The organism is Leptolyngbya boryana PCC 6306 (assembly GCF_000353285.1).
Lineage (GTDB): Bacteria > Cyanobacteriota > Cyanobacteriia > Leptolyngbyales > Leptolyngbyaceae > Leptolyngbya > Leptolyngbya boryana.
Window position 1 is genome coordinate 1,335,335 of record NZ_KB731324.1, and the last position, 55,935, is coordinate 1,391,269.

The following is a 55,935-nucleotide window of genomic DNA, read 5'->3' on the forward strand; positions in this document are numbered from 1 at the left end:
GGAGAGCGCACTTCCGCTCTCGGGAAGCTCTAAGCCGATCACACCCGCTTTTTTTAGAATGAAGCGATCGCGCACTTCTCCCCAAATCAGTAACTCTGCCCAACTGCTGAGATCCGGCTCGTGTCCAACCAGCGCTAATGCTTTGTCGGGCGATCGCCAACTCTCAACCCAAGCGTGCCAATTCTGAATATCGCCTCCTGGGGCAAGGTAGCCAGCAGTTTCTAATGCATCGCTCAACCCTGCTTTTTGCAAAATTTTAGCCGTTTGCTTGGCACGAGTCAGAGGACTGGTCAGAATCAGATCAAATTTTAAATCGAGCGATCGCATTCGCTTTGCAACCTGTTCTGTTTTACGCTCCCCTTCTGGAGTCAGAGGACGCTGATCATCATCAGGATAGTCGCCATGTTGTCCGGCTAAGCCATGTCGGATCAGATAAAGTTCCATATCTACAGAAGATTGAAGGACTACACGGATCATTACAGCACCCTTTGCCCCTCAATCCTCTACCTTGGGATTAATTCACGCCTTTTGGATAATTTTGATCCGGGTTGACTAGGCGCAATAGCTTTTGTTTGACCTGAGCATCAAAGACTGACCATTTTGTTTTGGCATAGTCGCTATTCTCTGTAAATCCAGATAAAAATCCCATGGGAATTTCAAATCCCCCCGCTTGCGATCGTCCTCCGCCAAAGAATCTGCCGTGAGCATCTTGTCCAAACGCTTCTTTAATAAATTCATCGGGATCAAGCGTAATTTTATTCGTTCGCAGCGATCCCACGACGAATTCGAGTTCTTCATCTTCGTCGTGAACAATCCCGTAAACGACCGCAGTATGGACATTCTCCTCAGTAACCAAGAAGTCCGCAGCTTGCGGAATCGCATCACGATCGTCGTATCGCAAATAACCCACTCCCGCGATCGAGAAATTATTCTGTACCATGCGATTTTTCAGCGATCGCTCAATCACTTCCATGACTTGCTTCGATCGCGAAGATTGCATCACTGCATTCAGCAGTTGCGCATCGTAAAATCGACTCAAATAAGCCGCAGCCAGAAAATCTTCTTCCTGCGCCTGCATCAGGCGATTCGTATCTGAGCGCAATCCGTGCATGAGCGCCGTTGCACACTTCACATGCTCAGGCGTACTCGTATCCAGCTTCAACATTCCCGATTGAATGTACTGGGTCAGAATCGTGGCAGTGGCACGGGTGTAGGTGCGGATATCGATAAATTCAGCTTTGAGGTCATCTTGCATACTGTGATGATCAATAATCACGGTAATTGGAATATTCGCCTGCTGAACGGACGTGAGAAGTTGGCTCGTCGTTCCCTGATTGTCGATCAGGACACATCCTTTATAAATTGAAAAATCTTTCGTTTTCGCAGTTTGAATCGGTAGACGTTGGAGCGGTAAATTTGTGAGCTTAACAAGGGCGATATTTTCCTGGTGCGAAAGCATTCCGGCATAGACAATCTCGCACTGAATTTCAAACTTTTGAGCGATTAATTTGTATGCCCAAGCTGAAGAGAGTGCGTCTGGGTCAGGGAAATCTTGAAGCAGAATAATTTGACGTTCGCCTCGATGTCGTTCGAGAACTTGGCGAAAAGCTTCAATTTTTTGTTCTTGCTCAGACGATCGAACCACTTCGTAAGGAAATCTTCCGCGCGATTCGGTCGTATAATTCGATCCGTTAGAAGTTTGAGGGGATGAAATAATTTGAACCTCAGTCGGATTCAGCCCAGAAATACCGGAGTCTGGTTCCATTGTTACAAATGAAGAGAGGGGCACAGTTGAATCAGATTGCATACGTTAAAGTTGTGCGAAAAATAGAACCAGCCTCAGTCGATCCCATCCTGTTTAGACATGATCGATCGTAGGCACTTCTTGATCTTCGCAAAAAACTTCAAAAAACGGCAGATCGGTTTGTTCGATTTCTCTCATAAGAGAGAGAATGCGATCGTAAACTACATCACTTCTGGCTGGAACTAATCTTCTCGCACTCCACCAATGACGTACTTCTGCCATTCCTGGTTCACGCCATTTTTGACATGCTTCGTCACCTCAAAATAAAGCCCACTGTGCGGTCGGTGTGGATTCGTGAATAAAGGCATCGATGCTTCCTTCGGCGTGCGATTGCCCTTCTTCACATTGCAGCGCACACAGGCAGTCACAATATTTTCCCAAGTATCTGCTCCGCCTCGAGATCGCGGGATCACATGATCCAGGGTCAAGTCATCGCCTGTATAGCCACAATACTGACAGGAGTGTGAATCTCGGTGCAAGAGATTCTTGCGGGTGAGGGGAATCTCTTTGTAAGGCACACGCACATAATGGCGCAGCCGAATCACCGTGGGGAGTGGGAACCCCGAATAAACGAACTTTCCGTTATGCTCGACTTGCTCAGCTTTGCCTTTGATTAGCAGGACAACTGCTCGCCGCCAACTGGTGATATTGAGCGGTTCATAGGAGGCATTGAGCACCAGAACCTTTCCCATTCGGATTTCTAAGACGTGCTTATTTGCACTGATGCTAACATATTCAATCCTGAGACGGCTGTGAAGCCTGGATTTAAGTTAAGAAATCTCTCTAGAAGCAGGTTTTGAATTTTGCGGAAATCCGACCATAGTTATAGTACAAACAGTTAGTGCTCGAATTAAATTGTGGTATTATGAATTTATGCAAATCCTTAGGGTTCTAAGGAAATAGATTTCTGCTTTACTGCTCCTCACATTTTGAGTGAATTATGAGTTCTGCATCTTTTGATGATCATGCTCCAGTTCAGGAAAACAAGTTAGTTAAACCTGCGCCGCAGCTCGATCAAGTGACTCCTAAAGTTGTTGCTCCTCCAGAGCAGCCTGTGGCGACTCGCCGCAAGAAGCCAATGAAGCTAATTTTGGCAGGCTTGGGTGTTGGTGCGATCGCAGCAAGTGGCTTTGGGTACAACTGGTGGCAATACGCTTCAACGCACCAGAGTACAGATAATGCAACGGTTACGGGTAATATTCACTCGATCGGTTCTCGCGTCTCAGGAACGGTCGATCAGGTGTTAGTTGATGATAACCAAGACGTGAAAGCGGGTCAGCCGTTGATTCGGCTAGACGATCGAGATTTTCAAATTAAATTACAACAGGCGCAAGCGGATTTAGCGGCGGCGCAACAGAAGGCGAATACTGCACAGGTGAATGTTGCGCTCTCCGGTCAAAATGCAACTGCATCGAATACAAAAGCTCAGGGTGGAATTGGTACGGCTCAAGCCGCGATCGCACAAGCTCAGGCACAAGTTGCTGAAGCCCAAGCTGGAGTGCCGAGAGCGCAAGCCGACTTAGCGCAAACGAATGCGAATTTAGCCAAGGCTCAAGCGGACTACAATCGGTTTAATCAGTTGTTCAGTTCGGGTGCAGTATCACGGCGGGAGCTGGATACGGCGCGGCAAGCGTATGAAGTGGCGCGCGCTCAGCGCGATTCTGCGAGTGAAGGCGTTAGACAAGCCCAGGCGAAGGTCGCACAAGCTGAACAAGGCGTTGCGACGGCACAAGCTGGCTTGGAATCTTCACAAGGGGAATTGCAGCAGGCACAGGCACAAAATGTTCAGACCCAGGTAAGTCAGAGTGATTATCAGACAGCGCAAGCTGCGATTAATCAGTCTCAAGTCGCGTTGAAGAATGCGAAGCAGCAGTTGGCATATGTGACGATTACGGCTCCGGTCAGTGGACGAGTGGGACGGAAGAATGTGCAGACTGGGCAACAGGTTCAGGCGGGCACTCCGCTTTTAGCGATCGTGGATGATCAATACTGGGTGACTGCGAATTTCAAGGAAACCCAACTTGAGAAGATGCATCCCGGACAAAAAGTTGAGATTAAATTAGATTCGTTCCCGCATCATGAGTTTACAGGACGGATTGAGAGTGTCTCTCCTGCTTCTGGGGCACAGTTTGCGCTCTTGCCGCCTGATAATGCGACTGGGAACTTTACCAAAGTCGTGCAGCGCATTCCGGTGAAAGTTGTGTTCGATCGAGAGTCGATTCGAGGATTTGAATCGGCAGTGACACCTGGAATGTCGGCTGAGGTGACAGTCGATTTGAACTCTTAGATTGTATGCAGATCAAATTGGAAGCGTAAAACGGGTAGAGACGGAATCATCCATACTCTACCCATTGTTTATTGGAACCGAAATTGAAATTACCCGAGCGTTCGGGTCAATAACACGGGGCAATTTGCATAGACTCGCACATAGTCAGACAACGATGTTCCTAATAAGCGATCGAGATCGGGCAATCCTTTCGCGATCGAAGGACGGCGATCGGGCGATCCCAAGATCAGCAGATCTGCCTTCGTCTCATCTGCAACCCGGCAGATTGCTTCACCTGCTTTTCCAGCGGTAACCACTGCTTTGTAGGCGACTCCCGCTTGTTTCGCTTGCGCGATCGCATCTGCGAACGCAGGATCTCTTTCTGCTTCTGCTCCCACTTTCTCAGCCCCTTTGGGATTAGAATCGATGTGAATCAGCGTTACTTGTCCGCCTTTAATATCGCGTGCCAAAAACAGCGCCATCTTCAAAGCTTGCTTCGACGACTCAGACTTATCAACGGCAACAGCAATGCGATTAATCGATCGCACAAAAATGTCATCTTTCACCAGCAGCATCGGGCGCGAGGAAAGCTGAAACACATACTGACTGACGGAATTCTCCAAAATTGAGACTAATCGCTTCAATCCGCGCGATCCCATAATAATCAGATCAGCGTTTACCTCATCCGCCGCTTTCAGGACTTGATCTTTCGGGTCACCTTCTCTTAGCATCGCCGAAACGTGGCTCTGATCAATCTTCAGCGATTGGACTGCAGTTGCTAAGGTTTTTCCACCTTCTTCCCATTTCTCCGTCATCGAATCTGAACTGGTTTGGGGTGGAACCACATGCAGCACCGTCACCATCGCGCGTTGAATGGAGGGAATCGCCAGCAGTGCATTCAGCATATCTTCAGAACGCCCAGTGCCAGAATCGGCTAATAAGATTTTTTCTATCATCGCTTCTGTCTCGTTTCTCAGTAGACTTTGAAAAGGGTGAGGCAATTGGGAAAGAAAATCCCACGTTGCGCCTGTTTCAAGTCTAGGGGCTGCTGTCCCCTGATAGTTCGTTTGTTATCGTTTGTGAAGTACGATCGTGTCAGAGTCTCCTCAACTTCCCACATCTAATCTTGTGCCATCCGTGATTCCGCCGGAATGGTTTATTTATCCGATTACTGTCTATTCGCACCATACGGATTACGCAGGTGTCGTATGGCATGGACGCTATATCCAATGGCTAGAAGAAGCCCGAATTGAGTTCTTGCAGGCACGGGGTATCGATTTCTCGAAGTTGGTCGCGATGGGGTGTAATCTTCCGGTGATCGATTTGGCAATTCGCTATCATCAACCGTTGCGAATGGGCATGAAAGCGATCGTCAAAACTCGCTTGACTGCACTCGAAGGGGTGCGGCTTCCGATCGAGTATGAGATTCGATCCACGGATGACACGGTTCTGTTTGTCAGCGGTCGAGTGATTTTAGTTGCTGTGGATATGGAGAAAGGCAAAATTTTAAGACGGTTGCCTTCCGATGTTCACAGTGCTTTAACGATCGTCAATTAGATGCAAGAGTTAACTGCACGATTACGATCGCATGTTGAAGTGATTGCCCGCGATCGCGATCCATATTTCGCGACGCAGGGTCATTTCTATGTTCAACACTATATTCGCGAACAGTTCTCACGCTGGGGAACGGTTGAATCTCATGCGTTTCAAGTCGGGCAAAAGACTCACTACAACTGGATTCTGAGCTTACCAGGGCAGAAGAACAAACCCCCGATTCTGATTGGCGCACATTATGATGCGGTTCCCAATTCACCGGGGGCTGACGACAATGCAACAGGAGTCGCGGTGTTGTTGGAAATGGCAAAAGCGTTTTCTGAAAAACCCGCTCGCTGCCCGATTCGGTTAGTTGCTTTTGATTTAGAAGAAATTTTTACACAATCGGATACATTTGGTAACACTGAATATGCAAAGTCGTTGAATGGCGAACCGTTAAGATTAATGATTGCTTTAGAGATGCTTGGGTATTGTAATCACGAACGCAATTCACAACGCTATCCAGCAGGTTTAGAGAGATTCTATCCGGATCAAGGAAATTTCATCGCGTTAATTGGCAATATTCCGACAATTCCAGATTTGATTCGATTGAGTCGATCGATTCGGCGTGTTCAAGTCGGCTGTGAATGGCTGCCTGCGGGAATGCGCGGTAAGATTCTGCCTGATACTCGGAGAAGCGATCATGCGGCATTTTGGGATCGGGGATATCGAGCCTTAATGGTGACGGATACAGCGAATCTGAGAAATCCTCACTATCATCGAGCGAGCGATCGCATTGAAACGCTCGATTTTGACTTTCTCACACGGGTGTGTCAGGGGCTGATTTACGCCATTCAATCTTTATAGGTTTGGGTATCATTTCTCTAATTACATCTCAATCTCTGCTCAATTATGATGCGACGCTTTATCCCGGTTTTGCTTGCAAGCGTTACTCTGACCAATTCCCAAGCACTTAGTCAGCCTTCTTTATCCCAGGCTTCAACCTGTCAGCGCTCGAATGCTCAAAATTTCTTGGTCTTTGGCGGTGGTGGTGGACCTTCTTATAACGAAATTGCGCTAGAGAAGAACATGCTGTACTTTCAGCGATCGCTCAAAGAGCTAGGATACAATCCGAGCGTTGCGCCGATTTACTTCGCAAATGGCAACACAGGTGAGAAAACCGTGCGATATCTCGATGAGCGAGGTCGGGAACAGTACAAAACTCATACAATTCCAAATGTACAAGGTGCTTCTAGCATTGCGAATCTGAGAACTTGGCTGACAGAAGCAGCAAAAGAGAAATCTTCAACTCCCTTATTTTTCTACTTTTCCGGACATGGCGGACATAATCGAGTGAACGAAGACAATTCGACGTTACTCATGTGGCGCGATCGCCAATTGAATGTGCAAAATTTTACGCAAATGCTCGATCGTCTGCCACAGAATAAGCCTTTCGTCACCATGATGTCTCAGTGCTATTCTGGCTCATTTGCGAATTTGATTTACCGAGGTGGTGATCCGAATAAAGGCGTTGCTTTGCAAACTCGCTGCGGGTTCTTTGCAACGATTAAATCCCGTCCTTCAGTCGGTTGCACTCCAGAAGTAAACGAAGCAGATTATCGGGACTATAGTTCGAGCTTTTTTGCAGGCTTGACAGGACGCGATCGGGTTGGACGAAAGGTTGCTTCTGCTGACTACAACAAAGACGGGCGCATTGCATACTCTGAAGCTCATGCTTATGCAAAAGTCGATAAGTTCACGACTGATTTGCCAATTTCTACTTCTGAAGCTTGGCTACAACGGCAAGTAAGCAACCCAACAATGCAAGAGCAGATTTTAGGACAACCGATCGCACCACTTGCTAAGATTGCGCGTCCTGAACAACGCTTTGTTATTGAGTCTTTGAGCAAACAATTCAAGTTCGATCCGGCTCGATCGTTTCGGGGTAATCTGCAAGCAATGAAACCCGACCTAGTGAAGACAGCCGAAGATGAAGCGTACTTAGTTCGTCTCTCGATGGAACTGACGAATGTTGCTATGGAGCGACGAGTGAAAACCTCGAAAGATGCGAAAGCGATCTCAACCTTAAATCGTCTACTACGTTGTGAAGCTGGCTCCTGGGGGAAACCTTGACGGATAATATCTTTGATTTAACAGGTCGAAAGCTCGATCGAGAACTATTTGAGTCGTTGTGTGAAACGGATCAAATCTCGATCGAGCGCATTATTTCAACCGGGCAAACCACCCCACCTGATCAGTGGTATGACCAATCGCGTGATGAATGGGTCATTCTGCTCCAAGGTGAAGCGCAATTGATGTTTGAGGATGAAAGTACGATCGATTTGAAAGCTGGAGATTACTTACTCATTCCAGCCCATCAAAAACATCGTGTGAGCTATACAAGCAGTGAACCTGTTTGTATTTGGTTAGCAATTCATGCAGCGTTAACTGAGAACGAGTGATGATTTCTTGCAGGGAGCATTGAGCATGACAGTACGACGAGCAGCAAATTTTTGGCAATCGCACTTCTCTTATTCGGGAACAGTGAGCATTTGAGGATTACTTTTGAAATAGCTCAGTGAGTAGCTCATCTCGGCTTAAACCCATATGATCAGCGACATCTCTTAGAATTGCAGAAAGGGTTCCAACTTTAAGCGGATTGTGAGCGGGGATTGTAATGTGATGTTCCCCATTGCGCTCTGTGGTTAAGCGCAAATGGCTTCCTGTTTGATGATCAATGTTGTAGCCGAATGCTTCAAGTAGCTTGGCGAGTTCTAAACCAGAGAGGTCACGGGGAAGTTTCACGAAGCAATGACCTCATCCCGGACAAAGTGTAGACGAATGAGTTTTGGGCGGGTTTGCTCGTTTGGGAAGTGACAGCGAACCGCATCGCGGATTTCTTCACGTAAGCGATCGAAATCGTCGGCTTCAGTGAAGATTGATTCGCCTAATGCACGAGCGCTGTAGCCTCCTTCGGGTGCATCTTCAATGAGAAATACGATTTCAGTCATAATTTGCAACTCACTTATCAGCTTTCTACACTGCACTTCTAGAAGTGATTGGATCTATACATCATAATTTAAGCAGTGGAGATGAGAGGCTTTATCCCGTTGCCATGCTGTGCTCGCAGCATATTCTCCAAAAAAATTGGTGTTTGGAACAGTAGAGAGTTACTTAGCTTTCCAATCTAGTCAGCAGCAGGATTGATGAACCCTTGCCGTACTGCATCCTGAATCAAGTTCTCTACAAACTCACCTAGCACCGGAGACCCGATCGCAACAGGCTCCATCCGTTTTCTCACCTTCTCAACCGTTACGCCTGCCTTTTTCCAAGTTCCACCCTGCGTATTGTAGTTATGCAATAAAGGCTGAAGCCGATCGAGGGCTGCTGCAAACTGAGCATCTAAAGATTCTCTCGCCTCAAATTCCTCCCAGAGAGATCGCAATTCTGCCCCAAGATTTTCCGGCAACATGCCAAACAATCGATCTGCCGCTTTCTGCTCTCGAATTTCTTGATCTTGCAGCGCGATCGCATCGTAACAGAACGTATCTCCTGCATCGATTTCTACCAAATCGTGAATCAGCACCATTTTGAGAACTCGCAGCAAATTCACCGCTGGATCAGCGTATTCAGAAAGCACGATCGCCATCATCGCCAGATGCCAAGAATGCTCCGCATCATTTTCTCGCCGTGACTGATCCATCAAAATCGTCTGTCGGAGCACATGCTTCAGTTTGTCAATTTCGACAATGAATTGAATCTGAGCTTGAAGTCGAGTGGTCGTAAGTTGCATGATCCAATCTAGAGTGTTAAACTTTCGGTCGAACGCTACAGATAGCGTACACTGGATTAACTCATTCCTATTTACAGCGTATTCCCCAAAGAATCTGCTAGAATAGGTGTACCAACGAAGAGCCGATCATGAACGTTCCTCGCCTGCATCCCGATACGATCGAGCAAGTCAAACAACGCGCTGATATTGTAGACGTTGTTTCGGAACATGTCGTCCTGAAAAAACAGGGTAAAGACTTCGTTGGCTTATGCCCATTTCACGACGACAAATCCCCTAGCTTCACAGTTAGTCCCAGTAAACAATTCTATTACTGCTTTAGCTGTGGTGCAGGCGGCAATACGATTAAGTTTTTAATGGAGTTAGGCAAACGCAACTTTAGCGAAGTTGTGCTCGATCTGGCACGCAAGTACCAAGTTCCTGTTCAAACTCTACAAGCGGAGGATCGCCAGGAACTTCAACGTCAATTGTCAGTTCGAGAACAGCTTTACGAAATTCTGGCAATTACCGCGAAATTTTACGAGCACGCCTTACAGCAGCCTCAAGGAGCCGATGCTCTAGCTTATTTACGCCGCGATCGCAAACTTTCTGTCGAAACGATTCAGCAATTCCAACTCGGTTACGCTCCGGCGGGTTGGGACATTCTTTGCAAATACTTAGTTGAACAAAAGAAATATCCGATCGTCTTACTCGAAAAAGCAGGTCTGCTCGTGCCTCGGAAAACTGGAGACGGCTATTACGATCGCTTTCGCAATCGCTTAATGGTTCCGATTCAAGATAGTCAGGGTCGGGTGATTGGCTTTGGAGGACGAACTCTGACAGATGAACAGCCAAAATACCTCAACTCTCCAGAAACCGAACTCTTTGATAAAGGTCGAACGCTGTTTGGGCTAGACAAAGCAAAAAGCGCGATCGCGAAACAAGATCAAGCGGTGGTTGTCGAAGGCTATTTCGATGTGATTGCGCTTCATGCTGCTGGAGTGACGAATGCGGTTGCGTCTCTCGGAACGGCGCTCAGCATTGCTCAAGTCAAGCAACTCCTTCGCTATACCGAATCGAAGCGCGTTGTATTCAACTTTGATGCAGATCGCGCAGGCGTTCAAGCCGCAGAACGCGCGATCGGAGAAGTTGCTACGCTTGCCTATCAAGGAGAAGTGCAACTTCGGGTTCTAAATCTCCCGGACGGAAAAGATCCCGATGATTTTCTTAAGAATCACTCTGCAAAAGCGTATCAAGATCTGCTCGATCACGCTCCTCTCTGGCTCGATTGGCAAATTAATCAAGCGATCTCGAATCAAGACCTGAAACAATCTGATCAATTCCAACAGGCAGTTATGGCGATCGTGGCACTTCTCGGAAACCTGCCCAATCCCTCCCTGCGAACGCACTACATTCATCATTGCTCAGAACTGCTGAGCCAAGGCAATAGCCGTCTCACTCAACAGATCGAAGAAAATCTGCGGCTTCAAGTTCGAGGACAACGCTGGCACGGTCGATCGCAGAAATGGCAAACTCCGGGCGATCGCAATTTACTTGAAGAATGCGAAGCGCAATTGTTGCGTCTCTACCTCCATGCTCCTGAATACCGGGTAGAACTTCGCAACGCAATTTCTGCTCAAGATCTAGAATTCAGTCTGTCTCATCACCGATTTCTCTGGCGACAAATCACAGACATTGAGCATGACAGTCTAGAGGTCGATTTGCTGGAACAATTGCGCGATCGCACACACAATTTCCCCCGCGAGATGTCTCAAGTCTATTCGCTGTTTGAACTCGATGAAAAAACACAGCGAGATATCTTGCGCGCGCCGCTTGTGATTCGGTCTGCTACCGCAGGCATTGAGCGGGTAATGTGTGAAAAACGCTATCGCCACTTCCTCGATCTTTGGCAGAAAACGGATCTCAGTACTACGCCTGATCTGGGACAGTTTTATCAGCAAAAAGCTTACGTTGAGAAACAACGTATCACAGAACTCGATCGCTTACGCCAGGTCAGTTTTGTCGATTTAGTTCAAGCTCCGATCGCAGTGGATTAAGTTTGCAATGCACAAAGATTAGTAAAGATTGTTTTCATCTATTTAGCAATTGACCGAGGTGGCTGATCAAGTCTGATTGCTTGTTCAATTGCTAATTTCTCTCGTGCTCGATCGACAAATGGCTGAAGTTGCGCTTCGGTTTGTTGCGTCAAAATCTTCAGATCTGCGATCGTAATTCCTCGAATTAAGAGATCAACACACCAAGTTTGATAGGCTTGTTCGATCCCTGGTTCATTCGGAATTCCCTCAGTCCAATCAGCCCAACGTTGCAGAATATCAGCTTCGGTAATGGGCTGATTCTCACTCGCTAGAAACATGGCAGGAAGCGCATCTTTACGAGTTTTGAGCCATTGAGTCAGCGGATTTTTCGTATGAGAACCGTAGCGTTTTTCTAATATCCATTGATTTAACGGAACTTGGCGCGTCGAAACTTGAATTTGCTTGACGTGGTAATCCGATCGCGTCAATTCAGTGAGTTCTCGCGCACTTAAGCCTGCACCGAATAAAACATAAGCGATCGCATAATCCTGAACACCTTGCTTTTTTGCGCGTTGCAAAATGAGATGAACCGTGTCCGCTGGCAAATCACGAACGTCTAAAGATTCAACCTGGGTCGGCTGAATCGCTCCTTGTAGAAATAAAGTTACAAGATTCGTTAAAAAATCGTCGCGACTCTGCCAAAGCTCGTGAAATTCGCTGGTGAATTCGATCACTGCATAGCCTAACAGCATGCCATTTAGAAGACTTGCAAGACTTTCAGACGATAAATTAGGCTGCATTTGGCGGCGATGAATCACGCGATCGAAATATTCCGCCACATAGCGATTGGCTTGGGTCAGACCCCGCCCTAAAGCCTCTCGATTTTCGGTCGGGTATTGTCCCGCTTCACCCACCACTGATCGCACCATTTCTGGAACCTGCTCCAGCGCTTCCAAACAGGCGATCGCATATTCTTTCAGCGCTTGGTCGATATAATCAGCTTGATCTGCCCGTTCTACCAGCGTTTGACCGAGTTGAGTAAAAACCGCCGCTTCTTCGATCGCAGCCAGTAACAGCCCATGTTTGTTGCCAAAATGCCGAAACAGAGTCACTTCATTTACGTCGGCTAATTCAGCGATTTGTTTGGTAGTAGTGTCGGTAATACCGTTCGCCGTGAATAACTCTAAGGCGGCTTGGATGAGGCGTTCCCGGGTCGAGTTGCGTGGGGTAGGCATGTCTTTAGAAATAAATATGCAAGTGGCACTTGCATTTAAATTCAGTCGTTGCTAGTCTAAAAATGTAAGTGTTACTTGCAATTGCGTTTCTCAACTTTAACGGATTTGTCGTAAGTTGGGTGATACGAATTCGGTCGTCCTCAATGTTGGTCGATCGAGAGTCAATGTTAGTAAGGGATTTTCATGACTTCTAATTCTGTTCAAGTCAACTCTGAACCAGCCCTGAAATTGGAGTGGACGAACGTTTTTTTCTTTGGGGCATTTCATGCTCTAGCGCTGCTGGCTCCGTTCTGTTTTTCCTGGAAAGCGCTAGGCGTGATGCTCTTGTTGCATTGGTTGTTTGGCAGTATTGGGATTTGTTTGGGCTATCACCGATTGCTGACGCATCGGAGCTTACAAGTTCCCAAGCCTTTGGAATACGTGTTGACTATTATTGGAACCTTGGCAATGCAAGGCGGCCCAATCTTCTGGGTTGCGGGACATCGGATGCACCATTTGCATACGGAAGATGTGGATAACGACCCGTATTCCGCACAACGCGGCTTCTGGTGGAGCCATATGCTCTGGGTGCTTTATCCCCGACAAAAGTTTTTTGATTACAACTCCTACAGAAAGTTTGCCCCCGATCTCGACAAAGAGCCCTTATATCGCTGGCTCGATCGCACGCCCAATTTCTTGATGCTGCAAATCCCAGTGGTGCTGTTTCTCTACTGGTTGGGGGGATGGTCATTTGTGATTTATGGATTTGTGCTGCGGGCAGTCTTGCTGTGGCATAGCACTTGGTTCATTAATTCCGTAACCCATGTGTTTGGGTACAAGACCTATGAGATTGAGGATAATTCGCGAAATCTCTGGTGGGCAGCGCTGCTGACCTATGGCGAAGGATGGCACAATAACCACCACGCTCAGCCGAATGTCGCGAAAGCTGGACGGAAATGGTGGGAGATTGATATGACCTGGTGGGCGATTCGAGCGTTGCAATCGCTTGGTTTGGCTCGTCGCGTGATCATGCCACCGCATTGAATCTACTGAGCGTCAAAACGCGAATGTGGAGGTTTGAATCGACTTTTGCGATCGCGTTTTGATCCCGACTTATTAATGCTTCTAAAACCTATCAGAATATTTAATAGCTATTTTTACCTAACAAACCTGGAAATTCGACGACTACAGAGGCAAAAATTGCCTTAAGATTATCGTAACAATTAAGTTTGTGAAAACAGACCTTGCTGAGATAACCAGGAGAATTCGATATGGCGCTTGTCCCGATGCGGCTGTTGCTGGATCACGCGGCTGAAAACGGTTACGGCATCCCTGCATTTAACGTCAACAACATGGAGCAGATCCAATCGATCATGTTTGCTGCCCATGAAACCGATAGCCCGGTCATTCTGCAAGCTTCGCGTGGTGCACGGAACTACGCTGGTGAAAATTTCCTCCGCCACTTGATTTTGGCGGCAGTTGAAACCTATCCTCATCTTCCGATCGCGATGCACCAAGATCATGGAAATGAGCCTGCAACTTGCTACACGGCGCTGAAGAATAACTTCACCAGCGTCATGATGGACGGTTCTTTGGAAGCAGATGCGAAGACTCCTTCGAGCTATGAATACAACGTGGCTGTGACTTCGGAAGTGGTGAAGGTCGCTCATGCGATCGGCGCTTCGGTCGAAGGTGAGTTGGGCTGTCTCGGATCGCTCGAAACCGGAAAAGGTGAAGCGGAAGATGGTCACGGGTTTGAAGGTGAATTGGATCACTCGATGCTGTTGACCGATCCCGATGAAGCGGTTGACTTCGTTGAGCGGACTCAAGTAGACGCTTTGGCAGTTGCAATTGGAACCAGCCACGGTGCTTACAAGTTCACTCGCAAGCCGACGGGTGAAATCTTGGCAATCAGCCGGATTGAAGAAATTCACCGTCGTTTGCCGAACACTCACTTGGTGATGCACGGATCTTCTTCGGTTCCTGAAGATTTGATCGCGTTGATCAACCAATATGGCGGTGCGATTCCTGAAACCTATGGTGTTCCTGTTGAAGAAATTCAAAAAGGCATCAAGTCGGGTGTTCGTAAAGTCAACATCGATACCGACAACCGTTTGGCAATCACTGCTGCGGTTCGTGAAGCTTTGGCATCAAACGCGAAAGAGTTTGACCCCCGCCACTTCTTGAAACCGTCGATCAAGTACATGCAAAAAGTTTGTGCTGACCGTTACAACCAATTTGGTGCAGCAGGTCAAGCGAGCAAAATCAAACAGCAACCGATGGAATTGTTTGCTGTTAAATACAAGAAAGGCGAATTGAATGCAGTAACGAACAAAACGGCTGCTGCGGTCTAATTCTTTTTCATGTGAATTGGGAGGGCTGGATGTCTAAGACATCCAGCTTTTTTTATGAAAATCTCTTATAAAAACGATTTTTTATTCTGTTTTCCTCGATCGAACGCATCAGAAATTTCAATCATATTCAACAAAAGACACAGATACCTGTAGACTTTTTGAGTTCGTTTCTTCTTTACCTGAATGAGTCTGAATTTTCAAGCGAAGAGCTTTTTTACCCGATTTTGTTTGCCTGAGATTACGAGTATTCTTGTTTTTGCGATCGCATCTCCACTTGTTACAAACTCGCCTGTTTATGCGGCAGATATTGTTGATTCATTTTCGACGTTCATCAGTTTAGAAATTAAACCTCAAACGCAGATTGCACCAGAGGTTATGCTGATCCGCCAAGCAATTATTGGGCAGGAAAGTGGTGCAAATTTCCAAGCGGTTAATCGACATTCTGGTGCGTTGGGATATGCTCAAGTCATGCCAGAAAATTTGCCGCAATGGTCGAAAGAAGCGTTGGGCTTTTCTGTGTCAAGAAAAGACTTTTTGGCAAGCCCTGAATTGCAAATCGCGATCGTGGATTTTAAGCTAAATCAGTACTGGCAGAAGTCAATTGTGGCAAGTCGTGGAAATGTTGCGATCGCGATTCAACGTGTTGCCGCTTGGTGGTACAGCGGGAAACCGGAGAAATATACCTCAACTAAGACGCAATATTATGCGGGGCATCGATATCCGAGTATTGCAGCTTATAGCCAGTCGATTTTGCGACGATATCAGCTCATTTTGAATGCACAAAATCCATCGCAGCCGCAACGAGGCGTTTAATCGGTCTGAAATCGATCGAGGATTTCGGCTAACCGTTCTCGTGAGAGTTCCGTTTAGTCTGAAATTAATATGCCTAAAGGAAAAGGCGGGAACCGTTAGAAGTGCGGTAAGCTTCACTACTACAGGCAAGATACAAAACGATAAGATCAACCTGTAAATCGAAAGCAATATAGGAGAAATCCAGGATGCAAACCACTTTTAATCCCGATAAGCGCCGCTTGTTATCCTGCCTCAGTCACGGCTCAATTTTCTTTAGTACCACTCTGTTTTCGTTTGGTGTACCGTTTGCGATCAATTTGCTTTCAGATGATCCAGTGGTGAAAGCCAACGCAAAAGAATCGATGAATTTTCACTTGAATGTTTGGTTCTGGGCGATCGTCATTGGTACACCGATCGCATTCCTCTCATTTATTACCTTCGGATTAGGTGGATTGCTGTTCTTTCCGGTGATTGCATTCGGATTCTTACTGCACTGGGGATTAACGATCGTGGCGTTGCTCCATTGCATTGCCAAGCCAGATGAAGCGTATCGCTACCCGTTTATTTTCCGATTGCTCTAAGTTGCTGAAATCAGTTGCTCAAAGATGAGAACCGGAACAGGTTTAAGCCGTTCCGGTTTTTTGTTTTTAAACGTTGACGGATGCGCGGGTCAGAGATTCGACTAACGAACGAACCACAGCGATCATTGCTAGTTCATCGTTGAGTTTGTGAATGGCACTGCCGACTCCGATTCCAGAAGCTCCAGCCGCGATCGCGAGAGGCGCAGTGACGCTAGAAAGACCCGATGCACAGAGAACGGGAACGCTTACGGCTCTAGAGATTTCGTAAGCCGCTGCCAAGGTTGGAGCAGCCTTCTCGATTAAGCCTAAGGCGCCCGCGTGTTCGGGACTCGAAGAAGTGCCGCCTTCGGTTTGGATCACGTCTGCGCCTGCTTTGACTAACTGTTCTGCCAGTTCAACTTGCTGGTCAAGCGGCAAGATGTGGGGAACCGTGACCGATAACATGATGTTCGGCAAGAGCGCGCGAGTCGCGTGAGTCAAGGCTAAAACTTCTTCAGCTTCAAAGCGGCGACCTTGAGCGTAGAAGCTATCGAAGTTACCGATTTCAATTAAATCTGCGCCTGCTTCGACTGCCATTGTGAAAGCTTCAGGTTCGACCGCAGAGACGCAGATTGGCAGATCGGTCAGTTGTTTTGCCATACGGATCAAGGTTGCATCGGCAGCGATATCAACGAAGGTCGCACCACCGAGATCGGCAGCTTTGATCACCGAGGCGACGTTATTGGCATCAAAGTTGTTTAAGCCACTGATGATTTTGAGTGCGTGGCGGTTGGTGAGCGCGGTTTGTAGCGTAGAAATCATGTTGCTTCATTCGAGTAAATGAGTACAGAACATTGTGCCAGAGTTAGAGAAGGATTTTGGATTTTGAAAGTTTGAATTTTGGATTTGCAGAGGGAGAGATTGAAAGATGCAGGATTCGATGCGGATGAGAGCGGTGCAGTCGCCAATTATTCCGATCGTAGGAGAGTTGATTCGGCAAACCCCCGGAACGATTTCCTTAGGGCAAGGTGTCGTAAATTATCCGCCTCCTGGTCAGGCGATCGCACAAATTACAAATTTTCTCGCTGACCCTGCAAATCACAAGTATCAAGCGGTAGAAGGAATTCCAGAATTGAAATCCGCGATCGCTCAGAAGTTAACTACAGAAAATCGAATTGATTTAAGCGATCGCGAAATTGTCGTGACTGCTGGCAGCAATATGGCGTTTTTGAATGTGGTTTTGGCGATCGCCGATCCAGGAGATGAGATCATTTTGCAAACGCCGTTTTACTTTAATCATGAAATGGCGATCGATCTGGCAAGCTGTCGAGCCGTTCTTGTACCGACGGATGACCATTATCAAATCCAACCTGATTTGATTCGGGCAGCAATGACGCAGCGAACGCGCGCAGTCGTGACGATTTCACCGAATAATCCGACTGGAGTAGTTTATCCTGAATCAGCCTTGCGAGAAGTGAATCAGATCTGTCGCCAACACAATTGCTTTCACATTACAGATGAGGCTTACGAATATTTCACTTATGGGGTTGAACATTTTTCAGCAGGCAGCATTGCTGAAAGTGCTAACCATACAATTTCGCTCTTCAGTCTGTCGAAGGCTTATGGATTTGCGAGTTGGCGGATTGGGTATATGGTGATTCCGAAATTTTTGTTGGAATCCGTGCAAAAAATTCAGGATACGAATGTGATTTGTCCGGCGGTGGTGTCTCAGTTTGCAGCGGTGGGAGCATTGCAAGCGGGGAGAACGTATTGTCAGGAAAAGTTAAGCGCGATCGCCCAAGTCCGAGAAATTGTTTTGGCAAAATTAGAAACCATTCCGCATCTGTGTACTGTGCCAAAAGCAGAGGGAGCATTCTACTTTTTGCTGAAAGTGCAGACTGATTTAGATGCGATGGAGTTAGTCCGGCAATTGATTCGAGATCATCAGGTCGCAGTCTTGCCAGGATTCACGTTTGGGCTGAAAGAGGGATGTTATCTCCGAGTTGGCTATGGAGCATTAGAGAAGGAAACCGCGATCGAAGGAATTCAACGATTGGTCACAGGCTTGCAAGCGATTTCCGCCTCTCAATCATCGATCGATGGTATGAAAAGTCCTTGAGATGATGACCAGTCAATTTGGGATGAAAGTGACAAGCTCGATCGATATCGGTACATGCTTTCAAGTTCGGCTCCCTCACAAAAAAACTCTCCGGATTGCTCTGGAGAGTCGAAGGTGTGAAGAAAAGAATAAAGATCTAGAAAGAGAACGTCGTTCTGACGACTCCCACATATTGCGTATCATTGTTCCGATTATGCTCAGGATTCAAGATCACAATTAAACCAGGTGTGATCGAAATCTTATCGGAGACTTGATAACGGTAAAGCGCTTCTAGATGCAGAGAAGTATCACGGTCTTCGCGAGTTGCGACATCATTACTCGTTGCTTTCGGTGGCATTCCCACAATGATGCCGCCTAAATTTCCTTTTTTGCCTAAGTCAGGAAATGCTAGAGCCACTGACCAATTGAAAATGTCTGCATCTGCACCTCGGTTCACCCCAGCCTTTGCTTCTGCATTGGTCAATCCAACCCAACCAGAGATATTAAACTGTGGGCTGACTCGAAAACTTGCGATCGCGCCATAAGAATTTGTCAGCGTTGCCGTATTGCCGAAGGGTCTTTGAGCAAAGGCGCTGCCTGTACTACCAGTTGTATCTACAGCTGTCCCCGAGTAGTAAGCGCGCGCGTAGGTTAAACCAACACTCAAGTTTCTGCTAGGACTCAAGATCAACTGGGCTAGAGCGCTATGATTGCCATCAAATAGTCCTGCTTTCTCTTCAGGAGAACTTGCATTTCGGGCACGATAAGCAAGCGAGAGCGTAGCGGTATTGCCAAATTTATGTTCTAAAGCAACACCGGGTCCATCTACGGCTCGATAGATGGGACTATAACGACCGAACCGCGATAAAGCACCACTGCCATCACTTTGCAAAAATGGATTCAATGGATTCGCGATATTTTCCGAGCCATAAGCATTCGCGATCAGCCAAACCCGAGTGTTATCTCCCAACGGGAAACGGTAGTACAAGTCATCAACTCCAACCTGTCCGCTACTATCTCCATCATAAGAAAGCCGCGTCATATTGGTTCCAGTCGCACTGCCGCTGAGAGGAATAACGTTGCGACCTTGTAATCTGACGCGCAGTTGATCTTTGCCTGTAAAGCTACTCTCAAAATTCAATCGTGCCCGATAAGAGAAGGTCGGATTATCGCTCAAAGCGCCGCCACCTGCTCTTTCATCCCCAAAAACACTCGCACCTGAGAAGATGACTTCTCCACGGAGCTTTGTCGTCGTGGAGAATTGCTGTTTTTCTAATGTCGTGGTTCGAGCTTCAAGTGAATCCACTCGACCTCGTAAGGTAGCAAGTTCTGCAGCAAACTCTTCTTGTAGCTTTTGCAATGCTGCTAGATCTTCTTTTTTAACGAGGTCTGCTGTTGCTGCTGCGATTAACTCATTGACACGATCGAGACAGGCATTTAATCCTGCTGCAAATTCATAGCGGGTTAGGGCGCGATTGCCGCGATAGGTTCGATCAGGATAGCCTGCGATACATCCGTATCGTTCTACTAGAGACTGAAGCGCCTGAAATGCCCAGTCAGTCGGACGCACATCGGATAATTGGGAAACGGAAGTAACCTGCTTTAATGTACTTTCTCCTAGTAAATTCTCATCTACTGATCGCACTTCGGAAGCAGCAGCCTCTCCTGTTTGCATTAAAAAAACAGACAGTGCCAAGCCTGAAAGCCCTGCCAAACCTCGAACAATATTAGACATCACTCAACTCACACTAGATAACTTGCTCCACTTTATTGGGAACTAAGGTCAATAGCGACCCTACCACTTACTAAGAATTAATATCAATACTGAGCCATAAAGAAATTGGTAAGTAAAAGATAAAACCTTTACCTCGACATTTTTTTGATTCCTATATTGTAAATAATTGCAAATATTTCTAATTAAGCTAGATAGCAATGAAGATCATCTCTCAATAATCGGTTGATGATGTGGAAAGTCACGAAGATAGGCTTCTGAGTTTTTCAAGGACGACCGAATTATTGCGGAGATGTCGTTCTTGAGGTGATTTTTGGGTACTAAGGAAACGTGCAGAGAGCTACCCGCGCATGAACCCCTTAATCCTCGAAAAAGTTGTCTCCCTTCTATTGCTCATCGGCATTGGCTATCTGCTCAAACCGAAATTTTCTGCACCGAATTCCACCGCAGTTTTACGCACATTCATCTTAAGTGCTGCGCTCCCTGCAACTATCTTTCTATCGACCATTGAGATCAACACGAGCCTAAATTTAGTTTTACTTCCTGCGTTTGCGCTCTGTGTTAACTTCTATCTCTTAATTCTCGGCATTCTGTTTACGCCGTTAGTACTAGACCGGAAGAATGCGGCGCAGGCGAGAGCTTTAATCCTGATGTTTCCATCGCTTGCGCCGGGTCTTACCGTTTATCCCTTTATTGAGCAGTTTGTCGGGCGACAAGGGCTTGCTTGGGCAGCGTTGGCAGATATGGGGAATAAGATTTTTGTGCTGATTGGCTTGTATATTCTGGCTTACTTATGGGTCGCTCGATCGCAACAGCAAAATAGCAAAATTCAATGGGTTGAACTAGGAAAATTTTTACTGACTGAACCTGTGAATATTGCGATCGTATTGGGGATGGTTTTGGCAACGTTGGGGCTAAATGCAGGAACACTTCCCAGTGTTTTAGTCGAGACAATTCAGAAAATTGCGCTTTGCTCAACTCCTCTCATTCTGATGTATGTGGGGATCTCGTTGAAATTGAAGTTACTAGAAGCAAGTAAAATCTTGGCGATTTTGCTTGGGCGAGCAGGCGTAGGATTTCTACTGAGTAGCTGCGCGATCGTGGTGCTGCAACCCACTTCGATCGAAGCAACAGCTTTGTATGTGGCACTTCCGCAAGCATCTTGTAGCCTCTGGGCATTGTTACATACCACCAAAATTAATGAACTATACCCGGCACAAGCTGAACAATTCTTTGACTTAGGCTTTGCAACAGCAATGCTGGCGATGTCAATGCCTTTTTCGGTGATCACGCTACTCTTTATCTTTTCGGCTGATCAGTTTTTCTATGCACCTGCTCACTTGAACTTAGCCGGGATGTTCTGTTTGGGAGTATTTCTGCTGTTTGTTGCTGCTCGAAAGTTCACGGTTGCCCTATTCGCTAAATAACCTGCCAGAGGAATCCTATGAAATCAATGACTCGTCGTAAAATCGTATCTTTACTACTACATGGTAGCTTTATCGCTGCTGTGGGAGTGACTGCGTTTACGAGCTATTGGATTGTGCGGGGTATTATTCTCAGCACACTCAAAGAAAATGCATTACTGAAAGTGCAATCTGCGGGATTAGAGATTGATTCTTGGCTGAATCGGCGCTTAGGCGAAGTCGAGTCAATGTCGAATAGCGTCGAAGTCCGATCGATGAATTGGGAGATTGCAGAGCCGTTCTTACAGCTAGAACAAGATCGGCTAGCTGACTTCTGGATGTTTATCTTAGTCAATACGGATGGCACGTATGCTACCACACGCGGTGGATTTGCAACTGGAAAGAACTTGAGAGATCGCGAATACTTCCAAAAATCCATCCAAGGGCAATCGAATGTCTCGGATCTGATTATTTCCCGTACTACAGGCAAACGGCAAATTAATATCGCTGTGCCAATTTGGTCAATTCCGCTCGTGAAAGAAACGGACAAAGATCGAGCAGAACTGCGATCGAAAAGCTTATCCTTTTACAATCTACCCGTAGACGAGCAGCCGAAAGTCATGGGCATTCTTGCCGGAAACATTCCTATTGCTGAAGTGACTAGAGCGATTTCGGCGACTCAGCTTGGGAAAGGGAGCTATGCGTTTGCGCTCGATGCTCAAGGCGTCGCGATCGCTCATCCTAACTCAGCGTTTACGGAAGGGTTAACGAGTCTGACCCAGAATGCTGATCCAACCCTTGCCGCGATCGCACGTTCGATGACTGCTCGCAAGCAAGGCGTTGAACTGGTTACACTCGATCAAAAGTCAGTTTATGTTGCTTATATGCCGATTCGGCGTGCGAATTGGTCAGTCGCATTAGTCATTCCACGCGAGAACCTAGAAGAGCAATTAAATGCGCTGAATACGCTAACGATCGTCATGGCAGGGCTGCTTGTGGTGGTCATGATCACGGCACTGACCCAGTTGAAGCATTGGGAAGAGATTCGCGATCGGGCTGAGCAAGAAACGGCACTAAACAATCAATTACAAGCAACCAGTCAGCAACTTCAATCGACTCTAGCCTATCTAGGAACCATTTTAGACAACTTAGCAGATGGATTACTCGTGAGTGATACCGAAGGCAGCATTACTTGCTACAATCCGGCACTGCTAAAGCTCTTTGGTTTAGAAGAACAATCTCTTAATGGCAAGTCAGTTCAAGCCCTGTTTAAGCAAGATTTAGTGAACCTGATCGAGCGATCGCAAAATCAAGAAACCCTGGTGACTGAAGTTGAAATTGCTCAAGGCAGTATTGGTAAAGCAGTTGCTACATCGATTCTGGATGGAACAGGCACTAAAATCGGAACAGTTGTTTTAGTTCATGATATTACGGCTGAGAAAGAAGTCGATCAGATGAAAACCGACTTTATTTCAACGGTTTCTCATGAACTGAGAACACCGCTGACTTCAGTTTTAGGCTTTGCCAAACTCATTAAGAAAAAGCTAGAGGAGGTTGTTTTCCCCTCACTGGATACGACGGATAAGAAAATGCAGCGAGCGGCACGTCAGGTCAATGACAATATCGACATCATCGTGTCTGAAGGGATGCGATTAACCGCGTTGATCAACGATGTGCTCGACATTGCCAAAATGGAAGCCGGTAAAGTGGACTGGAAATCTGAGCCACTTCAGATTACCGAAGTTGTAGAACGTGCGATCGCGGCAACGTCTGCCTTACTGCAAGCGAAGAATCTCACCTTAGTAGAACAATTTGATCCACATTTGCCGCAATTGGTTGGCGATCGCGATCGCTTAATCCAGGTTGTGATCAATCTGCTCTCGAACGCGATCAAATTTACCGACAGCGGCGATATTACGTGTAAAGTTGCTCGGCAAGGCGACACGATTGTGGTGAGTATTACAGATTCGGGCATTGGCATCAGTCCTGAAGATCAGCCTAAAGTCTTTGAGAAGTTTAAGCAAGTGGGGGATACGCTGACCGATAAGCCAACGGGAACCGGGTTAGGGTTGCCGATCTGTAAGCAAATTATCGAGCATCATGATGGACAGATCTGGGTCGAGAGTGAAATTGGCAAAGGCAGTACGTTCTCATTTAGCTTGCCGAGTTCTGCTTCTCCGACTCACATCAGAGAAATTGATTTCAGTGCATTGATTCAGCAATTACAGCAGGGTAGTGAGGTCAATGCAACGCAAAAACGGATTTTGATCGTGGATGATGAAGCTCCGATTCGTGCGCTGCTGCGCCAACAGTTAGAAACAGAAGGCTATCAGGTCGAAGAAGCTAGAGATGGCAAAGAAGCGATTCAGATGGCGAAGGAATCGCTTCCTCATTTGATCATTCTGGATGTGATGATGCCTGAAATGAACGGGTTTGATGTGGCTGCGGTCTTGCGACATCATCCTCAGACGATGGGAATTCCCTTGATTATTTTGTCGATCGTCGATGCGCCTGAACGCTGTCATTCGTTGGGAATCGATCGCCATCTCACGAAACCCATCAACTTAGAAGTGCTTTGCCAAGAAGTCGAATCGTTAATCGCTCAAGGGAGATCCCCGCGCAAAATTCTGGTAGTCGATGAGAATGAAACGACCTCGAAGATTCTTGTGGATATTCTTCGCTCGAAAGGCTTTACCGCAGTTGAAGCAACGAACGATGCAGAATTACTCAAGAAAGTTGCATCTACCCAACCGGATATGGTCATTGCCAGCGTCAAATTTTGGGAACACTCAGATAGGGCGCAGGATCTTTCACAAGCTGAAGGGTTACAAAACGCTGTGTTTTTATTAGTTGCAGAACATCATGGTTCCCATTCGCTTGAAACGACTCGTTGCTAAATCTGAGGTTAAGGAGATTCTGGCTCGTCTTCAAGCGCTCAGTGCAACTTCAGTTTCAATTCAAGATCGTGAAGGGCAGACAATTTGGGGCACGCCGACTGAATCATCGAAATATCCGATTCAGGTCGATGGAGAACTGATCGGCTATGTGATTGGTGAAGCAACTTTTGCATCGGTTCTGAGCTACATTGCTGCCCGAGAGATTGAGAAAAAAACGTTGGCTCAGGAAACGCTCGATCGCTATAAAGAAGTAACTCTGCTCCACAATCTTTCTGAAAAAATGACTGCAAATTTAGAAGTCGAAGCGGTTGCAGCTTTAGTGCTCAGTGAAGCGAAGCGATCGATTCAAAGTGATTGTGGGGCTGTGATGCTCCTGAAAGCGGCTGAGTTAGAGGTCATTACCGCGTTTGGAAATTCACCGACTCAATTGCAGGATGGAATCTTAGAAGCAGTTCTAGAACATCAAAAAAGCGATATCGTCAATGAGGTTTACTCAGATGCAAGGTGTAATCCAGAAGAATCGAAGCTCCATGCCTTGATTGCGGCTCCTTTGAAGGTGAGCGATCGCACGATCGGGGTGATGATGCTCGGCAGCGAACAAGCGATTACGTACACCGCAGCCGATTTAAAGTTACTTAATACGTTAGCGTCGCAAGCTGCATCCGCTCTAGAGAATGCGCTTTTGCACAAGCAACGATTGCATCAAGAACGAGTCAAAAGTAATCTTGAGCGCTATGTGCCCACGCAGCTTGTGCAAGCGATTCTCGATGCGAGTGGGAGCTTTTCGCTGGTTCCAGAGTATCGACAAATCAGCGTTTTATTCTCGGATATTCGCAATTTTACTCAGCAATGCGAACAGTTGCCGCCAACTGAGATGGTGGAATATCTCAACACTTACTTTACGCATATGGTGGATGAGATTTTTACTCACCAAGGCACGGTCAATAAATTTGTGGGCGACATGATTGTGGCGTTGTTTGGTGCGCCTTTTGAAGTGAGTCATCATGAGGCTTGTGCGATCAAAAGCGCGATCGCAATGCAGCAAAGAATTCGGACAATCCCGATTGATTGGATTCAGAAGCATTTTCTGACGGGGATTGGCATTAGTTCAGGGCGCGTGATTGTTGGCAATATTGGTTCTCCGCAGCATATGGACTATACGGCGATCGGCGATGAAGTGAATGTTGCCTCTCGCTTGCAGTCGGTTGCGAAGGGGGGACAGATTTTAGTCAATCGCAATGTCTATGAGGCAGCGAAAGATTGCTTTTCGTTTCGAGAGGTTGGGACATTGACTGTGAAAGGTAAAACCCAGACGGTTGATGTATTTGAAGTACTGTACTAGAGGATAAGATCATGAAAATTTTGATTGTTGACGATGAGCCTCATATTCGCTTGTTACTAGAGCAGACCTTAGAGGAGCTTGAGGATCAAGATGTTGAGCTTTTGACTGCGACGAATGGAAAAGAAGCGATCGAGGTGATCCAATCGGAACGTCCACAACTTGTGTTTTTGGATGTGATGATGCCCTTTATGAACGGGTTTGAAGTGTGTCAGACGGTCAAGCAGGAGATTGAAGATATCTATATCATTCTACTGACTGCCAAAGGTCAGGAATTTGACAAGCAAAAAGGAGCCGAAGTGGGAGCAAATCTCTATTTGACGAAGCCTTTTGATCCTGATGAAGTCATGGCAAAGGCTGTTGAAGTCTTGGGTTTGTAGAGCAATTCTGTTTGAAGTGTAAATACTAAAAAGAGTCGGAAGTTTTGATCTCTTAGGAAGAACTCCCCACTCTTTTTAGCATTGCTATATCTCAATGAAGAGTTTCCACGATTCAAGTTCGCTCAACACGTGATCGATCGCTAAGTTTTTTCACGGTTTGAGCGAGGTCGAAACTCAAGCAGGATATGTTCCGAACTCAGTTACTCACTTTCTCGACATTTCCAGCGCGCACCCATCCTTCTGTATTGTTAGCCAAACGGATTTTTTGCCAGCTTCCATCTGCGCTGGTTTCAATCACCGTCACTTGCTGATTAAAATCAACCCCACCGATAGAAACAGCGTCCAGCGAAGGTGCATCGCGGATCACTAGCCCGATCGATTGCGTTACCTTTGCCGGGAAAGCTCCATCTGGAAGCGGTTTTGCAGGAGTTTCGGCTTTTGCCGCTGCTGGTTTTGCCGTTGCCGCAGGCTTTGCTGCTGGTGGCTTCGTGGTGGGTGTATCGTTCGGAAACATCGGTTTTGAGGGCGGCACAGACAGCCGTGCAATCATCACCCGTGCTGCAACTAGCCCGCCAGCCGCCAAAATTGCGATCGCAAGCAGCACACCAAGGAAGAATTTCAGAACTGTAGACCAGCGCATAACGATCGACTCTAGGATATCGACCAGATTTTAACACCAGATTTTCCAAACTGACGCAGTTCTCGCTGATTTGCGAGATGACAGGCAAATCAGCGGAAAATTAGGTCTAAGCAGTTTGACTCGACTTACGACGGCGAGCAAATGCCATTGCTCCAGCGACTAAGCCCAATCCTGCAAGCGTTGCGGGTTCTGGTACAGATTTGGGTGGAGTGTCGGGTTTTTCTTTTACTTTCACTGCCCATTCTTCAAACCCACCTTCTGCACCGGAAAATTTCGAGTACAGATACACATACTCATTTGTGCTGACTGAAAATAGGCTGTTAGGGATGTATACCAAGAGATCCGCTCTGCCACTTCCGGCATTGGTATCCCGGAGGTTGACGACATTATCCTCATTGCTGTCTAAATCAAAGATCTTTACAGCATTGCCATCGAAGGTTGGATAGTTCAACAAGTCGCCTGCATTTCCCAAGAAAATTTGCAAGCTCTCAAGGTCAATCAGAGGTTTATCTTGGTCTTGCGGGGTTGCATTCGGCTCGTTGATGTCTAAGAGAAACCGACGATAGTCCACGCCGCCAATCGTAAAAATTGGAACATCGCTGAGTTTGAGCGATCGCGTAAATTGCGGGCTGTTATTCTCATCGAACTCCAGGGGGCGACCATCTGTGTTGTAGCCTTCTTCAACAGTGTTATTGCCAGGAGATTGTAGCCGCACGAAAGATTGCAAAACGCCTGTTCCGGCTGGATCATTTGGATCAATCTCTTGAAAGAGTGCTCCGTTCAAAGTTCCACTTTGCAAGATTGGATCTTTGAGATTTAGGGTTGCTGCGGTTGCTTGAGAATTGCCAAAAGTGCCCATTAACGCGGTACAAGCGATCGCAAACACGCTGCTTTTATTAATTTTTTTCATGATTCTCTAGTCTGAATCTAGGTGAATACTGGTATGTTTTAGACCTGCTGAACGCAGTCTAATTGCATAGATTTCGTCGTTTCTATGGGGCTTTCATGACTAAATCTTAGCGAACTGTCGAGAAATCACCTTGATCTCTAAAGCAATTAACTAAGTCTTTATTAAAATTGCCCGAATCGTGAAGCTAATACGTAAGTAGTAGTACTGTATATTCTCAACTCCACAAATCAGTGGTTTTACTAGTATTGCTCGTCTACAGTAACCGCAACTGCGTCTCTTCAACGCCTGCTTCTGTTTCGATGTAAAACTCTTCTTGAGCGAGCAAAGCTTTTGCTGCTTCTAGAATCGGTTCTGCTAAAAGCTTCAGGTCTTCTCGATTGGCTAAATAGGCCTGCAATGCATCTAAAGGCGCGATCGCGCTGCCAACGCCCAATTCTGGTAAGCGCGATCGCGACATTTGACTGATTAAGCCTGCCTGAATCGTGTAAGTATGAGCAACTTCTAGCGTTTCATGCAAAATTGCATCATCGATTAAGTCAATTTGCTCTGGGCGAACTTGATAAATGACGCGCACGACTGCATCGGTGATGTCTCTTTTTGCGATCGCGTTGAGTAAATCGGCTTGAGGCGTGTCGGATTCGGTTAAATCTACTTCAATTGTGCAGAACGATCGCACTGGCAAAGGACAAAACTCGATCGCTGTAGAGCCACGTTCTAGATCGACTAAAACAAAGCCTTTCTCTTCGTGTTCTTCACTAAAATCAACTCGTTCAATACTTCCTGGATACACGACGAACGGATCTTCTGACAAAATTTGATGTCGATGCACATGTCCCAATGCCACATAATCGAACGCGTCGCGAGTTAGAAACTCCAATGGAATTGTGAATCCTTTTCCAACCGCAAGAAACCGCTCTGCGCCATAGTGAGCAGCATCGACCATTAAATGTGCGAGGAGAACCGTTGGGATTTCTGGATCAAGCTTGCGAATTTCGCCTTCCATTGCAACTCTTAATCGATCGAGTAATAAATGCCCGACATCCGACATGGATAATCCTTCGGTTTCGGGTCGCGTTAATAACGTCGATCGCGTTAACCACGGCAAGGTAATGATTTGCACGTCTCCGCTGCGGGTTTGAAGGCGATACGTTTCTAAGCGATCGCCTACAATCACATTCGGAACGCACAAGGTTCGATAAATGCACAAACTTGCGCCTCCAACTCCTTGAGAATGTTGGTCATGATTGCCAACGAGTAGAACGGCTGGAATATCTGCATCCACTAAGCGACGAAATTGACGGGCAAAGGCTTGCTGAATGTAAGGTGGCGGAGTGGCATCTGGGAAGGCATCGCCACCAAATAACACTAGGTCAACTGATTCAGAAATCGCACGATCGATACAGCGCGCCAAGGTAGCGACAAAATCCTCCAGTCGAGTATTCAACCCAGTTTCAGGGTTAATCTTGCCGTGAGCAAACCCGCTTCCAAGATGAATGTCCGACAGGTGGAGAATTTTGACCATACCGATCAGTGAAAGTTACTGCGAATAATTGTACTAAAGATATGGCTGGGCAGGAGCTTTCTTAAGATCACCGCAGTCCATGCGCCCGGATCAGCCGGATATCGCAGCCTTCGAGACGGATCGGTTGCAGCTTTGTAAATCGTTTTGGCAACGACTTCGGGTGCAGGTGCTTTTTCTCCAGCTTGGTTCATCTTCGGAATGATCTTGTTGACGTACTCGTCGTAAACCTTGAGATCTGAAGTCGCAATCTCAGGAGAGCGATCGTAGAAATCCGTTTTAATCGGGCCAGGTTCGATCAGTTTGACGCGAATATTGAATTGCTCTAATTCGTACTGCAATCCTTCTGAAAAGCCTTCTACTGCCCATTTTGTCGAGTTATAGAGCGAGTAAGTTGGAAAAGACATTTTTCCACCGATCGAGGCAACGTTGATAATCACGCCCGATCGGGACTCCCGAAAATGCGGCAATAAGGCGCGTGTGACTTCCATTAAGCCGAATACATTCGTGTCAAACTGCCGTTGGATTTGAGCCGGGGAGCAATTCTCGAATGCGCCCATAAGACCATAGCCTGCATTGTTGACGAGAACATCAATTTTGCCGAATTCAAGAGATTTTGCGATCGCAGTATGAATCGAATCTGAATTTGTCACATCTAGCGGCAGAACGTGTATCTTGTCGGATGAGAAATTTGCCTTTTCTGGATTTCGCATGGTTGCAATTACGTTCCAGCCTTTTTCAGCAAACAAAATCGCAGTCGATCGACCAATTCCCGTCGATGCACCCGTAATGAGAACTGTTTTAGACATAAGATTTCAGTGAGTTGCGACGAGAATACAAATGAAACTAATTCTGTACAGTAAGCCAGGATGCCATCTCTGTGAAGGATTGCAAGAAAAACTTGAGCAGATTCACTCGCTCGCTTTTGATCTTGAGGTTCGAGATATCACCACTCGTGAGGATTGGTTTGCGGCTTATCAGTACGAAATTCCGGTTTTGTATCTCGACGATCGTGCTCTGCCCCGTCCTTCGCCAAGGTCGTCGATCTCACAATTGGAATCTATGTTACAGAATTACATGTCAGCAAACGATTAGAAACTGAAAAACTCAGGCAAGGAGAGAGCGATGCAACTCAGAAAACTTTTGGGAGAACTTTTGGCAACGTCGGGAGAACTCCCGAATCATCCTGCATTAGAAGCCGAAGTGAAGGGACTCACGACGAATTCCTTAGCAGTTCAGCCTGGAGATGTGTTTATCGGAATGCCGGGGACGCGGGTGGATGGTGGCGATTTTTGGCAAAGTGCGATCGCTGCTGGAGCGATCGCTGCCGTTGTTTCACCTCAAGCTGCTGAAAAAGCGAAAAGCGATCCTGCCTTTCAATCTGAGAATCCGCCTTTGGTGATTCCGTCTAGCGATATGGCTCAAACTTGCGCCCAACTGGCAACGACGTTCTATCACTCTCCTGCCCAAAAGCTCAAAATGATCGGAGTCACTGGCACCAATGGTAAAACGACGACGACGCATTTAATCGAATATCTGCTAGAGCGATCGGGCAAATCTTCTGCTTTATTAGGAACGCTGTACACGCGTTGGAAAGGCTTTCAACAAACGGCACTGCATACCACTCCCTTTCCAGTTGAATTACAACATCAATTGAAAAGCGCGATCGATGTGGGATGTGATTTTGCAGTCATGGAAGTGAGTTCTCATGCATTGGCACAGGGCAGAACCTTAGGTTGTGAATTCGAGGTGGCAGTCTTTACAAATTTGACGCAAGATCACCTCGATTTTCATCGCGATATGGATGACTACTTTGCGGCAAAAGCATTGTTGTTTGATTCGGGCTATTTGAAAGGAAAAGCGATCGTCAATCTGGATGATGCCTATGGTAAGAAATTGGTAGAAAAGCTAAATCCGAAATCAGTGTGGACATACAGCACTCAAGAGAAAGCCGACCTTTGCACCAGCAATTTGCAATATGAGTCCGATGGTGTGAGTGGAACCTTGCATACGCCAATGGGAGATGCAGCCTTCAAATCGCCTTTAATTGGGCAATTTAACCTGGCAAATTTACTCGCTGCAGTTGGAGCCGCATTGCATTCTGGATTGGAATTAAGTGCGATCGTCGAAGCGCTGCCTGGTTTCTCTGGTGTTCCAGGACGCATGGAGCAAGTGCAGATTAAACCAGATCAAGACATTAGCGTAATTGTGGATTATGCCCATACGCCTGATAGTTTGGAAAACATGCTGAAAGCCTCCCGTCCGTTTATTTCAGGACAGATGATTTGTGTGTTTGGCTGCGGGGGAGATCGCGATCGTACTAAACGTCCGAAGATGGGAAATATCGCTGCAACTTTGGCAGATCAAGTCATCGTAACTTCTGATAATCCGCGAACTGAAGATCCAGAGCAGATTTTGAAGGATGTCGTGGCAGGCATTCCAGATACAGTCAATCCGACAGTAATTGCAGATCGCGCAGTTGCCATCAAAACCGCAATCATGCAGGCAAAACCGGGAGATGGAGTTTTGATTGCAGGCAAGGGGCATGAAGATTATCAAATTTTAGGAACGGAGAAGATTCATTTTGACGATCGAGAACAGGCGCGGGCGGCGTTAAGCGATCGGTATTAATTTGAGTGATAGCTGTAGGGAGTGGGGAGTGGGGGAATGAGAAATTGCCTGACTCTCCTACTCGTTTACCACAATCAATCTGATAGAGGGATTAGAAAAAACCGGACTCAGAGTGCTCTCTAGTTCCCCACTCTGCAAAATTCATGCGGTTGACTACTCCCTACTCCCCACTCCCCACCATTTTCCCCTCCCACCCATGCCTCGATCCTCAATCTCCCTGATAGGATGGAAAAGCCGAAAACGAAGGGCTTAGATTATGACTCGCGCAATCATGGAAACCGACAAGGGCACAATCAATCTCGAATTGTTTGACAAAGATGCCCCAAACACCGTCAAGAATTTTGTCGATTTAGCAAACAAAGGCTTTTACGATGGGCTTGCATTCCATCGCGTCATTCCCAACTTTATGATCCAAGGTGGATGTCCGAACTCGCGGGAAGGCGCACCTGGAATGCCAGGAACCGGAGGCCCCGGCTACAAAATCAACTGCGAAATCAACCCGAACAAGCACGAAGCAGGCAGCCTATCGATGGCTCATGCTGGACGCAACACGGGCGGCAGCCAATTCTTCATCTGCCATTCTGCACAGCCTCACCTCGATGGCGTGCATACCGTCTTTGGCAAAACCGAAGATATGGATGTTGTGAATGCAATTCGTGGAAACGATCGCATTCTTTCCGTCAAGATCGAAGGCTAAACTCTGCCATATTTCGCGATCGCATTGGCTGATGAATCTGCTTGATTTGTCAGCCATGCCCAAATCTGATCTCCGTAAGAAAAGTGCCACCATTCGTTCCAGTGTTGCTTAAATCCGGCAGCGGTCATTGCGTTTGATAGAATTTTGCGATGCTGACCGTATTCTGAATCTGGTGGGAAATGATTTGGAAACGATCGCTCAGAAATCTCATCAATTTCTGATCCCATATCGATGACATTGCCATTGTCATCAATTAAAGTAATGTCGATCGCGGCTCCCGTACTATGAGGTGGAGGTGTCGCAGGATCTAGATTCGGCATTGCCCAAAATTGATAGACTTGTTGCTGAAATTCTTCTCTCTGCGTTTCTGAAAGTGTTTCTAATTGCAATCCATTTGCATTGACTAATTCTGTAAACGTGTAATCGACCATAAATTGCTGAACTGCAACTGGGCGATAGGCATCAAAGATTTGGATTTTCCAGCCGGGTCGAATTTTCTGCAATTCTGCATCGGCTTGAATTAAGCGATCGAGAATTCCTGCTCTGACAAAAAATGGCGACTTCTCTCCATAAGGTGCGCCTAATTTTGCATAAGGATGTGGGGTGACTCGATCGAACTGCTCTGAAATTTCGACCAGAGGTTCATGGCATTCGGCGATCGCAACTTTCTGATAAGGTTTCATCTTTTTTCGGTGGAACAGGATCATAACCGCCCGGATTGAGCGGATGACAGCGACAAATTCGACGCACCGAGAGCCAACTGCCCTTGAGTACGCCATGTGTTTCTAAAGCCTCGATCGCATATTGTGAACAGGTTGGATAAAACCGACAAGTCGGCGGAAACAACGGTGAAATTGCGATACGATAGCCTCTTACCAATCCGATCAGCAGAATTTTCATGTCTTCGATCGTAGTTCAAAACTCTATCCTATGTCTTACTTTCGCCCAAGTGTGGATGCAATGGCGGGCTATGTGCCAGGAGAACAGCCGAAACCTGGAACGCCCATCATTAAGCTAAATACGAATGAGAATCCCTATTTGCCTTCGCCGAATGCGATCGCAGTTCTGAAAAGTCTCGATCCCGAATGGCTTCGCCGCTACCCTGATCCCTATGCAAATGATTTCAGACAAGCGACAAGCGAAGCATTGAACATTCCCAAAGATTGGATCATGGTAGGAAATGGCAGCGATGACATGTTGAATGTTGTCGTGAGAGCCTGTGCAGAGCCGGGGCGTAAAGTCGTGTATCCGATGCCGACTTATGTCCTGTATCGGACTTTGACGGAAATTCAAGATGCCGATCGCTTAGAAATTCCTTATGGTGAAAACAATCAATTACCACTAAATGAACTGATTGCAGCTCAAGGGGCTGTAACTTTTATTGCTTCTCCGAATAGTCCTTCAGGGCATGTAGTTGCAATGTCCGATCTGCGTCAACTTGCCGCAAACTTGAACGGCGTACTTGTGATTGATGAGGCATATGTCGATTTTGCTGAAGAGACCGCTTTGCCTTTAGTAGAACAGTTTCAGAATGTGATCATTTTGAGAACGCTTTCAAAAGGCTACAGTTTAGCAGGATTGCGGCTTGGATTTGCGATCGCGCAACCTCACCTCATTCGAGGCTTATTCAAAGTTCGTGATAGCTATAGTGTCGATGCGATCGCAACTTTAGTTGGTGCTGCCGCAATGCGTGACCAGGACTATAAAAATGAATGTGCGGAAAAAGTGAAGAGATCGCGAGAAAAATTAGCGATCGAACTTAGACAGTTAGGCTTTGAGGTCTGGAATTCTCAAACAAATTTCCTCCTCACTCAACCTCCAGGCAATGCTGCAAAAATCTATGAGGCGCTTAAGCAGCAAAACATCCTAGTACGCTACTTCAACCAACCAAACCTTGATGACAAACTTCGGATCAGCGTTGGTACAGATGAACAGAATCGAATTCTTATCACCACTCTTTCATCTCAACTCTAGTCGGTCATAGATTAGCGTTCTCATTTATCATCCCCGAAGATAACAGCCATCACGTCAGCCGCTGTTCCTCGTTCTGCTGTGCCATTCCTGACAGCTTCCAGTGTCTTTTCTGCATTTTGAGCAATTTTCTGCCTCCGCTTCATCACCCGCCGTTTCTGAATCAAATCAAACAACTCATTCTGTTCATCCTCAGAGAGTGCTTCGACGTATTCAATAACCGTTTGAAAAGGCATCGCTTGAGTCATAGGGCATGTATTCACGAGTACTTCTCAAGTATATTCAGCCAAATTCTGGTCAGAATAACAAACTATTCAGCAGAGTAGCTAACTCAACTGGACAACTGCTTGATCTTCAACCAATGTTCGAGCCGTCAGTAAATCTTCCACCGTAATCCGCAAAAAACGATCGCGATCGACCATGAACTGCACCTTAATGCGATCGCTTCCCGGACTTCCCGGCGGATCGAGTTCAGCAATGCTCCGTGATCCATCTTTATCATTCAACGCCTGCACCTGCGTTTGTGAGCTTGAAACATTGCGAGTTACTAAGCGATCGCCATCAAAGTAAACCTCGGTCTGAACTGTTTCGGCTCCTAACTCACCTACAATCAGTTCAATACTTGGCTGGCTCTCTAACGACGCTCCTAGCACCAATTCGACAGGATTCTCCATCGGGTAAGGCTGTCCTGCTTTAATTAAAGGATGCCAATTATGGCGATTCTGCCGCCGATCCCAATAGCGAATTCCATAGCCGTGATAGAGAAAATCTTTTAGCTCAATGCCTTGGCTCAGTTGCAATGCCCCTTGAGCGATCGCTTCAAACGGCTTTTCACACCGAATCAAACGTTCATCAAAATATTGCTTCACCCAGTTCTGCACCGCTGGAATCTGAACCGTTCCACCGACCAGTAAAACCGCATCAATATCGCTCACGGCTAAGCCTTGTCTTCGGGCTTGTTGCAGCACTTGCTCCATCGATTCATCGAGCTTCGTAAAGAAACCGCGATCGCTCAAAATCTGCTCAAACTGCGATCGCGTTAAAGACAAGTCATAGCTTTCAAAACGCTCATCATCAAAGAAAACTTCCTGCGCTTCAGTGAAGAGCGAAAGCTGAATTTTCAATCGTTCTGCCAATCTCGAAATTAATGGCGTTGCTGTGAATCCTTGTGTATTCACAAAATGATCGACAAGCCAATTATCCAGATCCGATCCGCCTAAATTTTGTCCAGCTTTTGCAATCACTCTCGCTGTCTTTGCTTGTTGTCCTGACTGTTCCTTAAATGATTTCTGTCCCCATTTCAAAATAAATCCTGTCGGCTTTGCCGATTGATTCACATTCGTTTGAACAATCGACAAATCCAGTGTTCCCCCGCCAAAGTCAACCACGAGTAAAGTTTGTCGATCGACAAATCCATATCCCAATGCCGCTGCTGTTGGCTCATCAATCATCCGCACCTGATTAATATCCAAAGACTCACAAATCTGCCCGAGCCAAAGCCGATACGCTTCAAAACTATCCACTGGGACAGTAAAGACAATTGACTCTGCAATCTCTGGATCGGTCGTTTTCAACTGATTGATAATTTGGGTGAGATACCACTCGCCCACCTGCTCAAATCGAATCACCTGACCATCTAATTCGGGCAGAAATCCTTGCACCTCTGTTCCGATCCCGCGCTTGAAGTTGCGGAAAAATCGGGAGTCCTGACTGATATCTAAACCACGATCGCGTACCTCCTGCCCGATCGTAACTTTGCCCTGTGCTGCATTTTCGGCATACAACAAACTGGGGATCAGCGATGGATTCTGGGCGAGACGTTGAGAAATTCCTGGAATTGCTAAAGTTTCTGGCTGCTGAGTCACAGCATTCCAGCGCGTAATGACGGTGTTACTGGTTCCGAAATCGATCGCGTAGGGCATTGGAGATGAAGGTGAAACGAACAGATTCTTCTGACCTCACCAAATCACAACTCCTGCCTTTAGAGCAAGACTCCAAAAGTCAGAACTTCACTATGTATATCGGTGGACTTATGGCAAGCATAAATAATATTTTGTAACATAGAGGCACTTTGAACCTGTTGCACTCTCTCGGAACCCACATTATGTTTCGCAAACCTTCTGGCGAATCCGTCGCGTTTTTGGCGCGACTGCGCTCTAGTATCTGGATTCTCGGCATTTCATCCTGGCTCTTTGGCATCGCAGACCGATCGATCGCTGCTTTAATGGACGGCTACCTCTCAGCACTCGACATCGCACAACTGTTCACAGCCTCGTTCTTCTTCGTGAGTTGGCTCTTTCTCAAACCGACAAAACTCTTTTAGCTGGAATCAAATCTGGCAACTGAACCAGGGTTGCCAGCGATCGCACCTCGCTACAGAATGGGCTAGCAATCGAGCACACGATTTTTGGCGGTGGAAATTATACAAACTTGTGGCACGTTTTTAATCGGAATTTCAGAACTTGCCTCAAACCTGAGTAAAGATATTACAAAATGTTGCAGAGCGCCCAGGAAGGTTAACGCAATGCCGCACAATAATTTTCGGAAGGTGGCGAAGTCAAAGGCGGTGGCTCAACCCAATCGCGTGACTCCAAAACCACTTGGGGAACTCCCTTTTAAACAAATTCGGTTACATTTCTTTGGAGGAATCCATCAATGAGTATTGTCACGAAATCAATCGTGAATGCTGACGCTGAGGCACGTTACCTCAGCCCCGGCGAATTGGATCGGATCAAAGGCTTCGTCACCACTGGTGAAAAGCGTCTACGCATTGCTGAAACCTTGACGGGTGCTCGTGAGCGCATCGTGAAGCAAGCAGGCGACCAATTGTTCCAAAAGCGTCCTGACGTTGTTTCTCCTGGTGGAAACGCATACGGCGAAGAAATGACCGCAACCTGCTTGCGTGACTTGGATTACTACCTGCGCCTCGTAACCTACGGAATCGTAGCAGGCGACGTAACCCCGATCGAAGAAATCGGAGTCGTTGGTGTCAAAGAAATGTACAACTCTTTGGGAACCCCGATCCCCGCAGTTGCAGAAGGCGTTCGTGCTATGAAGAGCGTTGCAACCTCCTTGCTCTCAGCTGATGATGCAGCAGAAGCAGGTGCTTACTTCGACTACCTCGTCGGTGCAATGCAGTAATTGCTCGCCACGATCGATTCTTTTTTAATTTAAGACCACGCGACTTACGGAACTTGAAATCATGCAAGACGCAATTACCTCGGTAATCAACACTTCTGACGTTCAGGGTAAATACCTGGATAGCTCTGCGCTCGACAAACTCAAAGGCTACTTCGCAACTGGCGAACTGCGCGTTCGTGCAGCAACCACCATCTCTGCTAACGCAGCAGCGATCGTGAAAGAAGCAGTTGCTAAGTCCTTGTTGTACTCGGATGTAACCCGTCCCGGTGGCAACATGTACACGACTCGTCGTTATGCTGCTTGCATCCGCGACCTCGACTACTACCTCCGCTACTCCACCTATGCAATGTTGGCTGGAGATCCTTCGATCCTCGATGAGCGCGTTCTCAACGGATTGAAAGAAACCTACAACAGCTTGGGCGTGCCTGTTACTTCGACTGTACAAGCAATCCAAGCAATGAAAGAAGTCACCGCTAGCTTGGTTGGTGCAGACGCTGGTAAAGAAATGGGCGTTTACTTCGACTACATCTGCTCTGGCTTGAGCTAAGACTAAGTTACAGAACGAAATGCTGATCGCTTTTGTTCTTTAGCTTCTAAGTTTGGAAGTCTGGAGTGACGGTTAGGTTGTTGAGGCTCGTTTTGGCTTTTACGATTTAATCTTGACTCTTGGCTTCCAACCTTTTAAAAACAGCATTGTTCTGTGATGCGATTTCGTTTACGATTTGTTAAGGCGCTATCATCAATAGCTGAGTCTAAGCGATCGCACTATTTTTGAGATCTTTCTAAACGCGACTTCCCTTCATTCGTAGGGGCACTTCTTCCTACCTTTTTATCCCTTAGGAGAGACCGACTCATGAGAATGTTCAAGATTACGGCTTGCGTCCCCAGCCAGACCCGCATCCGGACTCAGCGAGAATTGCAAAATACGTTCTTCACGAAGCTTGTTCCTTACGAAAACTGGTTTAAAGAACAGCAACGCATCCAGAAAATGGGCGGCAAGATTGTCAAGGTTGAATTGGCAACTGGCAGACCTGGGATGAATACAGGTTTGGCTTAAGGCTGATGCCGTTTCTTAACGTTTGCTAACTCTGAGCACTCGTAGGAGGTTTTTTGAACCTCCTTTTTTATTGCTAAATGCTACCTGTGCTTTCCTCGGCTTAGATGCAAGTTGCTAGGCGATCGCTTCTGCTTCCTGGATTTGATAGAGAACAGTCTTGGATGCAGTTTTAAAGTTGGCATCGAGCCAAAGGAGTTCGGCTTGGGTGACGATGCCATCTTCGAGGGTGACGATCGAGAAATTCCGCAGTTTTTGTCCGTCTTGTTTGATGATTCTGGGCACGCTGGCAGCATTTAAGTAAACCGTTCCAGCAGTATCAACGTGAATGGCGCGACGGAGTTCGGTTTGAGTGTGGCGCAACGTGTGATGCATATGCCCAAACGTCACGAACGGAATCTTTTTTCCGAGTTGACGAGCTTGCGCGATCGCGTCTGCAAAATCTGGATCACCGTGATCGCCTCCGATCGGTTGCCAATCTTTGCCGCAAGGGTCTTCAGGTCGATCTCCTAGTCCTTTGGGTCCATTGTGTCCGATGAAGAGAATCGTATCACTCGCGGTTTGTTCCACGGCATTCATGATTAGATTCACCGATTCATCAAAGCTCTCGACTCCGAAGCGTTCATGATGAAATTGCTCATATTTCCACTTCGAGCCACCCCAGCTAAACGGGCGGCTCCCCACGACGCTGAGATTGAAGTTGGGAAAATCAAGCTTCCCATACCCGACATGAGCTTCACCGAGCAAATCTAACTGTTGCTGAACGCGATCTTCTTTGCGGTGATCGTAGGGGCTTTTTTGACGACCCCAATCGGTTGCACTATACCAAGCGTCGTGATTGCCCATGATCGCTGCTTTTGGTATTTGCACCTGAGAAATTAAGCGGACGATTTCAACCGATTCATTGCCAAAATCTCCGACAAACAGAGCTAAATCTACTCCTAAAGCTTTCAGCGCTGCTTCGTCTTCAGCCTCCCATCGATCGTGAACATCTCCGATCGCGGCTAATTTAATGGTTTGCTTTACCACTACGCGCCTCCCCTTGGTTTCCTTCTTTCTAGGATAGGCGGGGTGGGGAATTTTGGCATAGCTCGATTGATTGAGGATAGTTTATGTCCAGGTTGATTTCCAGGCATGTTGGGCTTCGAGAACGGCGTGTTCCCGCTGTTTTTTCTGATACTCACGCGCGATCGCTTGAAATTGTTTCTTGAGATCTCGGATCTTGTTTCGCAAGTTCATCAGCGGAATGTCATTGAATTCTAGTTCGTTCAGCTTGAGATTGACAGCAACGACATGGATGAGTGCATTCAGTGCTGCTGCCGCTGCTGCGGGAGTTCCATCTGTACCAGATTTTTCACTCGCGCTGACGAGCACATTGAGTAGGTTAGGAGAATTGGGATCGTTGCCTTCGGATTTGGATGCAGCATCAATTACCGCTTGGGGAATGCGCTTTTGCAGAATTTCAGCGTCTTGGAGATATTGATTGGCGCGATTCGAGGCAGTTTTTAGGGTCTTGTGAATGGAGCGATCGAGTTGTTCTTGCCAAATGGTCAATGCTTCGATCGGGGTCAAAGGGGTTTTAGGTTCGAGTTCTTCTTGATATTCGTCGTCCTCGTCATCGAGATCTTCGTCCGAGAGCAGGGCTGCGAGTTCGTCGGGGAGTTCGACTGGCTCGGGTTGGGTGTGCTCGATCGGTTGAAGCAGTTCTTGTAAATCGGTTGCAGTTTGATCGGCGAGCGCTTTGAGGTCGTCTTGGAGTTGTTGACGCTGACTGAGGGGGAGGGCTAAAAAGCGTTTGGGATAATTTTCAGTACAGATTTTGTAGCACGACAGAATGAGTTGCTGCCGCACGGTTTGACCGAGTTGCTGAAGATAGCTGCGATAGGTTTCGGTGAAGGTGTCGCCCATTGTCTCAATTTTCTGATCTAGGGCGGTAAGACGTTGAGCAATTTCTTGAATCGATCCAGCCATGTCTAATCTGTTATCCATGTTCTTTTTAAGGATAGCGATCGCTGCGGAATTTAGTACAGTATCGAACAAATCGCTGTGGGATTTGCGAGGTTGCGCCCCAGTGTAGATGCAGATAGGAAGCGTGTAATTTGGGTGTTTGCCAACCGTCGTATTGCATCGACGATCGAGAAAGGCCTGTCAATTCAAATAAAGGTTTCTCTGATTCAGTTGTAGGACTCGATCGATGAAATTCATGCCCGTGTAGTGTCTCGTCTTTTTTGACGATCGGGGTTGTTTGTAATGCGGTCGCTTTGCGATATCCCAAGGTTAAGCGCGATCGCATGACGGTTGTTGTTGGAATTGCTCCAACCATTGAAAAAGCTTGTTCTGAGAAATCGATAATTTTTTCACTGAGATACATCAGTCCACCGCATTCTGCGTAAGTTGGCATTCCCGATTGAATGGCTGCTCGAATTGCGTGTCGTGTTGCATGATTTTCGCTCAGCGTTTCTGCAAACATTTCAGGAAAGCCACCACCAAAATACAATCCATCTACATCATTGGGGAATGTATCTCTTAAAGGACTCCATTCGATGAGTTCCGCTCCTGCTTGCCTCAGCAGATCAAGATTGTCCTGATAGTAAAAATTAAACGCGGCATCTCTTGCGATCGCGATTTTGACAGATCTTGAAGATTCAGGAACTGAGACTTTTGGGGTTGTTGCTGTTTTCAAATAGGGCATCAATGCGTCCCAGTCGAAGCAAGATTCCCCTAATTCGGCTAAGCGATCGATTAACTCAGTCAATCCTGGCAGTTCATCGGTTGGAACTAATCCTAAATGGCGATCGGGAATCTCGATCGCGTCTTGTCGCCGTAAAACTCCCAAAATCGGCACATCTATTAAGGCAGATTTCAGCAGTTCTAAATGGCGATCGCTGCCGACTCGGTTTAAAACGACTCCCGCAAATTTCAATCGCGGATCAAGCGATCGATAGCCATGCACGATCGCAGCAACCGAGTAAGACAAGCTTCGACAGTCAACCACGAGCAAAATCGGCAGATCTAATAATCGAGCGATATGAGCAGTACTCGCAAAATCTTTGTGTCCGGCGGCTCCATCGAATAAGCCCATCACCCCTTCTACGATCGAATACTCGGAAGCCCGTTGAGCAAAACACTGCTGTACATAAGCTTCCGAAGTTAAAACCGGATCAAGGTTATAGCAAGCTTGCCCCGTCACATGACGATGAAACATCGGATCAATGTAATCCGGCCCAACTTTAAACGATCGCACTGTCAGATTGCGCCGTCTCAATGCAGCTAACAACGCGAGCGTGACCGTTGTTTTGCCTGCTCCACTCCGTTCTCCTGCTATTACAAACGCCATTAACTTGCCCGCAAACTATTTGCAATTGTAGTTGCTGCACCTAAAACGCGACTTCCCCCTTCGTTTGTGGCTGCAACTAAAACGAGCAAAACACTATTACTGGTCTGTCTTGCCACAATTACACCGCCAACCGGTTGAGTTGCACCTGCGATCGTCAAATTCCCTGTCCAATCGATCTGCACACCACCTGGGATTGATCGCACTTCACCTGTTTGAAATCCTTCCCCCTGGCGAAATGCATTCTGTGCAGCAGTCACTAATGCTTCATTTGGAATAATACTTCCAGCGACACCCAACTGAGATTGAGGCTGAGCAAGAACGCTATAAGCTAAATTTCCATCTGGAGATTCGATCAGAACCGTTCCAGCAAGCGGACTGACTTTGTAGTCTTTCAGGATTCCAACGATAAAACGTCCGTTGGGATCTTTATAGTCGCCACTGGTCGGCAGTGGATCTGCCGTGGGTGCAGCAGGTAGCGGCGCAGGCGCAGGAGTCGCAATTGGAATTGGCGCAGGGGATGCCCCAGGAGACGCAACCGGAGAAGTTGTAGGTGAAGGAGAAGCTGTCGGAATTGGCGGACGATTCGCAGGTAAAGACGGATCAACCGGAATCGGAGCAACCGGAACGCCTAAAGCTCCAGTTGGGGTAGGAGCAGGAGTTTGGGCAATGCTGGAGAGAGTTGTGAATAGGACAATTGCGAGAGCAAACCATCCAATAAGCCAATTGCGTTTCATGTTCTACCCTCTCAAAACCGATGGATTACCAAGATAAAAAACACCCGCCACACAACCAATCATCAAAGTTGCGAGAGTCGCAGCCCAAAGCGCTTTCCAGCCAACACTTGCGAGTTCTTTACGACGCGATGGAATCAAACTAGAAAATCCACCGACGAAAATTCCAACTGAAGGCAAATGCGCAAATCCGCAGAGACAATAGCTCGTAATCACTAAAGCTCGATCGCTAATTCTCCCCTGACTTGCTAATACTCCAAGCTGTTGATAAGCCGGCACTTCTGTTTCGAGCAATCTGCGTCCAATCAACACCGAAGTTTCCCAGATCTCGTTCCAGTTTGCAGAAACACCTGTGATTGCCGTTAGTGGAACAAACAGCGCACCGACGATATTTTGCAGCGTCACAATCTGGAAAATAATGCCAATGCGCCGAATCGTTAAATTGTTACTTTCGGCAAGTCCACCTAAGTTCGCAAAAAAGAGATTGACGATCGCCACTAAACCGAGCACAGCAACGAGCAAAGCCGCGATCGCGATCGCTAATTTCACACCGTCCAATGCGCCTGCAATCACGCTTTCCATCGCGCTCGACGTACTCTCTTCAGGTTCTTCTTCTTTGGGTAAAGCAGCGATCGTTTTAGGCGTTTCTGTTTCCGGCACCAAGAGTTTGGACACGACAAAACACGCTGGAATTGCCATGAACGAGGCTGAAACCAAATGCCCAGTAATATTCGGAAATGTTGGACGTAACAATCCCGCATAAAGTGCAAGAACAGTAGAAGCGATACTCCCGTAGCAGCAAGTCAAAATCGCGCAGAGTTCGCTACGAGTCATATTGGCGAGATACGGACGAATCACTAACGCCGATTCAATTCCGACAAAAATATTAGTTGCCCCACTGAGTGCTTCTGCACCACTGAGATTCAACAATCGGTGAAAGATTTTTGCAAAGAAATTTACAATCGGTTGAATGACGCGCAAATGATATAGCAAAGACATCAATGCCGAGAAAAAGATCACCGAGGGTAATGCTCGGAAGGCAAAGACGTAGCCTAAATTGAGATTGTCTGGACTTAAGCGATCGCCTGCAACTGGAACATAAGCTGGCGTAATCGCGCGGGCAATCCAGCGCCCCGCTAAAATTGGACCAGGTGTGCTGACATCTGGAACCAAGAGCGAGCCAAACAGAAACCTTGCTCCTGCTTCAGTGGCATCTAAGATTGCATTCACACTGTTGCTAATCACGGTCACAACCGCGCGGGTGACAGGAAACGAAAACACCAGCAATCCGAGAATTAATTGCAGTGCGATGCCCCAGAGAATCACTTTCCACGGAATCACACGGCGGTTTTCAGACCCGATCCAGGCAATTCCACACAGGATAAAGATTCCAGCAAACGATACTAAATTTAACCAAGACATTATTGATATCGACCTAGCTGATCATTAAATCGGATTTTGAGCAGATCCAGAAGCATTTTAATCGAGTCGCGTAACAGATGAACTTTCGACATTTTTTTCTGATGCTGTTTCGAGACGATCGCCGGAACTTCTCCGATCGTATATCCCCACTGTTTCGCTAAATAAATTAGCTCCACATCAAACGAAAATCCGGTTAAAATTTGGTAAAAAAATAATTGTTTCGCAGCCGATTTCCGAAATCCTTTTAGCCCTGCCTGCATATCGCTGTATTGCAAGTTCAAAATCCTACGGGATAAGAAGTTGAAAACTTTTTCGGTAATTTTGCGATCGAAGTTCTCGGGCTGGTGACGACCTCGTATCAGAGCGCGATTGCCGATAACGACATCGCAAGTCTGCAATTTTTCAATCAATTTATCTAGGTGGGCAAGTGAATAAGCCAAATCGCCATCAAGAAAGCAGATCAAATCACCATTTGCATATTCAACTCCTCGCCGAATCGCATACCCTTTGCCTGCTCGCGGTTTGTAAGACAGCAATTTAATCTGAGGCGTTTTTGCAATCCGAATTCCGGCGGTGATGATGTGTTTTGTGCGATCGCTCGATCCGTCATCTACAAAAATGAACGTAAAATTGGGATGCGTTTTGAGATAGTGCAAAACCGCTTCAAATGTTCGCTGAATGCAAGCTTGTTCGTTATAAACCGGAAGCACGATCGAGACTTGCTCAAGTGGATTCAACCGGGGCGAATGTGGAGCAGATTCATGTCCATGTTGGGGAGGACGCGGATTCGTCAGTTTTGCCCAAGCCTCGATCGGGTTCCAAGGTCTTTTCATGCTTTATTGTGCAAATTGCCGCTTCACTCAAGATACAGGATTTAGAAACGCTCAACCCTAGAAAAACTTAATTTTCCGAGAGGCGTAGAGGCACATTCGCAATAAAACTAATCCCTCACGAACATGCGCAATATTAGATGTGCCATAAGTTCGAGGTTGATACCGAACAGGCACATCGACTAAATGCAAGCCCAGTTTGGTTGCCCCAAAGAGTAAATCAAAGTCACCAAACGGGTCAAAATCCCCAAAATAGCTTCGTCCGGCTGCAATTTTTTCGTAATCATCTCGCCGCAAAACTTTTGTGCCGCATAGCGTATCTTTGATCGGTTGTCCGAGTAAGAAAGAAAATGCCAAGCTAAAAAACTTATTTGCCCAGTTATTTAACCAAGGCATTGCCTTGCCTGATCGCGGATAAACCAACCTTGAGCCATTGATAAATTCGCCGCGATCGCGAGCAATCACCTCAAAGAAATGGGGTAAATCCTCGGGTTGCACCGTCAAATCTGCATCCAAAATCATCAAAATATCGCCCGTTGCCTGTGCGAATCCAAGCCGCACCGCATCCCCTTTGCCTTTTCCTGTCTGCTGTAAAGCCTTTAAAGTAAAGTGCGGATGCCCTTGACTGACCACGTTTTGAATCTCGTTCCAAGTCTCGTCCTGAGAGTGTCCTTCGATAAAAATGACTTCGGTATGACTTCCTAATTGCGGTAAACGCGCGATCGCATCTCGAATATTGCCTGCCTCATTGCGAGCAGGCACAATGACTGAGCAAGAGTAATGGTGTGTATTTGCTCCAAACTGAGGCTTTGCCACAATGTAATTGGTGAGGCCTAAATGATTCAGAATCGGCAGATGCGCCAAAAATCGATTAAAAAAGGGTGCGATTACGGGAATCTGCTTGGGACACAAGAAACGCCTGCTCGATCGCAGCGGTAAGTAGCCTGTAATTTGAAGTAAATTTTGCACATCGGTCATCGATAACCAACTTTGAGCAGGCTGGGGACGACGCTGACCAATTTTCTCAGCGAAGTGCAACAAAGGCTGCCATAAGAAATTGTGAAAGGTTAGAAGCAATCGTGTTCGAGGATGGCAAAAAGGGTGCAGTCTTGTTAATACTTGCTGCACATCGCTTAAATGTCCTAATACTCCAGAAAGCACAATAAAATCAAACTGGAATTCTGCCGGATTGAGATCATCCGGACTGAGCGTTTCTGCATCTAAGCAATAGAACTGGAGATGAGGGTATTTTGCTTGAGCAATCTGAATCATGGGTTCAGAAAAGTCAATGCCGACTCCGATCGCAGGATCAAGTGCAGCGAGTAAATTTCCAGTTCCACAGCCAATTTCCAGGACTCGGCGACCCGGTGGAATGAAGAATTGATGCAAGCGATCGAGGTCTTGATAATAATATTGATTGCGCTGATTCCAGTGATCGATCTGCGCTGCAATGTGATCGAAATACGATCGCACCTCTGCTTTAAAAGCATTTTGATAGCCTGAATCGATCAATTTGCCTGACATCGTGAGCGTGACTTCTTCTTGCCGCTGCGAATTCTGCATTCCACACTGATTGATATTTTGAACGCCCCAATCTTCCCATATTCATCCAACCATTAATAAACTCTTAACAGCGGATCAAAACGATTAAATTCATCCTATGGTGATCAATACGCGAATCTAATGGTATGAATTGATATGAATTCGGACGTTCTCAGGTTCGATTCAGGGTTCGATTCAGAGCCGTTCGTATCCAGTTGCACTTGTCTTTATGGGCTGCAACGGTGTAAAAAAGTTTTTGCTCCCACAGGTAAAAAAGTATGGTGCATAAAAAATATTCCTCCGCAGTCGGCTTTGCACTTCTCTTGACCACCACCGTCGCAGAAGTACAACTGGTTCGAGCACAACAATTTCCCACCTTCCAACTTCCGGCTTCCGTGAAAGCGGGCACCAATGTCCGAATCGATGGCTCAACCAGCATGGCAGCGGTCAACGATGTTTTGAAGAAAGGATTCGAGCAGAGATTTCAAGGCACGAAAGTTAACGTTGCGGCTAACGGAGTTCCCGAAGGCATCAAAGCCGTTGTTGAAGGAAAAGTGGATCTCGCAGCGATCGGGCGACCGCTCAACGAGCAAGAAAAAGCGCAAGGCTTAACGGCTGTACCCGTGGGACGAGACAAAATTGCGATTTTGGTCGGTGCAGACAACCCCTTCGCAAAAAGCATCACGATTACCCAATTTGCCAAAATGTTTCGCGGCGAAATCAAAAATTGGTCAGAAGTGGGTGGATCTTCTGCCCCAGTGAAGTTTGTAGATCGACCGGATTCTAGCGACACCCGCGAAGCGTTCAAAAGCTATCCTGTCTTCAGACAAGGGAATTTTGCAACAGGCGCAACGGTTGAGAAACTGAACGAAGATACGACGAAAGCAGTTGTCTCTAGACTGGGCAACACTGGTATCGGCTACGTGACGGCGAATCAAACGAAAGGTTTGGCGGGCGCGAAGGCAATAGCCTTGGATAATGTCGCCCCAACTGATCCTCGCTATCCCTTCTCGCAAGCGCTTTACTACGTTTATAAAGGTGAACCGAACGATGCCGTGAAAGCCTTTTTAGGATTTGCGACGGCTCCAGTCGGACAAAAAACGCTCACCCAATCCGGAGTCGCGGATGCGATCGCGCTGAGTGCTGCCGCTCCAGCTTCAGGCAAGAAAGTAGAGGCTAAACCTGAGGCAAAAGCACCGACCAAAGCAGGTACAGACGATAAAAAAGCCCCAGTTGCAACTGAAAAGAACGCAGCAGGCACAGCGGGAACCACAGCTACCTCTCCAAGCGGCAATAACGCTCAAGATGGAACCTCGCAAACTGGAGACGGCAATCCTTTAGCATTCTTGTTCCCAAGTAGCGATACAGCCGGGGCGAATGGCGCAGGAGCAGGCACAGGGGGCTTACCGAACTGGCTCTGGTGGCTCCTCCCAATTGGTTCTGGTGCAACCCTGCTCTGGATGCTCGCTCGCAGTCGTCGCGGTCCAGTCGATGCAGGTGCAACAGGTAGCTTTAATGCTCCTGGCTATGCCGCCGGAGATTTACCAGAACGCGACGATACGTTCAGCGCCCCTTATGTAGAAGGTGGGTTTGATCCGCTCCACGGCGATCGCAATGGCTCCGCAGCGGTTGATGCCCCTGAATTCGGGACTGGGCTAGGTGTCGATGCCAATGCAGACGCAAATTTCGTCGGAGATGCGACTCGGGCAGGTCAAGATGGATTCGGGGATTGGGGCAATCTTGGAGGCGCTGCGATCGCGGGAGGAACTGCGATCGCGGGAGGAACTGCGATCGCGGGAGGCGCCGCCGCTTGGTCAACCTTTGGTAATCGGGGTCAGCAGAGCCGAGTCGTGCTCAAATCGCGTAGCCCTCAAGAAGTTGAGGCATTTTGGGATCTTCCGAGCGAGGAGCGTCAGGCAATGCGTCAGCAGGGGGGCGAGAAGCTAGCGCTCCGGCTGTACGATGTCACCGATATCGACTTGGAAAATCAGCCTGCTCACAGTGTTCAACAATTTGATTGTGATGAATTAACCCAACGTCAACGCTTGCCGATCGCACTCCCTGATCGCGATTATCTCGCTGAAATTGGCTATCTCACTCCAGAAGGTCAATGGTTGGGATTAGCTCGATCGACCCATGTACGCGTTCCGGCAACTTCGAGTTCTAATTTCCTGGGCAATATAGCGAACGCGGGTAGTACAGCAGTGGCAGGCGGAGCCGCAGCTGCAACAGGTGCAGTCGATTCTGCAAAATCTTTCTTGTCAGGCGATCGCGATGATGCGTCTACTGAATTGCCTGAAGCAGAACCTTCTAACTCGCCGAATTGGTTCCAACGAATTACGAATCGAGCCGGGGAGACTGCTAGCGATACTGCTCAAACGGGGGTGAATACTTTTGCAGGAGGCGCAGCAACTGCAGGAGCCGCAGCAGCCGGAGCAGGAGCCGCAGCTTGGTCATTCTTATCGGGTCAACGCAAAGACTCGCAAGACGCTGCTGTCACTGAACCGAATCAGTTTGTCACGGGCGAGACAGCGATCGATTCCTATGAATTTGATCCCGATCTCGTGGATACCAATGTGTTTGTCTCAGGTGAACCGAATTCATTCACGACAAGCATCAGTGAAGGGCGTTTGGTGTTGACTCCTCGAAATTCTCGATGGGCTTATGCGTCCTGGGATATTCCTCGATCGTTGCGTTCTCGACTGGATATCAGTTCTGGTGAGAATCTGGTCTTGCGGCTGTACGATGTGACAGATGCAGGAACGCAATTGCCTGCTCGCTATGAGGAACATGACATCGACGATATGGCATTGAGCTGTGATGTGCCGATTTCGCAAGGCGATCGCACTTATATGGCTGAGATTGGCTATGTGAATGCAAATCAGGAGTGGACGAGTCTGGTGCGATCGCTGCCAGCGTATGTTCCAGAAAATTAGGGAGATAGGGGGATAGAGAGATATCTCCACTCCCCCGCCTTCCAACTGATTCTGCAAAAACAGATGTAGCATGGAAAAGCGACTTCTTCCCAGGCTTCTCTAACGTATGCGTGACTTTCTGAAACACACCCTCGCCACTGTACTTGGTTTGTTTATTTTTCTAGGTATCAGCGTGGGTGGGCTTTTACTGCTACTCATCTCGATTTCGATGATGGCGGCTCGTGATTCGGCTCCGACGGTGCGAGACAAATCTGTCTTAGTGTTTGATCTTTCGCAGACAATTACGGATGCGCCTGCTAGTGCTAGTACTCGGGATGTTCTCAATGATGCGATCGCTGGAAATCGTCCCAATGTGATTGGGTTGCGATCGGTGTTAGATGCGATCCATGAGGCAGCAAAAGACGATCGGATTGTCGGGCTATATCTGAATGGGGGCAACAATCCGAATACGACAGGTTATGCAACGTTAAGAGAAGTCCGTTCCGCTCTAGAGCGCTTCAAACAGAGCGGCAAACGAATCTATGCGTATGATGTCGATTGGCAGGAACGCGAATATTATTTAGGCTCTACCGCAGATACGATCGCCATGAATCCGATCGGTGGGCTGGAAATGAATGGATTAAGTTCTGAGGGCGTGTTTTTTGCTCAGGCTCTCCAACGGTTTGGGGTGGGTGTGCAGGTGACGCGGGTCGGTAAATATAAATCGGCGGTTGAGCCATTTTTGCAGAATCGTCGCAGTCCGGCAGATCGCCAACAAACTCAGAAGCTATTAAGTGACATTTGGACTGAGATCTTAGGTACAACGAGCAAAGCTAGAAAGCTGACTCCTCGACAACTGCAAGCAATCACAAATCGCGCCGGGCTGTTAGACCCTCAAGAAGCCGTCAAACAGAAATTAGTCGATCGAGTCGCGTATTTCGATGAAGTGATTGCAGACCTGAAGAAGATTACGGGTCAAGACGATGATACCAAGTCGTTTCGACAAATTAGCGTAAGAAATTATGCACGAGTTGCAGAGAGCAACCGCAATGATCGATCCAGTCGCAATCAAATCGCCGTTGTTTATGCTGAAGGCGAAATTGTCAATGGGCAAGGTGCGACTGGGCAAATCGGAGGCGATCGCTTAGCGAGACAACTGCGAGAATTACGGTTAGATGACGATGTGAAAGCTGTCGTGCTGAGAGTCAATAGTCCAGGTGGCAGTGCGACCGCTTCAGAGATTATTCAGCGTGAGGCAATTTTGACCAATCAGGTCAAACCTGTGATTGTTTCGATGGGCAATGTTGCCGCATCGGGTGGATATTGGATTTCTACCTATGCGAGTGAGATTTTTGCAGAGCCAACGACGATTACAGGGTCGATTGGCGTTTTTGGCAGAATTCTCAATGTGCAGCAACTTGCGAATCGCAATGGAATTACTTGGGATGTCGTCAAAACGGGTCGATTTGCGGATGCTCAAACCGTTTCTCGTCCGAAAACCCCTCAAGAGCTAGCCCTGATTCAAAAGAGTGTCGATCGTATTTATGATCAGTTTCTCACCAAGGTTTCAGCTTCTCGCAAGTTGCAAAAGTCCAAGGTGGCAGAAATTGCTCAAGGTCGGGTTTGGTCAGGGATTCAGGCGAAGCAATTGGGCTTAGTTGATCAATTGGGTGGGTTGCAAGACGCAATTCGAGCCGCAGCCGAGCGAGCCAACCTTGGGGAAGATTGGCAAATTGAAGAATTTCCAAAACCGCGATCGTTTGAAGAGCGCTTGCTCGAAAGTTTGATGGGTTCGAGCATTGAAGAATCTACCGCGATCGATCCGCTCACCAGCGAGATGAAAAAGTTCCAAGCCGAGCTAGAAAGCCTGAAATCGATGAATGATCCTCAAAACGTTTACTTGCGATTACCCGTGGATTTATTCATCAAATAAATCTGAAATAAAAAAGTCAGAGCATTCGTGCTCTGACTACATTGAAGCGTTTATCGATGGAAGCCCAGTTAGAAAAACATTTGCCGAGAAGCGAACTTCTCAAAATCTGCTTGGGTTTGATGGAGTAACTGCTCCCGATGATCCGGAGTGTTGGTCAGTCGGGGAACGAGATTCCGAGCTTGTAACGCCATATGAAGTTGAAGATGAGCGACGTATTCACTGAAGTCCTCTTGAGCAGCGACTTGAGAGGGCAAGTGTGCCGATTGCTGAGTGCGCGAATCCAAAACGTATTCTCCCTATCAAACTCACGACAGATGTTTAGCTTACAAACTGATTATTCCAGCAAGTCCCCAAATTGCGCCATACTTCTTTAAAGTTGTTTACGTTTCACATTGGATTTGCGGATAAAAAATTAGGACTAGACAAGCCGAGAGAAGTTTGCTACTGTAAATAACTGCGGGCGATTAACTCAGTGGTAGAGTGCATCCTTGACAGGGATGAAGTCACTGGTTCGAATCCAGTATCGCCCATATCCCTTGAAAACACTGTGATTCAGACACCTCAGCACTTTGACGGTTGCTGATTTGTGTTTTTAGAGGATTTTCACTGCGGCAGTAGACGGCAGGAAATGGCACAAAACGGCATAAAATTACTGAAATTGAGTACGAATTGAGTACTGAAAAATGCCGCGAAATTCAAAGGGAACGGTTGCGATCGAGAAGATTGGAAATCGCTTTCGCCTGCGGTGGCGATGGGACGGCAAGCAAGAGACACTCGCGATCGGCCCTGCAACAAAATCGTATGAGATTTTGGCAAAGAAAGTCGCCCATCAGATTGAGCATGACATTTTTGTCGGAACTTACGATCGCACAAAAGCCCGCTACGGAAAAGAGCAGCCGAAGAAGTCGATTTTAGATGTTTGGGACGAATTCACCGCAGCTCGCCAGATGGCGCATGACGTGAAATACAAAAATGTGCGATCGCATTTGAGCCGATGGGAGCGAACTGTGGTCGAAGATGTTGATTCGCTGGACGCGAAGAATTTTTTAGACGAGATTGGAGGAAAAGCGTCAACGCGGCGATCGTATTTGAATCTACTGATTGCCTGTTGGGAGTGGCTTAACGTCGAGGAAAATCCTTGGAAAACAGTAAAGTTGCCGAAGGCAGAATCGCCCAGCCCTGACCCGTTCTCTCAAGAGGAGGTCGATAAGATTCTGAAGCAGTTCGAGGGCAGTTATTACCTGAATTTCGTCAAGGGATTGCTCGGCACGGGTACGCGCCCCAATGAACTGACTCCGGTGACTTGGGGCGATGTGAGATGGCAACAGAGACATCTCTGCATTGACAAATCTTGGGATAATCGCCGCCATCAAATCAAGACCACAAAGACGGGCAAAACTCGCACCGTGCCACTCTCTGAAGCGATGGTGAAATTCTTGCAGAAAATAAAACCCCAGAACACGATCGAGGATGATTTAATTTTTCCGGCTCCGATGGGCGGCTACATCGATACGGATAATTTTCGGGAGCGACACTGGAAACCTTCACTACTTGCCGCTGGCGTGCGATATCGCTCCACTTACAAAAATCGCCATTCAGTTTGGAGTCATGCGATCGCGCTCGGAATGCCGATCGCAGAAGCCGCGAAATACGCGGGCAATTCCCCGAAAACAATGGTTCAGCACTACCTTGGATCAGTGAGTAAGTCTCAGATGCCTGATTTGTTAGGGGGAGAGGATTTAGAATAGTTGGGCGATCGCGTTTAACTAATCACAGCAAAAGATGCAAAACTTTCCTAAACCCGGATCGGTTTGGTTCAACAACCGACAACAGAAAAACTATATCGTTCTTGGTGTTGTTTCTCCCTGTGCTGAAATCGATGATTGGGAAGTGCTATATCGAGATGAAGATTGGGCAGAAGGACAGTACAGACGCAGACCGCTTGACGAATGGCATGGAACAAATCGAGACGGGCTACCTAGATTTGTTGTCGTGACGCAGGCGCAATGATGTAGGAATAGCGATCGCATTTAGGAAAGTGGCGGGAAAATACAACCGCACAAATTAAGCTTTACAACAAGCGGAAGCTTTATAGGGTGGTAGTCTTGCAGGCGCACAAATTCTTTGTGTAACCAGTCTCCTTACATTGTGAGGAGTTATGTGAGGAGACACATGCTTAGGCAATTTCTTCAATGTCTGTCCTATCAAGTTTGGTGGATTCGGAATAATTGGGAGCTTGCGATCGTCCTGTTTATTCTGTACATTTACATCCTGTCTTAGTCACATGCACTGGAAACAAGCCAAGTTTGGAACAGCAGTAAAGATTAAGGGCGTAACTCATTACCGTGGTCATGTGTACCGATGCGGGATATTGAGACGTAAGGCACTGGTGAATGTGAATGGATGGTATGAATGGTTTCCACTATCCGACCTAGAGAAGCTGAATTAGCGATCGCACGGCTCTACCTCAGAGCAAGCCGGATCAGTCTTAGCTTCGTTAGCGTGTCCCGCGCACAGTCCAACCACACCCCATGGGTACATCGCCCAATATTCGATTTTGCGATCGCACCCGCAACGATCGCACTCATCTTCCCGTTCTAACCTCTCAGCCATCGCTTAACATCCTTGTTTTGCACTTCTGTTAGTCCGCGCGTTTCGATGTAGCGCTCAACTCGTTCTCTAATCCAAAGACGCGATCGATTACTTCCAGTAAAATGCGCGCCCTGGACTAACTCACCATCGGAGATGAGTTTTCGCAACTGTCGATCGCTGCATCGCAATAGCTCACAAACCTCGGCATCGCTGATGTACTGCGATGTAGAGCTAGCACCATCGATCAGCACGCCCAATCGCCTTGTAAGTGCAGCATCAACAATCCGTTCAATTTCGATTCGTTGTTCTGGGGTCATGGCTGTTCCTGAATCCAATCGCGAAATTCTGACCAAAGCCTGATATCGCAGTCCATTCCGATGCTGCTGTAGTCTCCACTCTTTTCAGCCTGTTTGAATGCGTAGTGGATATCCTTAGCGATATCCACGCGATCGTTCTCAGAGATAAACTGCCAGTGTCGCTTAGCGAATGCAACGATCGTAGATGGCATGTAGGTTTTGCGCCCCATGCAGTATCGCAGGGCACAGACAACCGTTGCGCCGAAGTCTGGATCAGAGCCAATCTCCTTCGGTGGGGTTGCTCCAAGTTTGCGAAAAGCTCTAATCAGCACGTCAATCATGAAGATTGCGGTTCGACAGCGATCTTGAGCCTCACGATCGGCTTGGATACACACTCTCGCGAGATACCACTTTGCTTTTTCTAGATCTTCGATCGCGCTTCCTTTCTGTCCGCATCGCCAGAGATACTTGACTGCATTACCCAGGTTAAACCCGAAGTTCAGTTGCTCGATCGCGTCGATACACTCACCTTCTAGCTGCTCAGGCGTTACCCCCAGAACCATTAATGTATTGCAGCACTGACGCGATGCACCTTGATAGTGCGGGGGATGATCAATTTTCTGCATTTGATTGCTCCATGCTATTGATACTGTTAACTAACTGCCACCAAGAAGTGCTACAAAGCTTCTCCCAACAGAGTTGACAGTGAAGACCGTCTAGACCGTCTGCGACTTCGCCGCATTCGCATTGTGTAGGGGGTAATGAATGATTAATCGTCTGCATTCGTTTTCTCCTCTGCTGGTAGTAGCTGACCGTGTAATGGACAGTCGGAGTTGAAAACGAAGAGTCCGGGCTGCATGAAATATCCCTTGCCGTGACTATTATCGAGCACGGGACATCGGCAGCCAAGATTTAGGGCTTCATTGCTTCCTGGATTGGGTGTAGGTCGATCGTTGCTCATTGCTACCTCTTTGTATGAACTAATGCTTGTCGAATCGTGAGGCTAACTCTGCCTGCTTTGTCGAGGTTGAGATCGATCGGGCGAGTATCAGGCAAAATTTTATGAACTTCGTGCCACGCTAGGCGCGATCGACCACTCATGATCAGCACATCGCCGCTTCTTAGCTCTAACTCGTGAGATCCTGAAACCTGCTTTTCGTCATTTAGTCGGAAGATTGCGCTATCCCCGATCGAGAAAGTTACGATCGGGCTTCCAACTGCGATCAGATCCGGATGCTCAGATTTGTCCTGATGCCAACCTAGACTGGAATCAGGCGGAAACCAGTTGACGATGCCCGTGTCAGGTTCGTAAGGGTGATAGCTGATTCGAGCATCTAGCAACGCTTTTCGCGTGATATCAATCACTTCTTGCGGTAAAGGTCGGTATGGCTCTTGTATGAAATAAAGATAGGGCTTCCAAGCATAGCCCAAGCAGGCTATTGGGTGCTTCATTGGTGTTCCGTTAGGCATTTCTGGGGTGTACCATCGCCCATCCGTTGCAACGCGAATCAGATTGAGCAGTGCATTTTGCTGAGGAATGGTGAGCCAGTTCGGGATATGCACGGTTCCTGGTAGAGGTGAAGTCACTTCACGCGGC

The 55,935-nt window shown here is 47.2% G+C and carries 58 protein-coding genes and 1 tRNA gene (2 of these 59 only partly in view); 29 read left to right on the forward strand and 30 right to left on the reverse strand.

Annotated elements, in window-relative coordinates; translation table 11 throughout:
- From sixA to LEPBO_RS0106380, 3 genes are all read right to left on the reverse strand, one after another.
- Window positions 1-444 carry the 5' portion of a phosphohistidine phosphatase SixA gene (gene sixA, locus LEPBO_RS0106365; protein ID WP_017286708.1) on the reverse strand. It extends 45 nt beyond the left edge of the window, so 444 of the gene's 489 nt are visible here — the first part of the coding sequence; it begins with the start codon at window positions 442-444; its stop codon lies beyond the left edge, outside the window.
- A gap of 70 nt (window positions 445-514) precedes the next feature.
- A complete protein-coding gene (locus LEPBO_RS0106370; RefSeq protein WP_017286709.1) occupies window positions 515-1,765 on the reverse strand; it encodes a DHH family phosphoesterase in 1,251 nt (416 codons plus the stop codon).
- A gap of 221 nt (window positions 1,766-1,986) precedes the next feature.
- Window positions 1,987-2,496: an HNH endonuclease gene (locus LEPBO_RS0106380; RefSeq protein WP_017286710.1), complete on the reverse strand. Its 510-nt coding sequence runs from the start codon at window positions 2,494-2,496 to the stop codon at window positions 1,987-1,989.
- 248 nt (window positions 2,497-2,744) lie between these two features.
- Here LEPBO_RS0106380 and LEPBO_RS0106385 point away from each other — a divergent pair, with 248 nt between their 5' ends.
- The gene (locus LEPBO_RS0106385; RefSeq protein WP_017286711.1) at window positions 2,745-4,091 is read left to right on the forward strand and encodes an HlyD family secretion protein; all 1,347 of its coding nucleotides are present in this window, start codon (window positions 2,745-2,747) and stop codon (window positions 4,089-4,091) included.
- Window positions 4,092-4,180: 89 nt separating this feature from the next.
- Here the strand turns inward: LEPBO_RS0106385 and LEPBO_RS0106390 are convergent, their stop codons facing one another.
- A complete protein-coding gene (locus tag LEPBO_RS0106390; protein ID WP_017286712.1) occupies window positions 4,181-5,026 on the reverse strand; it encodes a universal stress protein in 846 nt (281 codons plus the stop codon).
- A gap of 136 nt (window positions 5,027-5,162) precedes the next feature.
- Here LEPBO_RS0106390 and LEPBO_RS0106395 point away from each other — a divergent pair, with 136 nt between their 5' ends.
- From LEPBO_RS0106395 to LEPBO_RS0106410, 4 genes are read left to right on the forward strand one after another with little or no spacing between them, the layout of a single operon-like run.
- A complete protein-coding gene (locus LEPBO_RS0106395) occupies window positions 5,163-5,627 on the forward strand; it encodes an acyl-CoA thioesterase (protein ID WP_017286713.1) in 465 nt (154 codons plus the stop codon).
- Window positions 5,628-6,470, forward strand: coding sequence for a M28 family peptidase (locus LEPBO_RS0106400; protein ID WP_017286714.1), 843 nt, complete (start codon window positions 5,628-5,630; stop codon window positions 6,468-6,470).
- 45 nt (window positions 6,471-6,515) lie between these two features.
- On the forward strand, window positions 6,516-7,736 hold the full coding sequence (locus tag LEPBO_RS0106405) for a caspase family protein (RefSeq protein WP_144056152.1): 1,221 nt from the start codon (window positions 6,516-6,518) through the stop codon (window positions 7,734-7,736).
- Entirely contained in the window at window positions 7,733-8,065 is a 333-nt protein-coding gene (locus LEPBO_RS0106410) for a cupin domain-containing protein (RefSeq protein WP_017286716.1), read from the forward strand. Before LEPBO_RS0106405 ends, LEPBO_RS0106410 begins: the two co-directional genes overlap by 4 nt.
- Window positions 8,066-8,162: 97 nt before the next feature.
- Here the strand turns inward: LEPBO_RS0106410 and LEPBO_RS0106415 are convergent, their stop codons facing one another.
- The 3 genes from LEPBO_RS0106415 to LEPBO_RS0106425 all read right to left on the reverse strand — a co-directional run bounded on the left by LEPBO_RS0106415 (window position 8,163) and on the right by LEPBO_RS0106425 (window position 9,396).
- A complete protein-coding gene (locus LEPBO_RS0106415; protein WP_017286717.1) occupies window positions 8,163-8,408 on the reverse strand; it encodes a type II toxin-antitoxin system HicA family toxin in 246 nt (81 codons plus the stop codon).
- Complete coding sequence (locus LEPBO_RS0106420; RefSeq protein WP_017286718.1) at window positions 8,405-8,614, reverse strand: hypothetical protein; 210 nt, start codon at window positions 8,612-8,614, stop codon at window positions 8,405-8,407. Before LEPBO_RS0106420 ends, LEPBO_RS0106415 begins: the two co-directional genes overlap by 4 nt.
- A 176-nt stretch (window positions 8,615-8,790) precedes the next feature.
- A complete protein-coding gene (locus LEPBO_RS0106425; protein ID WP_017286719.1) occupies window positions 8,791-9,396 on the reverse strand; it encodes an HD domain-containing protein in 606 nt (201 codons plus the stop codon).
- A 128-nt stretch (window positions 9,397-9,524) separates the two neighbouring features.
- Between LEPBO_RS0106425 and dnaG the strand changes: the two genes are divergently transcribed.
- A complete protein-coding gene (gene dnaG / locus LEPBO_RS0106430) occupies window positions 9,525-11,429 on the forward strand; it encodes a DNA primase (RefSeq protein WP_017286720.1) in 1,905 nt (634 codons plus the stop codon).
- Window positions 11,430-11,467: 38 nt separating this feature from the next.
- Here the strand turns inward: dnaG and LEPBO_RS0106435 are convergent, their stop codons facing one another.
- Window positions 11,468-12,643 carry a TetR/AcrR family transcriptional regulator gene (locus LEPBO_RS0106435; protein ID WP_017286721.1) on the reverse strand — a complete coding sequence of 392 codons (1,176 nt, stop codon included), beginning with the start codon at window positions 12,641-12,643 and terminating at the stop codon, window positions 11,468-11,470.
- Between the two features lie 183 nt (window positions 12,644-12,826).
- Here LEPBO_RS0106435 and LEPBO_RS0106440 point away from each other — a divergent pair, with 183 nt between their 5' ends.
- The 4 genes from LEPBO_RS0106440 to LEPBO_RS0106455 all read left to right on the forward strand — a co-directional run bounded on the left by LEPBO_RS0106440 (window position 12,827) and on the right by LEPBO_RS0106455 (window position 16,349).
- A complete protein-coding gene (locus LEPBO_RS0106440) occupies window positions 12,827-13,666 on the forward strand; it encodes an acyl-CoA desaturase (protein WP_017286722.1) in 840 nt (279 codons plus the stop codon).
- A 227-nt stretch (window positions 13,667-13,893) separates the two neighbouring features.
- Entirely contained in the window at window positions 13,894-14,976 is a 1,083-nt protein-coding gene (gene fba, locus LEPBO_RS0106445; protein ID WP_017286723.1) for a class II fructose-bisphosphate aldolase, read from the forward strand.
- Between the two features lie 183 nt (window positions 14,977-15,159).
- Window positions 15,160-15,789, forward strand: coding sequence for a lysozyme family protein (locus tag LEPBO_RS0106450; RefSeq protein WP_017286724.1), 630 nt, complete (start codon window positions 15,160-15,162; stop codon window positions 15,787-15,789).
- 185 nt (window positions 15,790-15,974) lie between these two features.
- A complete protein-coding gene (locus LEPBO_RS0106455) occupies window positions 15,975-16,349 on the forward strand; it encodes a DUF4870 domain-containing protein (protein WP_017286725.1) in 375 nt (124 codons plus the stop codon).
- A 66-nt stretch (window positions 16,350-16,415) separates the two neighbouring features.
- On the opposite strand, the gene LEPBO_RS0106460 is transcribed toward LEPBO_RS0106455, so the two are convergent.
- A complete protein-coding gene (locus LEPBO_RS0106460) occupies window positions 16,416-17,150 on the reverse strand; it encodes a DUF561 domain-containing protein (RefSeq protein ID WP_017286726.1) in 735 nt (244 codons plus the stop codon).
- Between the two features lie 106 nt (window positions 17,151-17,256).
- Here LEPBO_RS0106460 and LEPBO_RS0106465 point away from each other — a divergent pair, with 106 nt between their 5' ends.
- On the forward strand, window positions 17,257-18,447 hold the full coding sequence (locus tag LEPBO_RS0106465) for a pyridoxal phosphate-dependent aminotransferase (RefSeq protein WP_017286727.1): 1,191 nt from the start codon (window positions 17,257-17,259) through the stop codon (window positions 18,445-18,447).
- 136 nt (window positions 18,448-18,583) lie between these two features.
- On the opposite strand, the gene LEPBO_RS0106470 is transcribed toward LEPBO_RS0106465, so the two are convergent.
- Window positions 18,584-20,161 carry an iron uptake porin gene (locus tag LEPBO_RS0106470; protein WP_017286728.1) on the reverse strand — a complete coding sequence of 526 codons (1,578 nt, stop codon included), beginning with the start codon at window positions 20,159-20,161 and terminating at the stop codon, window positions 18,584-18,586.
- A 347-nt stretch (window positions 20,162-20,508) separates the two neighbouring features.
- Between LEPBO_RS0106470 and LEPBO_RS0106475 the strand changes: the two genes are divergently transcribed.
- The 4 genes from LEPBO_RS0106475 to LEPBO_RS0106490 are packed head-to-tail and all read left to right on the forward strand — an operon-like array spanning window position 20,509 to window position 26,177.
- Entirely contained in the window at window positions 20,509-21,585 is a 1,077-nt protein-coding gene (locus LEPBO_RS0106475; protein WP_017286729.1) for an AEC family transporter, read from the forward strand.
- A gap of 17 nt (window positions 21,586-21,602) precedes the next feature.
- Entirely contained in the window at window positions 21,603-24,458 is a 2,856-nt protein-coding gene (locus LEPBO_RS39800; RefSeq protein ID WP_017286730.1) for an ATP-binding protein, read from the forward strand.
- A complete protein-coding gene (locus tag LEPBO_RS0106485) occupies window positions 24,424-25,800 on the forward strand; it encodes an adenylate/guanylate cyclase domain-containing protein (protein ID WP_017286731.1) in 1,377 nt (458 codons plus the stop codon). The genes LEPBO_RS39800 and LEPBO_RS0106485 overlap by 35 nt, the downstream gene beginning before the upstream one ends.
- A gap of 11 nt (window positions 25,801-25,811) precedes the next feature.
- Entirely contained in the window at window positions 25,812-26,177 is a 366-nt protein-coding gene (locus tag LEPBO_RS0106490; protein WP_017286732.1) for a response regulator transcription factor, read from the forward strand.
- A 196-nt stretch (window positions 26,178-26,373) separates the two neighbouring features.
- Here LEPBO_RS0106490 and LEPBO_RS0106495 read toward each other — a convergent pair whose 3' ends face one another.
- The 4 genes from LEPBO_RS0106495 to LEPBO_RS0106510 form a co-directional block, all read right to left on the reverse strand.
- Window positions 26,374-26,817: an SH3 domain-containing protein gene (locus LEPBO_RS0106495; protein ID WP_017286733.1), complete on the reverse strand. Its 444-nt coding sequence runs from the start codon at window positions 26,815-26,817 to the stop codon at window positions 26,374-26,376.
- Window positions 26,818-26,923: 106 nt separating this feature from the next.
- Window positions 26,924-27,727 carry a PEP-CTERM sorting domain-containing protein gene (locus LEPBO_RS0106500; RefSeq protein ID WP_017286734.1) on the reverse strand — a complete coding sequence of 268 codons (804 nt, stop codon included), beginning with the start codon at window positions 27,725-27,727 and terminating at the stop codon, window positions 26,924-26,926.
- 253 nt (window positions 27,728-27,980) lie between these two features.
- On the reverse strand, window positions 27,981-29,249 hold the full coding sequence (gene sbcD / locus LEPBO_RS0106505) for an exonuclease subunit SbcD (protein ID WP_017286735.1): 1,269 nt from the start codon (window positions 29,247-29,249) through the stop codon (window positions 27,981-27,983).
- Window positions 29,250-29,254: 5 nt separating this feature from the next.
- Complete coding sequence (locus LEPBO_RS0106510; RefSeq protein WP_017286736.1) at window positions 29,255-30,055, reverse strand: SDR family oxidoreductase; 801 nt, start codon at window positions 30,053-30,055, stop codon at window positions 29,255-29,257.
- 31 nt (window positions 30,056-30,086) lie between these two features.
- Here LEPBO_RS0106510 and LEPBO_RS0106515 point away from each other — a divergent pair, with 31 nt between their 5' ends.
- The 3 genes from LEPBO_RS0106515 to LEPBO_RS0106525 all read left to right on the forward strand — a co-directional run bounded on the left by LEPBO_RS0106515 (window position 30,087) and on the right by LEPBO_RS0106525 (window position 32,574).
- Complete coding sequence (locus LEPBO_RS0106515; protein ID WP_017286737.1) at window positions 30,087-30,341, forward strand: glutaredoxin family protein; 255 nt, start codon at window positions 30,087-30,089, stop codon at window positions 30,339-30,341.
- A gap of 30 nt (window positions 30,342-30,371) precedes the next feature.
- The gene (locus LEPBO_RS0106520; protein WP_017286738.1) at window positions 30,372-31,877 is read left to right on the forward strand and encodes a UDP-N-acetylmuramoyl-L-alanyl-D-glutamate--2,6-diaminopimelate ligase; all 1,506 of its coding nucleotides are present in this window, start codon (window positions 30,372-30,374) and stop codon (window positions 31,875-31,877) included.
- Between the two features lie 256 nt (window positions 31,878-32,133).
- Complete coding sequence (locus LEPBO_RS0106525; RefSeq protein ID WP_017286739.1) at window positions 32,134-32,574, forward strand: peptidylprolyl isomerase; 441 nt, start codon at window positions 32,134-32,136, stop codon at window positions 32,572-32,574.
- On the opposite strand, the gene LEPBO_RS0106530 is transcribed toward LEPBO_RS0106525, so the two are convergent.
- A complete protein-coding gene (locus tag LEPBO_RS0106530; RefSeq protein WP_017286740.1) occupies window positions 32,571-33,257 on the reverse strand; it encodes a M15 family metallopeptidase in 687 nt (228 codons plus the stop codon). The genes LEPBO_RS0106525 and LEPBO_RS0106530 overlap by 4 nt on opposite strands.
- A complete protein-coding gene (yidD, locus tag LEPBO_RS0106535) occupies window positions 33,217-33,474 on the reverse strand; it encodes a membrane protein insertion efficiency factor YidD (protein ID WP_017286741.1) in 258 nt (85 codons plus the stop codon). The genes LEPBO_RS0106530 and yidD overlap by 41 nt, the downstream gene beginning before the upstream one ends.
- 30 nt (window positions 33,475-33,504) lie before the next feature.
- Between yidD and hisC the strand changes: the two genes are divergently transcribed.
- Window positions 33,505-34,548: a histidinol-phosphate transaminase gene (gene hisC / locus LEPBO_RS0106540; RefSeq protein ID WP_017286742.1), complete on the forward strand. Its 1,044-nt coding sequence runs from the start codon at window positions 33,505-33,507 to the stop codon at window positions 34,546-34,548.
- A 20-nt stretch (window positions 34,549-34,568) separates the two neighbouring features.
- Here the strand turns inward: hisC and LEPBO_RS0106545 are convergent, their stop codons facing one another.
- Entirely contained in the window at window positions 34,569-34,808 is a 240-nt protein-coding gene (locus LEPBO_RS0106545) for a hypothetical protein (protein ID WP_225885711.1), read from the reverse strand.
- Between the two features lie 63 nt (window positions 34,809-34,871).
- Entirely contained in the window at window positions 34,872-36,467 is a 1,596-nt protein-coding gene (locus LEPBO_RS0106550; RefSeq protein WP_017286744.1) for an Hsp70 family protein, read from the reverse strand.
- Window positions 36,468-36,649: 182 nt separating this feature from the next.
- Between LEPBO_RS0106550 and LEPBO_RS0106555 the strand changes: the two genes are divergently transcribed.
- The 4 genes from LEPBO_RS0106555 to LEPBO_RS0106575 all read left to right on the forward strand — a co-directional run bounded on the left by LEPBO_RS0106555 (window position 36,650) and on the right by LEPBO_RS0106575 (window position 38,743).
- The gene (locus tag LEPBO_RS0106555) at window positions 36,650-36,868 is read left to right on the forward strand and encodes a hypothetical protein (RefSeq protein ID WP_017286745.1); all 219 of its coding nucleotides are present in this window, start codon (window positions 36,650-36,652) and stop codon (window positions 36,866-36,868) included.
- A gap of 332 nt (window positions 36,869-37,200) precedes the next feature.
- A complete protein-coding gene (gene apcA / locus LEPBO_RS0106565) occupies window positions 37,201-37,686 on the forward strand; it encodes an allophycocyanin subunit alpha (RefSeq protein ID WP_017286746.1) in 486 nt (161 codons plus the stop codon).
- Window positions 37,687-37,747: 61 nt separating this feature from the next.
- On the forward strand, window positions 37,748-38,233 hold the full coding sequence (gene apcB / locus LEPBO_RS0106570) for an allophycocyanin subunit beta (RefSeq protein ID WP_017286747.1): 486 nt from the start codon (window positions 37,748-37,750) through the stop codon (window positions 38,231-38,233).
- 306 nt (window positions 38,234-38,539) lie between these two features.
- Complete coding sequence (locus tag LEPBO_RS0106575; protein WP_026148458.1) at window positions 38,540-38,743, forward strand: phycobilisome linker polypeptide; 204 nt, start codon at window positions 38,540-38,542, stop codon at window positions 38,741-38,743.
- A 114-nt stretch (window positions 38,744-38,857) separates the two neighbouring features.
- Here the strand turns inward: LEPBO_RS0106575 and LEPBO_RS0106580 are convergent, their stop codons facing one another.
- The 7 genes from LEPBO_RS0106580 to LEPBO_RS0106610 form a co-directional block, all read right to left on the reverse strand.
- Window positions 38,858-39,769 carry a TIGR04168 family protein gene (locus LEPBO_RS0106580; RefSeq protein WP_017286749.1) on the reverse strand — a complete coding sequence of 304 codons (912 nt, stop codon included), beginning with the start codon at window positions 39,767-39,769 and terminating at the stop codon, window positions 38,858-38,860.
- Window positions 39,770-39,850: 81 nt separating this feature from the next.
- Window positions 39,851-40,729, reverse strand: coding sequence for a hypothetical protein (locus LEPBO_RS0106585; RefSeq protein WP_017286750.1), 879 nt, complete (start codon window positions 40,727-40,729; stop codon window positions 39,851-39,853).
- A gap of 7 nt (window positions 40,730-40,736) precedes the next feature.
- Window positions 40,737-42,077 (reverse strand): cobyrinate a,c-diamide synthase, encoded by a 1,341-nt coding sequence (locus tag LEPBO_RS0106590; protein WP_017286751.1) that lies wholly within the window; start codon window positions 42,075-42,077, stop codon window positions 40,737-40,739.
- Complete coding sequence (locus tag LEPBO_RS36305; protein WP_017286752.1) at window positions 42,077-42,811, reverse strand: hypothetical protein; 735 nt, start codon at window positions 42,809-42,811, stop codon at window positions 42,077-42,079. The genes LEPBO_RS0106590 and LEPBO_RS36305 overlap by 1 nt, the downstream gene beginning before the upstream one ends.
- A gap of 3 nt (window positions 42,812-42,814) precedes the next feature.
- Window positions 42,815-44,230, reverse strand: a complete 1,416-nt coding sequence (locus tag LEPBO_RS0106600; RefSeq protein WP_017286753.1) for a NupC/NupG family nucleoside CNT transporter — start codon at window positions 44,228-44,230, stop codon at window positions 42,815-42,817.
- Window positions 44,230-45,063, reverse strand: coding sequence for a glycosyltransferase (locus tag LEPBO_RS0106605; RefSeq protein ID WP_017286754.1), 834 nt, complete (start codon window positions 45,061-45,063; stop codon window positions 44,230-44,232). Before LEPBO_RS0106605 ends, LEPBO_RS0106600 begins: the two co-directional genes overlap by 1 nt.
- Window positions 45,064-45,120: 57 nt before the next feature.
- A complete protein-coding gene (locus tag LEPBO_RS0106610) occupies window positions 45,121-46,623 on the reverse strand; it encodes a glycosyltransferase (protein WP_017286755.1) in 1,503 nt (500 codons plus the stop codon).
- 257 nt (window positions 46,624-46,880) lie between these two features.
- Here LEPBO_RS0106610 and LEPBO_RS39805 point away from each other — a divergent pair, with 257 nt between their 5' ends.
- Both LEPBO_RS39805 and sppA read left to right on the forward strand, forming a co-directional pair.
- Window positions 46,881-49,538: a DUF4912 domain-containing protein gene (locus tag LEPBO_RS39805; RefSeq protein WP_017286756.1), complete on the forward strand. Its 2,658-nt coding sequence runs from the start codon at window positions 46,881-46,883 to the stop codon at window positions 49,536-49,538.
- Window positions 49,539-49,644: 106 nt separating this feature from the next.
- Complete coding sequence (sppA, locus tag LEPBO_RS0106620) at window positions 49,645-51,450, forward strand: signal peptide peptidase SppA (protein ID WP_017286757.1); 1,806 nt, start codon at window positions 49,645-49,647, stop codon at window positions 51,448-51,450.
- Between the two features lie 68 nt (window positions 51,451-51,518).
- Here the strand turns inward: sppA and LEPBO_RS0106625 are convergent, their stop codons facing one another.
- Entirely contained in the window at window positions 51,519-51,734 is a 216-nt protein-coding gene (locus tag LEPBO_RS0106625; protein WP_017286758.1) for a hypothetical protein, read from the reverse strand.
- A gap of 174 nt (window positions 51,735-51,908) precedes the next feature.
- Here LEPBO_RS0106625 and LEPBO_RS0106630 point away from each other — a divergent pair.
- The 4 genes from LEPBO_RS0106630 to LEPBO_RS42205 all read left to right on the forward strand — a co-directional run bounded on the left by LEPBO_RS0106630 (window position 51,909) and on the right by LEPBO_RS42205 (window position 54,051).
- Window positions 51,909-51,980 (forward strand) — tRNA-Val (locus tag LEPBO_RS0106630).
- A 153-nt stretch (window positions 51,981-52,133) separates the two neighbouring features.
- Complete coding sequence (locus LEPBO_RS0106635) at window positions 52,134-53,198, forward strand: tyrosine-type recombinase/integrase (protein ID WP_017286759.1); 1,065 nt, start codon at window positions 52,134-52,136, stop codon at window positions 53,196-53,198.
- Between the two features lie 34 nt (window positions 53,199-53,232).
- The gene (locus LEPBO_RS0106640; RefSeq protein ID WP_017286760.1) at window positions 53,233-53,460 is read left to right on the forward strand and encodes a hypothetical protein; all 228 of its coding nucleotides are present in this window, start codon (window positions 53,233-53,235) and stop codon (window positions 53,458-53,460) included.
- A gap of 402 nt (window positions 53,461-53,862) precedes the next feature.
- The gene (locus tag LEPBO_RS42205) at window positions 53,863-54,051 is read left to right on the forward strand and encodes a hypothetical protein (protein ID WP_144056153.1); all 189 of its coding nucleotides are present in this window, start codon (window positions 53,863-53,865) and stop codon (window positions 54,049-54,051) included.
- On the opposite strand, the gene LEPBO_RS0106645 is transcribed toward LEPBO_RS42205, so the two are convergent.
- The 4 genes from LEPBO_RS0106645 to LEPBO_RS0106655 all read right to left on the reverse strand — a co-directional run.
- The gene (locus LEPBO_RS0106645; RefSeq protein WP_017286761.1) at window positions 54,048-54,359 is read right to left on the reverse strand and encodes a helix-turn-helix domain-containing protein; all 312 of its coding nucleotides are present in this window, start codon (window positions 54,357-54,359) and stop codon (window positions 54,048-54,050) included. The two genes, LEPBO_RS42205 and LEPBO_RS0106645, sit on opposite strands and share 4 nt — an antisense overlap.
- Entirely contained in the window at window positions 54,356-54,964 is a 609-nt protein-coding gene (locus tag LEPBO_RS45020; protein WP_017286762.1) for a DUF3310 domain-containing protein, read from the reverse strand. Before LEPBO_RS45020 ends, LEPBO_RS0106645 begins: the two co-directional genes overlap by 4 nt.
- Before the next feature lie 143 nt (window positions 54,965-55,107).
- Complete coding sequence (locus LEPBO_RS42210) at window positions 55,108-55,299, reverse strand: hypothetical protein (RefSeq protein ID WP_144056154.1); 192 nt, start codon at window positions 55,297-55,299, stop codon at window positions 55,108-55,110.
- A 2-nt stretch (window positions 55,300-55,301) separates the two neighbouring features.
- Window positions 55,302-55,935 carry the 3' portion of an alpha-ketoglutarate-dependent dioxygenase AlkB gene (locus LEPBO_RS0106655; RefSeq protein WP_017286763.1) on the reverse strand. The gene runs 20 nt beyond the window's last position, so the window shows 634 of its 654 coding nt (coding positions 21-654); its start codon lies off the right edge, out of view; its stop codon occupies window positions 55,302-55,304.

What these genes read in the sequence shown, in the direction of transcription:
- LEPBO_RS0106370 (WP_017286709.1), bottom strand. Translation starts at nt 1,765, where the DNA reads ATGGAACCAGACTCCGGTATTTCTGGGCTGAATCCGACTGAGGTTCAA.
- LEPBO_RS0106380 (WP_017286710.1), bottom strand. Translation starts at nt 2,496, where the DNA reads ATGGGAAAGGTTCTGGTGCTCAATGCCTCCTATGAACCGCTCAATATC.
- LEPBO_RS0106385 (WP_017286711.1), top strand. Translation starts at nt 2,745, where the DNA reads ATGAGTTCTGCATCTTTTGATGATCATGCTCCAGTTCAGGAAAACAAG.
- LEPBO_RS0106390 (WP_017286712.1), bottom strand. Translation starts at nt 5,026, where the DNA reads ATGATAGAAAAAATCTTATTAGCCGATTCTGGCACTGGGCGTTCTGAA.
- LEPBO_RS0106400 (WP_017286714.1), top strand. Translation starts at nt 5,628, where the DNA reads ATGCAAGAGTTAACTGCACGATTACGATCGCATGTTGAAGTGATTGCC.
- LEPBO_RS0106405 (WP_144056152.1), top strand. Translation starts at nt 6,516, where the DNA reads ATGATGCGACGCTTTATCCCGGTTTTGCTTGCAAGCGTTACTCTGACC.
- LEPBO_RS0106420 (WP_017286718.1), bottom strand. Translation starts at nt 8,614, where the DNA reads ATGACTGAAATCGTATTTCTCATTGAAGATGCACCCGAAGGAGGCTAC.
- LEPBO_RS0106425 (WP_017286719.1), bottom strand. Translation starts at nt 9,396, where the DNA reads ATGCAACTTACGACCACTCGACTTCAAGCTCAGATTCAATTCATTGTC.
- dnaG (WP_017286720.1), top strand. Translation starts at nt 9,525, where the DNA reads ATGAACGTTCCTCGCCTGCATCCCGATACGATCGAGCAAGTCAAACAA.
- LEPBO_RS0106435 (WP_017286721.1), bottom strand. Translation starts at nt 12,643, where the DNA reads ATGCCTACCCCACGCAACTCGACCCGGGAACGCCTCATCCAAGCCGCC.
- LEPBO_RS0106440 (WP_017286722.1), top strand. Translation starts at nt 12,827, where the DNA reads ATGACTTCTAATTCTGTTCAAGTCAACTCTGAACCAGCCCTGAAATTG.
- fba (WP_017286723.1), top strand. Translation starts at nt 13,894, where the DNA reads ATGGCGCTTGTCCCGATGCGGCTGTTGCTGGATCACGCGGCTGAAAAC.
- LEPBO_RS0106450 (WP_017286724.1), top strand. Translation starts at nt 15,160, where the DNA reads ATGAGTCTGAATTTTCAAGCGAAGAGCTTTTTTACCCGATTTTGTTTG.
- LEPBO_RS0106455 (WP_017286725.1), top strand. Translation starts at nt 15,975, where the DNA reads ATGCAAACCACTTTTAATCCCGATAAGCGCCGCTTGTTATCCTGCCTC.
- LEPBO_RS0106460 (WP_017286726.1), bottom strand. Translation starts at nt 17,150, where the DNA reads ATGATTTCTACGCTACAAACCGCGCTCACCAACCGCCACGCACTCAAA.
- LEPBO_RS0106465 (WP_017286727.1), top strand. Translation starts at nt 17,257, where the DNA reads ATGCAGGATTCGATGCGGATGAGAGCGGTGCAGTCGCCAATTATTCCG.
- LEPBO_RS0106470 (WP_017286728.1), bottom strand. Translation starts at nt 20,161, where the DNA reads ATGTCTAATATTGTTCGAGGTTTGGCAGGGCTTTCAGGCTTGGCACTG.
- LEPBO_RS0106475 (WP_017286729.1), top strand. Translation starts at nt 20,509, where the DNA reads ATGAACCCCTTAATCCTCGAAAAAGTTGTCTCCCTTCTATTGCTCATC.
- LEPBO_RS39800 (WP_017286730.1), top strand. Translation starts at nt 21,603, where the DNA reads ATGAAATCAATGACTCGTCGTAAAATCGTATCTTTACTACTACATGGT.
- LEPBO_RS0106485 (WP_017286731.1), top strand. Translation starts at nt 24,424, where the DNA reads ATGGTTCCCATTCGCTTGAAACGACTCGTTGCTAAATCTGAGGTTAAG.
- LEPBO_RS0106490 (WP_017286732.1), top strand. Translation starts at nt 25,812, where the DNA reads ATGAAAATTTTGATTGTTGACGATGAGCCTCATATTCGCTTGTTACTA.
- LEPBO_RS0106495 (WP_017286733.1), bottom strand. Translation starts at nt 26,817, where the DNA reads ATGCGCTGGTCTACAGTTCTGAAATTCTTCCTTGGTGTGCTGCTTGCG.
- LEPBO_RS0106500 (WP_017286734.1), bottom strand. Translation starts at nt 27,727, where the DNA reads ATGAAAAAAATTAATAAAAGCAGCGTGTTTGCGATCGCTTGTACCGCG.
- sbcD (WP_017286735.1), bottom strand. Translation starts at nt 29,249, where the DNA reads ATGGTCAAAATTCTCCACCTGTCGGACATTCATCTTGGAAGCGGGTTT.
- LEPBO_RS0106510 (WP_017286736.1), bottom strand. Translation starts at nt 30,055, where the DNA reads ATGTCTAAAACAGTTCTCATTACGGGTGCATCGACGGGAATTGGTCGA.
- LEPBO_RS0106515 (WP_017286737.1), top strand. Translation starts at nt 30,087, where the DNA reads ATGAAACTAATTCTGTACAGTAAGCCAGGATGCCATCTCTGTGAAGGA.
- LEPBO_RS0106520 (WP_017286738.1), top strand. Translation starts at nt 30,372, where the DNA reads ATGCAACTCAGAAAACTTTTGGGAGAACTTTTGGCAACGTCGGGAGAA.
- LEPBO_RS0106525 (WP_017286739.1), top strand. Translation starts at nt 32,134, where the DNA reads ATGACTCGCGCAATCATGGAAACCGACAAGGGCACAATCAATCTCGAA.
- LEPBO_RS0106530 (WP_017286740.1), bottom strand. Translation starts at nt 33,257, where the DNA reads ATGAAACCTTATCAGAAAGTTGCGATCGCCGAATGCCATGAACCTCTG.
- yidD (WP_017286741.1), bottom strand. Translation starts at nt 33,474, where the DNA reads ATGAAAATTCTGCTGATCGGATTGGTAAGAGGCTATCGTATCGCAATT.
- hisC (WP_017286742.1), top strand. Translation starts at nt 33,505, where the DNA reads ATGTCTTACTTTCGCCCAAGTGTGGATGCAATGGCGGGCTATGTGCCA.
- LEPBO_RS0106550 (WP_017286744.1), bottom strand. Translation starts at nt 36,467, where the DNA reads ATGCCCTACGCGATCGATTTCGGAACCAGTAACACCGTCATTACGCGC.
- LEPBO_RS0106555 (WP_017286745.1), top strand. Translation starts at nt 36,650, where the DNA reads ATGTTTCGCAAACCTTCTGGCGAATCCGTCGCGTTTTTGGCGCGACTG.
- apcA (WP_017286746.1), top strand. Translation starts at nt 37,201, where the DNA reads ATGAGTATTGTCACGAAATCAATCGTGAATGCTGACGCTGAGGCACGT.
- apcB (WP_017286747.1), top strand. Translation starts at nt 37,748, where the DNA reads ATGCAAGACGCAATTACCTCGGTAATCAACACTTCTGACGTTCAGGGT.
- LEPBO_RS0106575 (WP_026148458.1), top strand. Translation starts at nt 38,540, where the DNA reads ATGAGAATGTTCAAGATTACGGCTTGCGTCCCCAGCCAGACCCGCATC.
- LEPBO_RS0106585 (WP_017286750.1), bottom strand. Translation starts at nt 40,729, where the DNA reads ATGGATAACAGATTAGACATGGCTGGATCGATTCAAGAAATTGCTCAA.
- LEPBO_RS0106590 (WP_017286751.1), bottom strand. Translation starts at nt 42,077, where the DNA reads ATGGCGTTTGTAATAGCAGGAGAACGGAGTGGAGCAGGCAAAACAACG.
- LEPBO_RS36305 (WP_017286752.1), bottom strand. Translation starts at nt 42,811, where the DNA reads ATGAAACGCAATTGGCTTATTGGATGGTTTGCTCTCGCAATTGTCCTA.
- LEPBO_RS0106600 (WP_017286753.1), bottom strand. Translation starts at nt 44,230, where the DNA reads ATGTCTTGGTTAAATTTAGTATCGTTTGCTGGAATCTTTATCCTGTGT.
- LEPBO_RS0106605 (WP_017286754.1), bottom strand. Translation starts at nt 45,063, where the DNA reads ATGAAAAGACCTTGGAACCCGATCGAGGCTTGGGCAAAACTGACGAAT.
- LEPBO_RS0106610 (WP_017286755.1), bottom strand. Translation starts at nt 46,623, where the DNA reads ATGCAGAATTCGCAGCGGCAAGAAGAAGTCACGCTCACGATGTCAGGC.
- LEPBO_RS39805 (WP_017286756.1), top strand. Translation starts at nt 46,881, where the DNA reads ATGGTGCATAAAAAATATTCCTCCGCAGTCGGCTTTGCACTTCTCTTG.
- sppA (WP_017286757.1), top strand. Translation starts at nt 49,645, where the DNA reads ATGCGTGACTTTCTGAAACACACCCTCGCCACTGTACTTGGTTTGTTT.
- LEPBO_RS0106635 (WP_017286759.1), top strand. Translation starts at nt 52,134, where the DNA reads ATGCCGCGAAATTCAAAGGGAACGGTTGCGATCGAGAAGATTGGAAAT.
- LEPBO_RS0106640 (WP_017286760.1), top strand. Translation starts at nt 53,233, where the DNA reads ATGCAAAACTTTCCTAAACCCGGATCGGTTTGGTTCAACAACCGACAA.
- LEPBO_RS42205 (WP_144056153.1), top strand. Translation starts at nt 53,863, where the DNA reads ATGGTTTCCACTATCCGACCTAGAGAAGCTGAATTAGCGATCGCACGG.
- LEPBO_RS0106645 (WP_017286761.1), bottom strand. Translation starts at nt 54,359, where the DNA reads ATGACCCCAGAACAACGAATCGAAATTGAACGGATTGTTGATGCTGCA.
- LEPBO_RS45020 (WP_017286762.1), bottom strand. Translation starts at nt 54,964, where the DNA reads ATGCAGAAAATTGATCATCCCCCGCACTATCAAGGTGCATCGCGTCAG.
- LEPBO_RS42210 (WP_144056154.1), bottom strand. Translation starts at nt 55,299, where the DNA reads ATGAGCAACGATCGACCTACACCCAATCCAGGAAGCAATGAAGCCCTA.